Annotated in this window: 46 protein-coding genes and 3 pseudogenes (1 of these 49 running past the window's edge); 29 read left to right on the top strand and 20 right to left on the bottom strand. The window is 69.0% G+C overall.

Annotated features, from left to right (window positions below; translation table 11 throughout):
- A protein-coding gene (locus ACZ7OY_RS29115) for a polymorphic toxin-type HINT domain-containing protein (protein WP_471914128.1) crosses the window boundary here: on the bottom strand, positions 1-5,926 show its 5' portion. Its footprint begins 1,001 nt before the window's first position; the window shows 5,926 of its 6,927 coding nt (coding positions 1-5,926); it begins with the start codon at positions 5,924-5,926; the stop codon falls past the left edge of the window.
- A gap of 467 nt (positions 5,927-6,393) precedes the next feature.
- Between ACZ7OY_RS29115 and ACZ7OY_RS29110 the strand changes: the two genes are divergently transcribed.
- The 5 genes and pseudogenes from ACZ7OY_RS29110 to ACZ7OY_RS29090 all read left to right on the top strand — a co-directional run.
- Entirely contained in the window at positions 6,394-10,839 is a 4,446-nt protein-coding gene (locus ACZ7OY_RS29110) for an FG-GAP-like repeat-containing protein (protein ID WP_471914127.1), read from the top strand.
- Positions 10,840-10,946: 107 nt separating this feature from the next.
- Positions 10,947-12,692 carry a D-glucuronyl C5-epimerase family protein gene (locus ACZ7OY_RS29105; protein ID WP_471914126.1) on the top strand — a complete coding sequence of 582 codons (1,746 nt, stop codon included), beginning with the start codon at positions 10,947-10,949 and terminating at the stop codon, positions 12,690-12,692.
- A 201-nt stretch (positions 12,693-12,893) separates the two neighbouring features.
- Positions 12,894-13,106 (top strand): hypothetical protein, encoded by a 213-nt coding sequence (locus ACZ7OY_RS29100; protein ID WP_471914125.1) that lies wholly within the window; start codon positions 12,894-12,896, stop codon positions 13,104-13,106.
- Positions 13,107-13,405: 299 nt separating this feature from the next.
- Positions 13,406-14,251 carry an SCO4651 family lipoprotein gene (locus tag ACZ7OY_RS29095; protein ID WP_471914124.1) on the top strand — a complete coding sequence of 282 codons (846 nt, stop codon included), beginning with the start codon at positions 13,406-13,408 and terminating at the stop codon, positions 14,249-14,251.
- A 6-nt stretch (positions 14,252-14,257) separates the two neighbouring features.
- Positions 14,258-14,362 (top strand): annotated as a pseudogene (locus ACZ7OY_RS29090) (IS5 family transposase); the annotation flags it as partial.
- 373 nt (positions 14,363-14,735) lie between these two features.
- On the opposite strand, the gene ACZ7OY_RS29085 reads toward ACZ7OY_RS29090, so the two are convergent.
- Positions 14,736-15,173: a hypothetical protein gene (locus ACZ7OY_RS29085; RefSeq protein WP_471914123.1), complete on the bottom strand. Its 438-nt coding sequence runs from the start codon at positions 15,171-15,173 to the stop codon at positions 14,736-14,738.
- 147 nt (positions 15,174-15,320) lie between these two features.
- Between ACZ7OY_RS29085 and ACZ7OY_RS29080 the strand changes: the two genes are divergently transcribed.
- A complete protein-coding gene (locus ACZ7OY_RS29080; protein ID WP_471914122.1) occupies positions 15,321-15,467 on the top strand; it encodes a hypothetical protein in 147 nt (48 codons plus the stop codon).
- Between the two features lie 100 nt (positions 15,468-15,567).
- Positions 15,568-16,572, top strand: coding sequence for a hypothetical protein (locus ACZ7OY_RS29075; RefSeq protein ID WP_471914121.1), 1,005 nt, complete (start codon positions 15,568-15,570; stop codon positions 16,570-16,572).
- A 453-nt stretch (positions 16,573-17,025) separates the two neighbouring features.
- On the opposite strand, the gene ACZ7OY_RS29070 is transcribed toward ACZ7OY_RS29075, so the two are convergent.
- On the bottom strand, positions 17,026-17,283 hold the full coding sequence (locus tag ACZ7OY_RS29070) for a hypothetical protein (protein WP_471914120.1): 258 nt from the start codon (positions 17,281-17,283) through the stop codon (positions 17,026-17,028).
- Between the two features lie 96 nt (positions 17,284-17,379).
- On the opposite strand from ACZ7OY_RS29070, the gene ACZ7OY_RS29065 reads away from it, so the two are divergent.
- The 7 genes from ACZ7OY_RS29065 to ACZ7OY_RS29035 all read left to right on the top strand — a co-directional run bounded on the left by ACZ7OY_RS29065 (position 17,380) and on the right by ACZ7OY_RS29035 (position 21,859).
- Entirely contained in the window at positions 17,380-18,102 is a 723-nt protein-coding gene (locus ACZ7OY_RS29065) for a glycine-rich domain-containing protein (protein ID WP_471914119.1), read from the top strand.
- A gap of 256 nt (positions 18,103-18,358) precedes the next feature.
- Positions 18,359-19,153 (top strand): hypothetical protein, encoded by a 795-nt coding sequence (locus ACZ7OY_RS29060; RefSeq protein WP_471914118.1) that lies wholly within the window; start codon positions 18,359-18,361, stop codon positions 19,151-19,153.
- A gap of 10 nt (positions 19,154-19,163) precedes the next feature.
- Complete coding sequence (locus tag ACZ7OY_RS29055; protein ID WP_471914117.1) at positions 19,164-19,505, top strand: hypothetical protein; 342 nt, start codon at positions 19,164-19,166, stop codon at positions 19,503-19,505.
- Positions 19,506-19,567: 62 nt separating this feature from the next.
- Positions 19,568-19,858 carry a hypothetical protein gene (locus ACZ7OY_RS29050; protein WP_471914116.1) on the top strand — a complete coding sequence of 97 codons (291 nt, stop codon included), beginning with the start codon at positions 19,568-19,570 and terminating at the stop codon, positions 19,856-19,858.
- Positions 19,858-20,955 carry a peptidoglycan recognition protein family protein gene (locus tag ACZ7OY_RS29045; protein ID WP_471914115.1) on the top strand — a complete coding sequence of 366 codons (1,098 nt, stop codon included), beginning with the start codon at positions 19,858-19,860 and terminating at the stop codon, positions 20,953-20,955. Before ACZ7OY_RS29050 ends, ACZ7OY_RS29045 begins: the two co-directional genes overlap by 1 nt.
- A 2-nt stretch (positions 20,956-20,957) precedes the next feature.
- The gene (locus ACZ7OY_RS29040) at positions 20,958-21,371 is read left to right on the top strand and encodes a hypothetical protein (RefSeq protein WP_471914114.1); all 414 of its coding nucleotides are present in this window, start codon (positions 20,958-20,960) and stop codon (positions 21,369-21,371) included.
- Between the two features lie 77 nt (positions 21,372-21,448).
- Positions 21,449-21,859 (top strand): hypothetical protein, encoded by a 411-nt coding sequence (locus ACZ7OY_RS29035; protein WP_471914113.1) that lies wholly within the window; start codon positions 21,449-21,451, stop codon positions 21,857-21,859.
- A gap of 706 nt (positions 21,860-22,565) precedes the next feature.
- On the opposite strand, the gene ACZ7OY_RS29030 is transcribed toward ACZ7OY_RS29035, so the two are convergent.
- Both ACZ7OY_RS29030 and ACZ7OY_RS29025 read right to left on the bottom strand, forming a co-directional pair.
- The gene (locus ACZ7OY_RS29030; protein ID WP_471914112.1) at positions 22,566-25,172 is read right to left on the bottom strand and encodes a CHAT domain-containing protein; all 2,607 of its coding nucleotides are present in this window, start codon (positions 25,170-25,172) and stop codon (positions 22,566-22,568) included.
- A gap of 497 nt (positions 25,173-25,669) precedes the next feature.
- A complete protein-coding gene (locus ACZ7OY_RS29025) occupies positions 25,670-29,056 on the bottom strand; it encodes an AAA family ATPase (RefSeq protein WP_471914111.1) in 3,387 nt (1,128 codons plus the stop codon).
- 153 nt (positions 29,057-29,209) lie between these two features.
- On the opposite strand from ACZ7OY_RS29025, the pseudogene ACZ7OY_RS29020 reads away from it, so the two are divergent.
- A pseudogene (locus ACZ7OY_RS29020) lies at positions 29,210-29,581 on the top strand (helix-turn-helix domain-containing protein); the annotation flags it as partial.
- Positions 29,582-29,722: 141 nt separating this feature from the next.
- Here the strand turns inward: ACZ7OY_RS29020 and ACZ7OY_RS29015 are convergent.
- Both ACZ7OY_RS29015 and ACZ7OY_RS29010 read right to left on the bottom strand, forming a co-directional pair.
- On the bottom strand, positions 29,723-30,574 hold the full coding sequence (locus tag ACZ7OY_RS29015; RefSeq protein WP_471914110.1) for a serine peptidase: 852 nt from the start codon (positions 30,572-30,574) through the stop codon (positions 29,723-29,725).
- A gap of 541 nt (positions 30,575-31,115) precedes the next feature.
- Entirely contained in the window at positions 31,116-31,985 is an 870-nt protein-coding gene (locus tag ACZ7OY_RS29010) for a hypothetical protein (RefSeq protein ID WP_471914109.1), read from the bottom strand.
- A 211-nt stretch (positions 31,986-32,196) separates the two neighbouring features.
- On the opposite strand from ACZ7OY_RS29010, the gene ACZ7OY_RS29005 reads away from it, so the two are divergent.
- Entirely contained in the window at positions 32,197-32,397 is a 201-nt protein-coding gene (locus tag ACZ7OY_RS29005; protein ID WP_471914108.1) for a hypothetical protein, read from the top strand.
- Here ACZ7OY_RS29005 and ACZ7OY_RS29000 read toward each other — a convergent pair.
- On the bottom strand, positions 32,385-32,948 hold the full coding sequence (locus ACZ7OY_RS29000; protein ID WP_471914107.1) for a GNAT family N-acetyltransferase: 564 nt from the start codon (positions 32,946-32,948) through the stop codon (positions 32,385-32,387). The genes ACZ7OY_RS29005 and ACZ7OY_RS29000 overlap by 13 nt on opposite strands.
- On the bottom strand, positions 32,945-34,255 hold the full coding sequence (locus tag ACZ7OY_RS28995) for a twin-arginine translocation signal domain-containing protein (RefSeq protein ID WP_471914106.1): 1,311 nt from the start codon (positions 34,253-34,255) through the stop codon (positions 32,945-32,947). Before ACZ7OY_RS28995 ends, ACZ7OY_RS29000 begins: the two co-directional genes overlap by 4 nt.
- A 164-nt stretch (positions 34,256-34,419) precedes the next feature.
- On the opposite strand from ACZ7OY_RS28995, the gene ACZ7OY_RS28990 reads away from it, so the two are divergent.
- From ACZ7OY_RS28990 to ACZ7OY_RS28960, 7 genes are all read left to right on the top strand, one after another.
- Positions 34,420-34,944: a hypothetical protein gene (locus ACZ7OY_RS28990; protein WP_471914105.1), complete on the top strand. Its 525-nt coding sequence runs from the start codon at positions 34,420-34,422 to the stop codon at positions 34,942-34,944.
- A gap of 72 nt (positions 34,945-35,016) precedes the next feature.
- Positions 35,017-36,135: a radical SAM protein gene (locus ACZ7OY_RS28985; RefSeq protein ID WP_471914104.1), complete on the top strand. Its 1,119-nt coding sequence runs from the start codon at positions 35,017-35,019 to the stop codon at positions 36,133-36,135.
- The gene (locus ACZ7OY_RS28980) at positions 36,132-36,359 is read left to right on the top strand and encodes a hypothetical protein (protein WP_471914103.1); all 228 of its coding nucleotides are present in this window, start codon (positions 36,132-36,134) and stop codon (positions 36,357-36,359) included. Before ACZ7OY_RS28985 ends, ACZ7OY_RS28980 begins: the two co-directional genes overlap by 4 nt.
- A 91-nt stretch (positions 36,360-36,450) precedes the next feature.
- Positions 36,451-37,263, top strand: coding sequence for an aminoglycoside phosphotransferase (locus ACZ7OY_RS28975; RefSeq protein ID WP_471914260.1), 813 nt, complete (start codon positions 36,451-36,453; stop codon positions 37,261-37,263).
- Between the two features lie 190 nt (positions 37,264-37,453).
- Positions 37,454-38,323, top strand: coding sequence for a GNAT family N-acetyltransferase (locus ACZ7OY_RS28970; RefSeq protein ID WP_471914102.1), 870 nt, complete (start codon positions 37,454-37,456; stop codon positions 38,321-38,323).
- Between the two features lie 724 nt (positions 38,324-39,047).
- Positions 39,048-39,368 (top strand): hypothetical protein, encoded by a 321-nt coding sequence (locus ACZ7OY_RS28965; protein WP_471914101.1) that lies wholly within the window; start codon positions 39,048-39,050, stop codon positions 39,366-39,368.
- A gap of 181 nt (positions 39,369-39,549) precedes the next feature.
- Positions 39,550-39,987, top strand: coding sequence for a glutaredoxin domain-containing protein (locus ACZ7OY_RS28960; RefSeq protein WP_471914100.1), 438 nt, complete (start codon positions 39,550-39,552; stop codon positions 39,985-39,987).
- 51 nt (positions 39,988-40,038) lie between these two features.
- Here ACZ7OY_RS28960 and ACZ7OY_RS28955 read toward each other — a convergent pair whose 3' ends face one another.
- From ACZ7OY_RS28955 to ACZ7OY_RS28945, 3 genes are read right to left on the bottom strand one after another with little or no spacing between them, the layout of a single operon-like run.
- Entirely contained in the window at positions 40,039-40,830 is a 792-nt protein-coding gene (locus ACZ7OY_RS28955; RefSeq protein WP_471914099.1) for an ABC transporter permease, read from the bottom strand.
- Positions 40,827-41,816 (bottom strand): ATP-binding cassette domain-containing protein, encoded by a 990-nt coding sequence (locus ACZ7OY_RS28950; protein WP_471914098.1) that lies wholly within the window; start codon positions 41,814-41,816, stop codon positions 40,827-40,829. The genes ACZ7OY_RS28955 and ACZ7OY_RS28950 overlap by 4 nt, the downstream gene beginning before the upstream one ends.
- Before the next feature lie 42 nt (positions 41,817-41,858).
- A complete protein-coding gene (locus tag ACZ7OY_RS28945; protein WP_471914097.1) occupies positions 41,859-42,521 on the bottom strand; it encodes a DUF4097 family beta strand repeat-containing protein in 663 nt (220 codons plus the stop codon).
- A gap of 225 nt (positions 42,522-42,746) precedes the next feature.
- Here ACZ7OY_RS28945 and ACZ7OY_RS28940 point away from each other — a divergent pair, with 225 nt between their 5' ends.
- Positions 42,747-43,493: a helix-turn-helix domain-containing protein gene (locus ACZ7OY_RS28940; RefSeq protein ID WP_471914096.1), complete on the top strand. Its 747-nt coding sequence runs from the start codon at positions 42,747-42,749 to the stop codon at positions 43,491-43,493.
- Between the two features lie 12 nt (positions 43,494-43,505).
- Here the strand turns inward: ACZ7OY_RS28940 and ACZ7OY_RS28935 are convergent, their stop codons facing one another.
- The 3 genes from ACZ7OY_RS28935 to ACZ7OY_RS28925 all read right to left on the bottom strand — a co-directional run bounded on the left by ACZ7OY_RS28935 (position 43,506) and on the right by ACZ7OY_RS28925 (position 47,480).
- Positions 43,506-44,024 carry a hypothetical protein gene (locus ACZ7OY_RS28935; RefSeq protein ID WP_471914095.1) on the bottom strand — a complete coding sequence of 173 codons (519 nt, stop codon included), beginning with the start codon at positions 44,022-44,024 and terminating at the stop codon, positions 43,506-43,508.
- A 358-nt stretch (positions 44,025-44,382) separates the two neighbouring features.
- Positions 44,383-46,791 (bottom strand): ABC transporter permease, encoded by a 2,409-nt coding sequence (locus ACZ7OY_RS28930; protein WP_471914094.1) that lies wholly within the window; start codon positions 46,789-46,791, stop codon positions 44,383-44,385.
- Positions 46,788-47,480 (bottom strand): ABC transporter ATP-binding protein, encoded by a 693-nt coding sequence (locus tag ACZ7OY_RS28925; protein ID WP_385524332.1) that lies wholly within the window; start codon positions 47,478-47,480, stop codon positions 46,788-46,790. The genes ACZ7OY_RS28930 and ACZ7OY_RS28925 overlap by 4 nt, the downstream gene beginning before the upstream one ends.
- A 223-nt stretch (positions 47,481-47,703) precedes the next feature.
- On the opposite strand from ACZ7OY_RS28925, the gene ACZ7OY_RS28920 reads away from it, so the two are divergent.
- Both ACZ7OY_RS28920 and ACZ7OY_RS28915 read left to right on the top strand, forming a co-directional pair.
- Complete coding sequence (locus tag ACZ7OY_RS28920; protein ID WP_471914259.1) at positions 47,704-49,092, top strand: sensor histidine kinase; 1,389 nt, start codon at positions 47,704-47,706, stop codon at positions 49,090-49,092.
- Complete coding sequence (locus ACZ7OY_RS28915; RefSeq protein ID WP_471914093.1) at positions 49,089-49,784, top strand: response regulator; 696 nt, start codon at positions 49,089-49,091, stop codon at positions 49,782-49,784. The genes ACZ7OY_RS28920 and ACZ7OY_RS28915 overlap by 4 nt, the downstream gene beginning before the upstream one ends.
- A gap of 34 nt (positions 49,785-49,818) precedes the next feature.
- On the opposite strand, the gene ACZ7OY_RS28910 is transcribed toward ACZ7OY_RS28915, so the two are convergent.
- Positions 49,819-50,553, bottom strand: a complete 735-nt coding sequence (locus ACZ7OY_RS28910) for a VOC family protein (protein WP_471914092.1) — start codon at positions 50,551-50,553, stop codon at positions 49,819-49,821.
- Between the two features lie 312 nt (positions 50,554-50,865).
- Complete coding sequence (locus ACZ7OY_RS28905) at positions 50,866-51,315, bottom strand: hypothetical protein (RefSeq protein WP_471914091.1); 450 nt, start codon at positions 51,313-51,315, stop codon at positions 50,866-50,868.
- 329 nt (positions 51,316-51,644) lie between these two features.
- Between ACZ7OY_RS28905 and ACZ7OY_RS28900 the strand changes: the two genes are divergently transcribed.
- A complete protein-coding gene (locus ACZ7OY_RS28900) occupies positions 51,645-52,088 on the top strand; it encodes a hypothetical protein (protein ID WP_384727084.1) in 444 nt (147 codons plus the stop codon).
- Between the two features lie 22 nt (positions 52,089-52,110).
- Here ACZ7OY_RS28900 and ACZ7OY_RS28895 read toward each other — a convergent pair whose 3' ends face one another.
- Entirely contained in the window at positions 52,111-53,004 is an 894-nt protein-coding gene (locus ACZ7OY_RS28895; protein ID WP_471914090.1) for an NAD-dependent protein deacetylase, read from the bottom strand.
- A 69-nt stretch (positions 53,005-53,073) separates the two neighbouring features.
- Positions 53,074-53,766, bottom strand: a complete 693-nt coding sequence (locus tag ACZ7OY_RS28890) for a TetR/AcrR family transcriptional regulator (protein WP_471914089.1) — start codon at positions 53,764-53,766, stop codon at positions 53,074-53,076.
- Positions 53,767-53,831: 65 nt separating this feature from the next.
- On the opposite strand from ACZ7OY_RS28890, the gene ACZ7OY_RS28885 reads away from it, so the two are divergent.
- Positions 53,832-55,439 (top strand): FAD-binding oxidoreductase, encoded by a 1,608-nt coding sequence (locus tag ACZ7OY_RS28885; protein WP_471914088.1) that lies wholly within the window; start codon positions 53,832-53,834, stop codon positions 55,437-55,439.
- A gap of 45 nt (positions 55,440-55,484) precedes the next feature.
- Here ACZ7OY_RS28885 and ACZ7OY_RS28880 read toward each other — a convergent pair whose 3' ends face one another.
- Complete coding sequence (locus ACZ7OY_RS28880) at positions 55,485-56,840, bottom strand: beta-1,3-glucanase family protein (protein ID WP_471914087.1); 1,356 nt, start codon at positions 56,838-56,840, stop codon at positions 55,485-55,487.
- Between the two features lie 457 nt (positions 56,841-57,297).
- Here ACZ7OY_RS28880 and ACZ7OY_RS28875 point away from each other — a divergent pair.
- Positions 57,298-57,671 (top strand): annotated as a pseudogene (locus ACZ7OY_RS28875) (hypothetical protein); the annotation flags it as partial.

The following is a 57,671-nucleotide window of genomic DNA, read 5'->3' as shown; positions in this document are numbered from 1 at the left end:
TCTTTACGGTAGGCGCCGAGGTGTCTACGACACCGTCGACCTTGCCGATGGCGCCACGGCATGCGTCCTGGGCCATGTAGCCGTAGCTGGCGCAGTCGACCGTGCCAGTGCCGCTTTGGTGGGTGCCTGACTTGTTGCTCTTGCTCTTGCAGTTGTAGCAGTCGCCGCTCGCGGCGGCAGTTGCGTTGCCGGACTTCTTCGGCTTGCCCGGGGTATGGCCGGGGGTTGTGTTCTCGTAGTTCGGTCCTGGCCGGGTCGGGCAGTCGATGTCGGCGCAGAGTCCCGTGGGGTCGCTGGAGGAGATGGGGTTGTCGCGGGTGTAGAGGTAGCCGCCCAGGAGTTGGTCATCGGTGGCTTCGAAGATCGGGTCGAGGCTGATGAAGCGTCCGAGGGTGGGGTCGTACTGGCGGGCGCCGAGTTGGGTGAGGCCGGTGTTGGTGTTGTTGGGGGCGTTGAGGAAGCCGCGGTTGTCGATCCAGGTGGTGTTGCTGCCGCGGGTGTCGCCGTAGGGGGTGAACTGGCGCCAGGTGGGGTTCTGGGCGGTGTTGTCCAGGTACAGGCCGCTGGTGCCGTGGGGGTCGCTGATCTGGAACTTGTAGTTGGTGGTGGTGCCGGTGCGTACGACGGTGCCGCCGCCGGGCAGGGGCAGGTAGCGCGCGCCGGTGGTGGTGGTGCCGGTGAGGGTGAGTTGCTCGCCGGGCAGGTACAGGGTGGTGCTGGTGGGGTCGCTCTGGAGCAGGACGTTGCCGTCGGCGTCGTAGATGTAGCTGGTGGTGCCGCTCTTGCCGCCGCTGACCTGGGTGAGCTGTCCGGCGTCGTTCCAGGTCAGGGTCTGGTTGCCTGATGCGACGGTGTTGCGTCCGGTGGTGTTGCCGGCCTTGTCGTAGGTGTAGCTCGTGGCCGTGTTGCTGGCGCCGCTGTCCTGGGTGGAGGCCAGGGCGTGGGGCTGGGTGGTGTCGTTGCCCTTGTAGTCGTAGGTGTAGCTGGTGGTGGTGTCACTGCCGCCGGTGGTGGAGTGCTGGATCTGGTGCTGTCGCTGTCCGAGGACGTCGAAGTCCCAGCTGGTCCAGTAGGCGGTGCCGCCGGCGAGCGGGTCGCCGACCTGGGCGTGGGAGCTCGTGGTGGGGGTGGCGTTGCAGTCGTCGGTGGCGGTCCAGGCCTGGGTGAGGCGGTCGAGGTCGTCGTACTGGAAGCACTGGGTCTCGGGGGCCGCGGTGGCGTTCAGGCGGGTGGTGACCTGCTTGGTGATGTTGCCTGCGGGGTCGTGTGTGTAGCTCTGCTCGTCGAGTATCGCCGGTGTGGTGGAGCGGGTGACCACCTGGTCGGTCAGCGCCGCCGTGTGCGGGTCGTAGGTGTTGGTGAGGGAGGCGAGGTTGGTGCCCGTGCCCAGGGTTTCCTGCAGCACCTGGCCGTAGGCGCTGTAGACGGTGTCATGGGCGTAGGTGTAGGAGGAGGTGCTCAGTGCGTTGGGCAGGTCCAGGCCGGTGGTGTAGCCGTGGTTGACGACTTCAGCGGGCAGGCCGCCACCGAGGGGGTAGTTGTCGGAGGCGAGCAGGCCGGTGCTGGAGGTGTAGGTGTGTTTGAAGGTGTAGGTCTTGCCGCCGAGCGCGCCGTGCACGGCCGGGATGGTGATGGCCTGGCCGAGCGATTCACCGAAGACGTTGAAGCCCAGTTGCTGGGTGGTGTAGGTGTTGCCGGCGTTGTAGGAGGTGGCGGTGGTGGTCTGGCCGATCGGGTTGGTGACACCCGTGACGGCGTTGTCGTTGTCGTAGGTCCAGCTGGCCGTCTGGTTGCCGCTCGCACCGGGGGTTTGAGCGGCGAGGGTGGAGGCGTACTGGGCGGTCTTGCGGTTCAGGGCGTCGTAGGTGTACGAGACGCTCTTGTTGCGGGAGTCGGTGGTCTGGGTGAGGTTTCCAGCCGGGTCGTACAGCATGCTGGTGGTGCCGGCGTCCGGGTCGGTCTTGGACGTCACCTGGCCCAGCAGGTCGTAGACGGTGCTCCAGGTGCTGCCCTTGGAGGTGACGGTGTTCTGCTTGCCGTGTCCGTCATAGCCGTAGGTGATCGGGTTGGAGGTGCCGCCGCTGACGGAGAAGTGCCCGGTGAAGGTGTTGAGCGGGATGGTCAGGGTCGGCCGGGCGCTGTAGGAGTCGACCTCGCTTGCGCGGCCCAGTGGATCGGCGCGGGTGGTTTTGACCGTGCCGCCGTCCGGGGGGATGACGGTGGTGGCGTCTCCGCTGTAGACGGTGGTGGTTTTCTCCTTGAGCACCGAGTTCTGCTGGGAGTCGTCCACGACCACGCGGCCCAGGCCGTCGAAGGTGTAGCGGTCCTGGTTGGGGATCTCGGAGTCCTGCACCGAGGCCGGGCTCAGGGCGGGGAGGTTGCTTTTGTCCCAGTAGGCGTTGTTTTTCTTCCACACCCAGCCGTGCGAGTCGTAGAACGATTCGGTGATCAGCCGGCCGTTCTGCGGGGTCTCCGTCTGGGTCTGTCGCGGTCGGCCGAGTGAGTCGATGAGGGAGTAGGAGGTGACGTACGTCTGGGCGTCGTTCAGTGTCTGTGTGAAGGTGCCGGACTGGCTGGTCGGCGAGACGGTGTAGATGTACTTGGCGTCGGCGGCAGCGGTGGTGGGACGGCTGTGCTGCCACACCTCGGTGGTACGGCCGAGCGCGTCGTAGTGGACGGTGGCGGTGATCCCGTTGGCGTCGGTGGTGGTGAGGATGAGCCCGCGGGTGGGGTCCACAGTGGTACGGATGATCTGGTTCTTGGCGTTGGTGATCGCCGTGGCGGTGGTCAGCCCGACGCTGTCCACGGTGTAAGTCGTTTTGGTCTTGTTGTTGTTGGCGTCGTAGCCGTCGGCGGCGCGGCCGTAGGTGTCGTAGGTGGCACGGGTTTGGGTCTGCCAGGTGAAGGCGCCACCGCTGTAGCCCGAGGCCTGCCGGGTCATGGTGATGTCGCCCTTGGTGGGCGCAGCGGTCTGCGGGAAGGTGGTGGCAAAGCCGGTGTCGTCGTAGAACGTCCGGGTCGCGGAGATCACCTGGTTCGGGCGGTCGACGTTGCTGGGCGCGGTGAGGGTGTTGAAGTTCTTCGGCACGGAGGCCGGGGTGTTCTGGCTGAACGCGGCGCAAGCAACCGAGTCGGTCTCGTGGGATGCCTGCAGCCCGACCAGGTTGGCAGCCGTGTTGGCCTTGGCGTACGTGATCGCGGTGCACTGGTCGTACGCGGCGGCGGCAGGAACCGTGTGGGTGTAGCTGTACGTCAGCAGCCCGAAGTTGTCGTCCGTGACGGCGGCGTCGTAGGTGTTGTCAGTCTCTGCGACCCGCCAGTCTGTGGTGGGGTCATCGGTGACTGCCTGACGGCTCCAGGTTTCGGCGACGTTCGTCGCTCGGGCGGTCAGATCCGGCAGGCCCGCGCGGGCGCGCGTGGCCGTGGCCGGGGAGATCCAGTACGAGGTCACCGTGGAGCTGTCGACGCTGCCGCCGACCCCGGTGTAGGTGGTGGTCTCCAGCGCGTTGCCTGCCAGCTGGTCGCTGTCGGGGTGCGCTCCCTCCTGGGAATCGGTGACGGTCACGGAGCGGCGTTTGGATGCGGACAGCCAGTCGTCGTCCATGCCGCGGTAGTAGGAGGTGACCGTCTTGGTCTGGGGGTCGTTGGAGCCGTCACCAGTGCGGGTTTCCACGCTCGCGTAGCCGCGGAACTGACCCCACGTGCGGTATTTGGCTTTGACGAGCTCGTTGTCGTCGTGGTGCCAGGCGCCGCCGCCGGTGTAGATGTAGTTCGTCTGCTTGGCCAGCGCACCGTCGGTGCTGTCTGTTTCCAGTACCTGGGTGACCGCGTACTTCTCGAACCAGTCGGTGATCGGGTTGAGGTAGTCCTTGGGTGTCCAGGACACCGGGTAGCAGGACTTGGTGTTGGTCTTGGGGTCCGCGCTCGCCACGTAGTTGGCGGTGCAGGCGTCCGGCAGGTCGTAGCTGACGGAGGTCAGCCCGCCCATCTCGTTGGTGATGCCGGAGATGCGGTAGCGGTACAGACCGGGGAAGTTGGAGGTGTCGACCCGGTTCTTGAGTCCGATGCCCGTGAATGTCACGTCCGGCAGGCTGGTGGGTGAGGTGGAGCCGCCTGCGGTGGTGTCGTCGCCCTCGTGGCTGATCGACGAAAGCCAGAGTGTGGGTGAGGTGCCATCCCCGGTGGCCGGCTCACTCTGGTGCAGGGTGTAGGTGTCGATGGCCTGGTATTTGGCACTTGCCGCGCTGTACTGCTGAACCTTGATCGAGGCCAGGCGGACGGTGGAGAAGAAGGACGGTGCGTGCGTGGTGCAGGTGGCTCCGGAGGCGCAGACCAGGTCGTAGGGCACGTCCGGGTACTGGCTGGCGGCGGTGCTGGCCGACAGCGGGGCGCAGGAGGTCAGTGTGCAGCGTGAGGTGGTGGTGAAGACTGCCTGGTTGGGGACAGTGTTGTAGGCGCTGCCATCGCGGAAGCCGTAGTCGATCCGGGCCAGGTAGGAGTCGCGGATGTAGGAGACGTTGTGAGCGCCGTTTTCCTCGCCGTAGTAGTTGCTGTCCTGCGCGTAGTAGTACGCCATGGCGTTGGCGTGTGCGTCGACGACATAGTCGAGGTGCCACTTGTAGGCCATGGTGCACACCGAGGCACTGAACCCGGAGGAGCTGTAACAGGGGTCGCCGGAGTGCGCGGAGTACACCGGGACGCTGTCGACCGACTTGGTCGTGGCCTTGCCGGAGGCCCAGCCGGGCAGCTGGTTGCGGCCGAAGTAGTACTGGGTTCCGTCCCGCTCGGTGACGATCCAGTAGTCGGTGTTGTAGGTGCCCGATTCGTTGCTGGTGTTCGTCTTGTGGGTGACGGTGGCGCCGTCATCGTTGGACAGCTTCCAGGCGCCGTCGGCGTCGTTCTTCACCAGAGATCCGGACGAGCCGTTCAGCGACACGGTCAGGATCGGCCCGTCATAGCACCTGTCCCCGCTGGACACCGGCGAGGCACTGCCTTCCGGATCGTCCGAGCAGTCAGTGAAGCTCTGTTCGATGTAGGAGTCGGGGGTCGCCCAGCCGTCGCCCACCCAGGAGGACTGGGCCTGGGTCGAGGAGGTCCGTCCGTCCACAGAGCCCGAGTTGTAGGTCAGGCCCACCGACGGCTTCAGCGATCCTGACGAGGGCGCCAATGAGATGGGGTAGCTGTAGGTGAAGTCACCCGACGAGCCGCCGCCGGTCCACGAACCGGACGGTGCCAACGGGGTCGCGTCATAGGTGCCGGCCGCCCCGCCCGCTGATGAGGTCGATGCGGTCGCAGCCAGCACCATCGGCTCAGCACTGCTGGCGGCATCGGCTGCCGTGGAGGTGGAGTACGAGGCCGGTACGGCAGTGGTCCGACCGGACGCCGCAGCCCGTGACGGGGATGCCTGGGGCTGGGAGCCCTGCAGAGTCACCGTGGTCGACAGCTGCTGGGCCGCTGCGTCCTGGTCGGTGGCAAGCGGGGTCTGGGTGCGGCAGGCGGCGCGCTGCGGCGTGGTCAGCGCGCAGGCGGGGAGCTTGACCAGGTGCAGGCGGTCGGCGTAGTTGCCGCCGTAGGCAGCGGCGAACGCCCCGTAGTCCAGGCCGAGCTGTACCTTGCCCTGGCTTCCGGCGGCCGGGGTGGCGGCGAGGACCACGCCGGCCACGCCGAGCTTGGTGGCGTCCTGGTGCGAGAGCACGCGCACGGACACGCCCTTGGGGCCCTGGTAGCTGCCCTTGGCCGGGGACATGGCGCGCGCCCACACCGGCGTGCCGGTGGCCGCGGCCTTGGCACCCTGCTTCGCGCCGGCCTTCGGCGCTGCCAGGGCAGCGCTGCCGGTCGCGGCGGCCGGCCAGTGTGCCTTGCCGGGGTGGAATGCCCGCTTGGTCTGGTCCTTGGCCTTCAACTTGCGCGGGGTGAGGGTGGTCACCCCCTGTACGGACGGAGCCTGTCGTACGGCGGGAGCGCCGGCGCGGGACTCCGCTGCCACAGCCGTGGGGGCAGCAAGCGAAGCAGACAGCGCCAGTGCAACCGCAACGCCTACTATGCGTCGCCGGCCGTCGGCACGATGCCCGTGCCTTCGTGGCCACAATCTCCTGACCATGGACGATACCCCTAACTCTCCTGCCGATAGGCAGGCCTCTGCGCACCGCTCCTTGATCAAGTTGCAGTTGCGCGGGCGACTATCGCAGAGATCAAGGGACGCGGGAAAGTGCTCAATTCCGGCACCTCTGCACAACTTGTTTTCAAGATTCGACAAAATTTCACTCATAAGTCGGACAAGATCGATGATCTTGACACTAATCACGTCTGGTCGCAGAGGCCCTAGAGCCGGTCCACTGAGGGGCCGATCCATGTGACCGGACTTGTCCCGACCAGATCCAGAGGAATTCCACGGTGAGACCCACCTTGCGCAGCCGGATACTGAGCGCGTCGCTAGCCGCCGCGCTCAGCGCGCTGTCCCTGTCCGCAGCGGCGCCAACCGCCCATGCCGATGCCACTACTCAGGCTTCGGCACCTGAACTGCCCCTGGACGATGCCCGGGCCTCGGCCAAGGCGCAGGCCACCGGCAAAGCGGTGGCCGTGGACGCGGCGACGACGCCGACCGAGGCGGAGGTGGCCAATCCTGATGGCACGTTCACCTTGACCCAGTCGGTAGCTCCGGTACGCAAGTACATATCCGGCTCCTGGAAGGAGCTGGATGCCACCCTGGCCCGCCACAGCGACGGCACCATCGCCCCGGCCGTGACCAGCACGAACCTGGTCCTGTCGGATGGCGGCAAGGGCCCTTTGGCAGTGATGAAGGATCAGGGCCGGTCCCTGACCCTGACGGTGCCGGCCTCAATCGGCTCCCTGCCCACCCCGACCCTGAACGGGGCCAGCGCCATCTACCCCGACGTCCTTGACGGGGTGGACCTCAAGGTCACCGCCGATACCCAGGGCGGCTTCTCCGAAGTCCTCGTCGTCAAAACTTCCGAAGCAGCCGCCAACCCGGCCCTGGACACCCTGTCCTTCCCCGCCGAGGCCAAGAACGTGGCGCTGGCCACCGATGAAGCAGGCAACATCACGGCCAAGAGCGCCGAGGACCGTACCGTCTTCGCCGCCCCGGCCCCGCTGATGTGGGACTCCGCCACCACTGAGACTGCCGCCCCGGCCGCGCGATCCACCACGAGCAAGCAGGCTGTCTCCGACGCAGACAAGCCGACGGCCTCCAGTACCGACGAGCCGGGAACGGGCGCGCACATTGCGCCGGTCGCCGCCTCCTACACTTCGGGCGCCATCCGTCTGACCCCGGACGCGGACCTGCTGTCCGCCTCCTCCACGGTCTTCCCCGTCTACATCGATCCCACCTATGCCGCCGGCGGGACACTGACCAGCTGGACCTGGGTGAACTCCGCCTACCCGAGCACCAGTTACTGGAAGGACACCAGCCCCACCGGCATGCACGTCGGCTACCAGGGCTGGGAAACCCCTTACCACAAGTCGCGGGCGTACGCGAAGGTCTCGGTGGACAGCCGGATCTTCGGAGCGCACATCACCGACTCCCACTTCTACGCCACCGAGACCTACGCACCGTCGTGCACCGCAACTCCGGTGGAACTCTGGCGCTCAGACCCGATCGACTCCAAGACCACCTGGGACAACCAGCCGACCCGGCGAGAGCAGTGGGGCAGCAAGACCGTGGCCTACGGCTACTCGTCCTCCTGCCCCGCCCAGTCGCTCGGCTTCGACGTCACCGACCACATGCAGGACATCGCCGACGCAGGAAACCTGAGCAACCTCACTCTCAGGCTGGAGGCCAGCGAGGAGCTGGACAAGTACGGGTGGAAGAAGTTCGACCACGCCACCATCTCGATGTCCACCACGTACGACCACCCGCCGAACAAGCCCTCGACGCTGGTCACCTCGCCGGCCACCACCTGCACTGGTGCCATCAAGGCCACCGGTGACGGTGACGTCACCCTGTACGCGGCGGTCTCCGATCCCGACGGCGGCACCCTGACCAACACCTTCAACGTCACCAAGACGTCCGGCGGCGCGCAGATCGCCAAGCCCGTCGTGTCCGCCGCCTCCGGCAAGAACGCCGCCTACATCTTGAAAAAGTCGGTCCTGGAGGCCGCGGCCGGCGGCTCCGTCCTCGGTGTGACGTGGAACGTGACCTCGTCCGACGGCACCTACTCATCACCTGTGTCGGCCACCTGCAAGTTCACGTTCGATCCCAGCCAGCCCGGCGCCCCGAAGGTCTCGGCCGTCTCGGGCGACTCCTCCTACGACTGCGGTGACGACAGCAGCCCGGTCACCTACCAGGTAGGCTCCCCGGCCAGCTTCAAGCTCGCGCCCAACCCTCCAGGCGGGTCCACCAGCGGCTACCTCTACCAGCTCAACGGCGCCACCCCCCTCTCGGTGGCCAGCGACGGAGCCAGCACCGACATCAGCGTCACCCCCACCCGGGGCACCAACGTGCTGACCGTTACCGCACTCTCGGCTGGCGGAAACGTCGGCGACACCGCGAACTGCATCCTCATCGCTGCCCCCGCAACCACGGCCAGCGACGGTGATCTGACCGGGGACGGCATTCCCGACCTGGCCGCCGTCGGGGCCCAGGGGGGCCTGTCTGAGGGACTGTGGCTCGCCCACGGCACCGCAGACGGGCAGCTCACCACCAGCGCCACCAACCTGGGCGCACAGGGCACCGGAGCCAGGCTTACCGGCACTTCAGCAGACTGGAACGGCACCCAGGCCCTCACTGGCCACTTCTACAATGGTTCCGGCTTCAACGACATCCTGGATTACAACCCCGCCACTGGCAGCGGCACGGTCCTGTACGGCAGCGGCGACGGCTCAACTCTCCTGCCCACCAGCGGCAACCAGGCCAACGTCTTGTCCACCGTGTTCACGAACGGCGCAGGAGACAAGGCCACCAGCATCGCCAGCGGCGGCAACCTCTACCACACCCTCAACGGCGAACCTGACACCGGCTACCCCGACCTGCTCGTGGTCGTGGACGGCCAACTGTGGGACGAGGCCGGCAACCGCGCCCCCGGCATCTTTGACGGCGTCGACAACGCGACTCCAGTGAGCAGCACCAACCCCACCGGTTCCGGCGACTGGACCGGCTGGAGCATCACCAGCAGCCTGATCGACGGGCTGCCCGCGATGTTCGCCCGCAACAACGCCACCGGGTCGCTGTACTACTACACCCCGCAAGACCTCATAGACCTCGCCAGCAGCAGCATGGTCTCCCCGCAGCAGGTCGCGAGCAGCGGCTACACCTCCGCCGCTGTACCGATCCTGCAGGCCGCCGACCTCGACGGGGACGTCGACGGCGACGGCCACGACGATGACAATCACACTCCGGACCTGCGTACCGTCTCCGCCAACGGCGCCAGCACCACGCGGATCTTCAATGCGGCCAGCAACACCCTGACCGCGCAGAGCGCCCAGACTCTCATCGCCCCCGGCCACACCTGGCCGCTCAGTGACGCCAGCGACGGTCCAGCAGCCACCGCCGCCGACACCGCTGCCGGACTGAACCTCACCGGAGGCACCACCGCCGTCTGGGACACCGACGACGACGTCTCCTTCTCCTCCAACCTGGCCCTGGACGGCACCGCCAGCAGCGCCATGACCTCAACCGCGGCGCTGACTGTCTCGAAGGCATTCACCCTGTCGGCCTGGGTCAAGCCCGCTGCCACCGGTGGTGTCGTCGCCTCCCAGGACGGCGTGCACAACTCCGGCTTCTTTCTCTACCCGCAGTCCAACAAGGTGTGGTCGTTCTGCATGGCCACCTCGGACACCACGCGCAGCAATGAGTGCATCGCCGGCGGCAGCGCCATCATCGGCCAGTGGACCCATCTGACCATCACCTACGACCCCACCACCAAGGCCATGGTGCTGTACGTGGACGACCGGCCCGTCGCCCGCGGCTCCCACACCGCAGTCACCGGTTTCACCGGAAAATTCACCCTGGGCAACGTCCTCGCCAACGATGCGCGGGGCTCCTTCTACCGCGGCAACCTCGCGGACGTACAGGTATGGAACGAGGTCGCACTCACCTCCGTCCAGGTCGCCACCATGGCCAACGTCGTCCCCCCCAAGGGCCCGTTCACCTTCGCCGACGTCGCCGACTACAACGGCGGCGGCAACCCTGACGTGGTCGCCGCCGACGCCACCGGCAGCCTGTGGCTCTACCCCGGCAACGGCAACGGCGGCTGGTCCACCTCCGCCACATACATCGGCTCCAGCCTCACCGGCTACACCTACGCCGGAATCGGCGACTTCAACAAGGACGGCAACGCCGACACCGTCGCCATGACCCCCGGCGGCACCCTGCGCCTGTTCCCCGGCGACGCCGGGCACGACCTGCTCACCCCGGTCACCAACTTCCTCGGCGACTGGAGCGGCTACGCCTTCGCCGGCGTCGCCGACTTCAACCGTGACGGCAAATCCGACCTGATCGCCCGCCAACCCAACGGCACCCTGAGCCTGTTCCCCGGCACAGGCACCGGCGCCAGCCTGGGCACCCCCGTGCAGATCGGCACCGGCTGGAGCAGCCTCACCCTCGCAGGCGTCGCCGACCTCAACGCCGACGGCAACCCCGACGTCATCGCCCGCGACACCGACGGCCTCCTGTGGCTCTACCCCGGCAACGGCAGCAACGGCTTCGGCGTCCGCAGCCAGATCGGCACCGGCTGGAACTCCTACACCTTCGCCGGCGTCGCCGACTTCAACAGCGACGGCAACCCCGACGTCATCGCCCGCGACACCGGCGGCGTCCTGTGGCTCTACCCCCGCACCGCCACCGCCTTCAGCACCCGCCAGCAAATCGGCACCGGCTGGTAGACAGACCCGCCATCTCTCCGGGGCGCCCAGCGCTGCACACCACCGCCGGGCGCCCCGGAGCTTCCTCTTGCCATCGGCAACCATCCCTTCTCGCAGTGGAGTTACACGTGACAGATCAACGACGTACCGATGTCGACCGCCGTCAGTTCATGCGCCTGACCGGCGGCACCGCGCTCGGCGCTCTCGCCGTGGGAAGCAGTGCAGCTGCCGCGTCCGCCGACGTCCTCGCGAGCCCGACCCCGGGTCCCGGCGCGGGCATCCCCATGTCCCAGGTGCTCAGCCTGCCGCGCACCCCCGCACCGACCACCATGCTGGGCCCCGCGCCGGAACAGTTCACCGGCGGCACGATCACGCCAGCGAGCAGACGGATCCCCTACGCGGTGGGCACGGTCGCCCCGCGGACGGCCGCGGATGACGTGCCCACCACGCTGCCGTTCGAGTTCGCCACCACCGGCTACACCATCGTCGATGTGCCCGAGGGGCTGCGCCCCTGGCGCAACCGGCCTGCTCCCAAGGGCGATGAGGGTGCCTACGTCGATGCCCAGGGCGTGCGCATGTTCTACAACGACCCCGATGTGTTCATCAACGGCGACGGCAAGCTCTACGACCACCCCGTGACGCAGATCCAGTACGGCCTGGGCTGCCTCGCCTCCTACCGCAGCACCGGTGACACGTGGTTCCTCACCCGCGCCAAGGCCCAGGCCCAGCGGCAGATCGACCGGCGCGTCGAGCAGCGCGGCGCCTGGTACTTCCCCTACCCCTTCAACTACACCCACAACGAGCACGGCGGACTCGTCTACACAGCCCCCTGGTACTCCGGCATGGCCCAGGGCGAGGCGATCTCCCTGTTCATCCAGCTCGCCCAGCTGACCGAGATCACCGACGAGGAGCGCATCCTGTACCTGGCGGCGGCCGACGGGGCGTTCGCCTCACTGCTGCGCGCCGACGACGCCAAGCCGTGGGTGGTCAACAAGGACAGCGCGGGCTTCTTCTGGATCCAGGAGTACCCCATCGACGCGCCCGGCACCTCGGACTACACCTTCAACGGGATGATCTTCGCGCTGTTCGGGCTGTGGGACTACTACCAGTACACCCAGAACGAACTCGCGCTGAAGCTGTGGGACGGCGGCCTGACCACGATCGCCAACTACTACCCCCGGCTGCGCAACACCCGCTGGGTCTCCTACTACTGCAACACCCACCGCATCGCCCCGCTGACCTACCACCACCATCACCTCGACCTGTTCATGCAGTTGCAGTGGTTCTCCGGGCACTACACCTTCGCCCGTGACATGGACCAGCTCCTGGACGACTACCCCTACCCGGGTCTGGTCTCCGACGACCTGCCCAACGGCGGCACCGTCGCCTTCGCCGCCGGGACCCACACCCTCTACCAGTACGCCACCACCTCGACCGGCGCCTACGACCCCGCCAAGGACGACGCCCAGACCGCCACCCAGCAGGTCACCTTCACCCGCGACACCTCCGCCCCCGCCACCATGCGCCGGCGCATCCACGGCCGAGGCGTCTACTACCGCATCAGCGCCGGCGCCTACACCGGCTGGTGGGTCGGCGAGAACTACACCACCGCCTTCCTGCGCGGCCAGTGGTGGACCAAGACCTACATCCCCGCCCGCACCCTCACCTTCCCCGCCGACACCCCCATCGACGTCTTCAAATACGGCACCGACGGCGCCATAGGCACCACCAAGACCGTCCAGTGGGACCACCCCTCCAACGCCCCCTTCGACCAGCGCGCCACCATCAACGGCCGCAACATGCTCCGCATCAGCGCCGGCTCCCTCACCGGCTACTGGGTCTGGCACAACAACGTCACCACCGACGGCCAGTGACCAGTCATCAGCCGGGCAGAGCCCTCTCTCCGGTGCCGCCAGCGATTGCCCAAGAACTCGGCGGCACCGGACCCTGGGCATCGCCCACCATCACCCCGGCATGAGCCTGCACCGGCTCCACCGGGACACAGTCAGTCACGAAAGATCCAGGCCAGCGAAGCGGCCACGAACTTTCCCACATCAACAAGGAGACAGACCGTCGTGAGTATGGGACTTGCCGGACTGCCGAGCAGAGAGTGGATGATCAAGGACGCGAAGGGTCGCAAGTACAGCTACGACTCTGAAGAAGAAGCGTTCGAGGAACTGCACGAGTACGGGGAGGGCGCCACGGTGTGGACCCGCGAGGTATATCGAGCCCTGTTCATCACCAAGTCAATCGAGGGCTGGAAGCAGGTCCCCTCCCCCCGCAGCTAAAGAACTGGCAGGCAGAGTCCGGGCTGATCAGCGCCGATGACGGGCTTTTGCGCGCGCGAACCAACTAGCAGCCACCCCAACTATCCGCCGGGGAGAGGCCGAGCGCACCGTCTGCAGCCTCACAGCTCACGCGGCCATGCATGGTCGCAGCCGAAAGTGCATGCGCTGACGCTATAGCCGAAATATGCACAGCCATTGGCGCCGCACGCGCATCGCAGAATCCAGCTGACCACACAAGACCCTCTGATACAGACTCGCGATCTTGGCATGACTCCACCATTCATTCTTGGAGGTTCATAATGTTTTCCCTTGTCTCCAGACCACGCAGAGTGGTGCACATAACGTTCACAGCCGTACTACTCGCGGGGGGATCAGTTGCCTGCGAGAAGGCCGCGAGCGATTCCGCAGTTGCAGACTCGCCCGACGTGACACCGGCATCAGCCGTGGCGAAGGCGGCGAAGAACTCCGACGCCATCACATCGCTCCACTACCGGATCAGCGGTACCGTGCCATCCAGAGGCCGCCTGACAGCAGAAGCCTCCATGACCACAAAACCACTGGCCATGAGCATGAAGCTCACCCTTGCAAGTGCGGAACGCGGAAGCGGCCCACTGGAGATCCGCATCGTCGACAAGGTCATGTACGTCGGTGGCAGTGGGCTGCGTTCCGACAAGCTGAAAGGCAAGAGCTGGCTCAGCGGCGCGCCCGCCACATGGGGAGGCAGCGCGGTGGACAACCAGTCGTATGGCGTGCTTCCCAGCCAGTTGCAGGCAAACCCCACCGCTCAATCCACGCTTCTCGCCGGCTCCAAAGACCTTCGGTCGATCGGAACCGAAACGATCGACGGCGCCCCTACCGCGCACTACAAGGGAACGGTCAACAGCGACGGCTTGATCGGAGACCGCCTCGATCAGTTCATACAACTACAGGTCGCCGACCCACTCACTATGGACCTGTGGATAGATGGCCACAACCGCCCCAAGCAGTTCCGCATGCGGGCGAAGCACAACGACATGCTTCCCGGAACCGGCGACGGGCCGCTCGATCTGACCATCACCTTCCTCGACATCAATCAACCCGCCACCATCAAAGCCCCGTCGGCCAAGGACATCACCGCACTTGGAAACAGCACGCAGGGAGGCTGAACATCACCCTTAAGGACGGTCTACGGCTACTTCGCCGCCTGGCAGAAGGAAGGCGTCTTCGACCAGTTCAACGGCCTGCTGCGGCGCCTGGTGCGGCAATCTGATCGCCGTCCTTGCCCAACGTGGGTGAGGATGAAGTGGTGGGCCGGGTATTGCCACCCCGCCCGCTGGATTGTTGATGACCACCGTGGAATTCTGCTCCTTGAGCTTGTTTCTCACCAACCACGCATACCTGGTTTCTACGTGAGAGACGGAGGGATGGGGGCCTGTCCCACTTCTCCCCGGCATGGGAACTCCCCTTTCGATGCTTGTGGGTGCCGGGACCGGTGAACCGAGCCACAACTGCGTTCCGAACCGGGCGATGTCCCCTGGGCCGTAGTTGGCTACGTGCCATCGGCATCCGCGGCAGTATCCGTCGGCGAGCGGCAGGTTGACACGAAGGCAGCGGTCGCACGCTCCCGTGGATGCCGGGCTGTTTCCTCTCTTACGGGCGGCGAAGGATGAGCAGGGCTCGCAGGTGACCTTCGTCTTTGCTGTGAACCAGGAGCCGCACTGCTGGCAGGACCTCGGTGTCGTCGCCGGGGGCGCCCCAGACGCGGCGTGTGGTCCGTGATGTCCGAGACCGAGGGGGACGGTCAGGTTCGCGCGGCTCTGGCAGGAGCCTGAGTATGTCCGCCCGCAGCAGGATCGCCCGGACGGACCGGCCGTAGTTGGGGATGTCGTCGAGGACCAGCTCATCGACGAGGTCGTCGCCGTCCGCGTCGCGCACGGCGAGCGCGAGGCGCAGCATCTCGTGCAGCTTGCGCTGCATGGGTTTGCTGATCCCGGTGTCCGCCGCGAACGCCGCGGTGTGCTCGACGACATCGCTATAGCCAGCGAGCGGTCTTTGCAGAATGTGCCGGCAGACGTCGATGGACAGCATCCGACGGACCGGGAAGAGTGGTAGCTGCCCCGGGACAGCGGGTGGGAGGACCGCAGGGTCGTCGCGGGTCGGGGCCGCTGCCGCGCGCATACGTTCCACCCAGTGCGGCCGGAGGACAACGGTCGCGCGGTACTCACGGAGGAGCAAGTGCAGGAGATCCGACGCCTCTACATCCCGTACTCGCGAAGGCACGAGCCGACGAGCGCCATCGCGTTGGCGGCCAAGTACGGCGTCTGTGACCAGACCGTCCGCTGGGCAGCTGGCGGTAAGGGCTGGAAAGGCATCGACGGCTAACCTGGCGTACGGATAGCCGCTGGTTTTGGGCCGGGCTCACCTCTACCGAGAGGGGAGCCCGGCCTTGGCTGTTGCGGGGTGCGGAAGTCACAGTGCCGTCGTGCTCGACAGGAACGGCGCGACCGTCGCTGTCGCCAATGTCCTGACCGAGATCGAGTGGAACCGGACGCTGGATGGAACCAGCTCGGCGCGGGCCCTGATCCAGCCGGACGGTGACTGCTGTGGACGGCTGGGGAGCATCGGGTCGTGGAGGAGCCGTCTGGTCGTCTTCCGTGATGGCCAGTACGTGTGGGACGGTCCGATCACGGATGTCACCTGGAGGCTCGGCGAGGTCGAGGTCCTGGCGGAGGACGTCAGCGTGTGGCTCGACGACCGCGTGCCTCACGCGTCGAAGACGTTCACGAGCGTCGACCTGTCCGAGATCGCGCAGTGGCTGATCGACGACGGCTTCGCCCCCGACGACCCCGGGCACGAGGTCGAGATCGTCGGCCAGGCGGGAGTGACCGGCTCGCGCTCGTACACGGCCGGGGTCGGCCAGACCGGCGACCACCTGCGGCAGCTCGCCGAGGCTGGCATCGACTACACGGTGATCGGCAACAAGATCCTGCTGCTGCCCGAGACCCACCTCGTTAGCGTCGGCCGGCTGTCGGACGCGGACCTGCCTGCGGGCCTGGAGGTCGGCGAGGACGGTAAGGCCCTTGTCACCCGGTGGATCGTCGAGGGCTCCGACGACAGTGGTGTCATCGGCTCCGACGGAGGGGCCGACCCGTACTACGGCCTGCACGAGCGGTACATCCAGATGATCGAGATCACCGACGCCGCCTCGGCGACCCAGGCCGCGCAGGCCCGCCGCCGGACCACGTCGCAGGTGCCGGTGTTCATCGACACCCAGCAGGTCACCATCTCGCCCCTGGCAGCGGTCGACGTCCCGAGCCTCGTGCCGGGCTGGGCGCTGGACGTCACCAGCGCCAGCACGTGCCGTCAGGTCACGCAGCGCCTGAAGATCACAGGGCTGCGGGTGACGGAGACCGGCGGCGACAACGACAGCCCCGGGTCGGAGAGCGTGCAGGTGCAGGTGGCGGCGGCAGCGACGGAGGCGGCGTAGATGGCCATGCGAGGAACCCCGGCCAGGCGCCTGGTCGGCAATCCGCTCGGCGGTGTCCTGCGCAACCTGGACCAGCGGGCCCGCATCGCAGGCCGCTCGCGCACGTCCGGCGCCCCGCTCGAACTTGATCCAGCTCCCGAGGCCGTGGCCGGTGCGTCACCCTCGGCGGCCCCTGGGGGCCTCGTCGCGACCGTTCTCCAGACAGGGGAGGACGGCCGCGTTCAGTGGGTGTTCCCAGCCCCGTACGGAGGATGTCCAGCCGTCACCGCGCTCGCCGTGGACCCGGACCCGGGCGACGACGAGCGAACGGTGTGGGCGACCTTGGAAGAGGTCACCAGTTGGTGCGTGGCGGTTCGGGTGTGGCGCAGTCGCCCTCGCCGTGGCGCTGGTGTCGCTGAACCGGCAGGTCCGGGAATCAGCGTGCACCTCACAGCGGTCACCTTGTCGCCCGGGTCAGCCCTGAGCTGATATCCACTGACCGGTGTGGGTGTCGTAGTGGGAGTCCTCTACGACCTCGCAGTGGACATCGGTGACGATGTCTTGGTCGCCGGCGCCCATCAGGCACACCTGCGTTATGCGGTACCTGACGTTCGACTTGATCGGCTGGAAGAAGAGTCCTGCCGTGGGCAGCTCGCGCAGGCGGACCTCAGCGAGGAATTTGTTGCTGGGCAGGATAAACGTGACGTTGTAGGTGTCGGGGTGCTCAGACACGGACGATCTCTTTCGTGCAGGTGGGCGCAGCTACTCTGACGGATGCGCCGCTGGTTGTGGGCCGGGCCGATGGATCTTCCTTGATGGAGCGAGCCCGTGGCAAGCGTGTGTGTGGACAGCGACTTCTTCGACGTCGGGGATGACGGCCGGCTGACGATGGTCCCCGGCAGCATGGGCCTCCGCCAGATCCTGTACTTCACTACGCCCGGCAGCGCCACGTTCAAGAAGGCCGACTACCCGTGGCTGGCCCGGGTCTTCGTCCAGGTGCAGGCGGCAGGGGGAGGGGCGGCGGGGGCGCGGGCGAACGCCGCCCAGCTCGTCGCCCACCCCGGGGGGACCGGCGGCGGGTACGCGGAGCGGCTGATCAACGCCGCGTCGCTGGGCGCCAACGAGACGATCGTCATCGGCGCGGGAGGTACGGCGGGAACGCCGACGATCGACGGCGGCAACGGCGGCAACAGCAGCTTCGGCGGCCTGGTGACCGCGAACGGCGGCTTCGGCGGCCAGGTGGTCATGACGACTGGCACCACCGCGGTCTGCTTCTCCGGCGTGGCGGGCCCGCTCGCCGGGATCGGCGACGTGGCCCAGGGCGGCGGACCCAGCGGGGGCCCGATCCGTCTCACCGGCGATCAGGGGCAGTCCGGCCCGGGTGGCGAGTCCCGGCTCGGGCACGGCGGCTCGCAGCGCGCGTCCACTGGCGGCGGCGGAGCCGGGCGAGGCTTCGGCGGCGGCGCGGGTGGAGCCCTCGCCCGGGACGGCGACAGCGTCAACGGGACCTCGGGCGGCGACGGCGCCGTGATCGTCTGGCTGCTCGCCTGACCCTCGTAGGGACGGTACCCGGGCGGTATCCGGATACCGCATCCGGACGATATCCGCCCAGCTCAGATGCCCTGTCCGGGCTTCGGTCGGATCATGTCCGGATGGCGTCCGTGGACGCGTCCGGACACTGTCCGGATGGGCCGTCGATACACTCGGCGGTGCGCGCCGCTGGGTGTGGGCCGGGCCGAGACAACCCCCGCAAGGACGGTGGACCATGGCGCGATGCGGCTGCGGCGGAGGACTCTGCCAGTGCACAGTGCATGCCGGTGACAACACGACCGTCAGCGGCTCAGGCTCCGCGGCCAATCCCTACGTCGTCAGCGCTTCGGTGCCGTGCTCGGCGGTCCGCTCCTGCCTGTCCGCCGGGAACGGCATCAGCTTCAGCACGGCGACCGGTGTCATTGCCGCCCGCCTGTCGTCGCAGGCCGGGAACAACGCCACGATTGGCCCCGACGGCGGGCTTCTCGTCCCGACGGCCGGCGGGGCGGTGCTCCCCGGGTGTGGCCTGAGCGGCAACGGCACCGGCGGCAACCCGATCAAGGCGAACACCCAGACGTGGCCGTACCCGTGTGCCGTGGACACCTTCGGCGGCGTCGTCGCGTGTGACACCCAGGGACGGCTGCGCTCGGAGCCGCGCGGCAAGATCAGCTTCACGAGCTACTTCGACGACCGGACGTACAGCGACATCGTGGTCCCGGCCGCGCAGAACACGGTCCTCGACACGTTCTCGGTCAACGTGCAGAACCCCGATACCTGCCGACCGGCCGTGGTCTACACGGAGCGCGAGGTCGACATCTACCTCGTCCTTCCGGCCGGTGCCGGGGCCGGCACCGGGCACGCCTCGGACGAGATGTTCTACATGCGCAACACCGGCACCACGTCGATCGTCGGCGTCCACTCCCAGAGCACGAAGTTCCTGCCGGAGGCGTTCACCCTCGCCCCCGGCGCCTCGGCGCCCATCACGCTCAACGCGACCGCAGGACGGGGCAGCGCAGGCGCGTACTACTACGAGATCCACTTCGCCCTGCGGGCCATGATCGTCAGTCTGTGAGGAGCGCACCATGCTGGACATCCCCAACCTGCCCCTGCCCGAGCCGGTGACCCTGCACGTCCTGCACCCGGACGGAACTCTCGGCCGGATCCGCCTGTCCGGAGAGCTGGAGCCCGAGCTGCCCGACGGCGCGAAGTACGTGACCGAGGAGGTCTACGAGGAGCTGCGCGAGCAGATGCGCGAGCAGCACGATGCCCGGGTCGGCGAGCTGTTCACGGCCGAGAAGGAGGCACGCCGCCAGCAGTACGAAGACCTGCGCGCCGCTGGAATCGCCGAGGCGACCGCGCGAGCCCTGTCCGGGCACGGCGGTCCGCTCGACGACGACCCCGCCCTGGCGGGAGCCGGTGGATAGACTCCCATCACTGCCGCTGGTTCTGGGCCGGGCGTACGACTCCGAGTCAGGAGCGAGCGCTCGTGTGCACTGCCAGCGCCTTCACCCGGCCGAGGATCGGCTACACCGTCCACTACGTCAGCCACGGCACGCCCGTGCGCGAGGACGGAAGCCAGGCCTTCCCGCCAGCCTGCCGGTCGGCCACGGTCGCCGAGGTCGACCAGGGCAACGCGTGGCTGGTCGGGCTCAAAGTCGAGAACCCGACCGGCGGCTTCTACCACCCGCTGGCTTGCGGTGGTGCCGAGTACGTCGCGAAGGCCGAACAGCCGCCCACGGACGGGACGTGGCACTCGCTGGAAGAGTGTGACGCCTGATGTCCACAGAGCCGATGGCGCCTGCCGAATGGCGGGCGGCGCTCCGCGCGGAAGGCGTCCCCTTCACGGAGCTGGACGGATGGACCACCCGCGGCAGGGACGCCGCCACGGGCAAGAAATTCGGGCCGGTATACGGGTCGCTGAACCACCACACCGCGGGGACCAGCAGCCTGCGGATCATCGCGTACGACGGGCAGAGCGCCGCACTGCCGGCGCCCCTCGCGCACGCGTACCTGCCCAAGACCGGCGTCCTGGTCCTGGTCGCCGCAGGCCGCGCCAACCACGCGGGGCCCGCGGCCGAAAACGCCTTCACCGCCATCGTCAACGAGAAGCCGATCCCGGCACCGAACAAGGCGAGCGGCACGGTCGACGGCAACGACGGGCTGTACGGGATCGAGGTGGAGAACCTCGGCAACGGCGTCGATCTGTACACGCGGGCCCAGTACGACAGCTGGGTCCGGTACAACGCGGCCGTGTGCCGTCACCACGGCTGGGGAGCGGGCTCCGTCGCCGGGCACCTGGAGACGTCCGTCGAGGGCAAGCCCGACCCGGCCGGCCTGGTCGAGGGCTACGGCCGCCGCGGCCCCTTCAAGCTCACCATGACGCAGCTCAGGGCCGACGTCGCCGAGCGGCTGGAGCACCCGGCGGACTGGAGCCCCACGACCAAGGAGACCGGCACCGTGCCCGACTACGTCAACCTCGGCCTCGCCCACAGCTACGAGCTCGCTCCGGGCCTGTGGGATGCCGTCGCGTTCACCACCGAATGGACGGACGAGCCCGACGGCCACCCGGTGAACGGCGCGGCGTTCGTACAGGGTCCGGCGACCTTCACCGGCTCGCTCAGCCTCCGCCTGGAAGGCCTGCCGGTCGGCGGCGTCGTCCAGGTCCGGATGAGCGAGTACGACGCCACCGGCGCGCTCAAGGCCGACCACCCGATCGACGAGATCGTCGGCACGCCGGGCGGGACCTTCGGCGTCGTGCCGTTGACGAAGCGGATCGGCACCGACAGGACCATGCGGGTGCGGCTGCTGAACCAGTCGGACGAGCAGGTCGAGGTCGCGAGCGCCGTCCTGACCGCGCTCGTATGGGGAGGCTGAGCGTGGACATCACCACTGGCATCCCGGCCGTCGACTCGATGCTGGTGTGGGGCGGTGCCATATCGCTGCTCATCGGCGCGGGCACCGCGGTGTGGCGGGTCGGCCGGGCGGCGCTGCACCTGTCCCAGCGCACCAGCCAGTTCCTGGACGACTGGTACGGCGAGGACGCCCGCCCCGGAGTTGCGGCACGGCCCGGCGTGCTGGAGCGGATGTCCCAGATGGAGCAACGCCTCGGGCGGGTGTACCACGAGGTGTATCCCAACGGCGGCGACAGCCTGCGGGACGCCGTCAACCAGGCGAACGAGACGCTGGCCCGGCTGTGTACTGACCCCTGCGCGCAGGAGCCGTCAGACCAGAGCAGTCCGCCGGTTCTGCCGTCCCAGCCGGACCCGCCGGACGAACCGCCCGGCCGCTGATCGGACGCCCGCCTACGCGCCGGGGCGGGCCGTCCTGTTTGTGGCATCCTGTCCGCCGCCATGAGACGGAGGACGCCGTGACCACCGACACAGACCTGGACGAACTCCTCGCCCAACTTCCGCAGCCCTCGACCCGCGAGGCCTTCGCGGCCATCGAGGCCGCCCGTCGCGCCGACGAGGTCCGCCCGCTTCAGTGGACGATCATCCCCGAACCGGAACTGCCGCCCAGGTGGCCCCACCCCGAGGCTCACCGAGTCCGCTTCCCGTGTGCCCTCGGCTGCGGTTGGAAGCACGCAGAGGACTCAGAAGCGCTGGACGAGGGGCCGATCAGCGTGCCGCTGGGGGCGAGCGCCGAAGAGATCAGCCGGATCTTCAGCGAACGGGCGGAACGCCGGGCGGCCGCGATGCGCGCCCGGATCGAGGCGGCGATCCGGCAGCACTTCACCGAGGCGCACCCCGGCACGGCGCCCCCGGAGAGGGCTGTGTGATGAGGCCGTACAGCCGGATCAACCGGCGGGCGTTCCCGGACCGAGGGCGCGCTCTGCGCCAGGCCGAGCGGACGCTGCGGGTGCCCGGATGCCCGGGATGCGGCCACCCGATCCGGGTGCACGCCATCGAGGACGGGCGGCCGGTGTGCACCCGTCGCCTCGGTGCGATCTCGTGCCGGGACTGGAATGTCCACTGCATGAGTGTGCTGCTCGCGGAGGCACTGGGCACGAAGCCCCACCCGAACCCAGCTCGGCGCGGGTGGGGTCGCGTCATGCGATCGGTTCGAATTCGTCTCGAGCTGCTTCCGTCCACAGGGTGAGGAGGCGCTTGTACTCGACGGTCCGGACGTGGCTGGCGGGCTTCCTCATAAGACGCCGGATGAGCTGGTTGATACGCGCGGCGTCTGGGCGCACATCGTCACCATCAGGTGAATGCCGGAACGTATGTGCAAAGGTACGGCCCGGCATTTGTGACGGAGCTGTGGGGTTGCAATCGGAATGGCTCTTTTCCGGCGTGACGACCTCACTGTTCCAGGCTGTCTCATTTAGGGGACACCACACTTCTGTCTCACGATTTCATCGCGCGCACGCAGTTACGCTGCCTGGCGCGTGGTGGGCGTGAACTGCCGCCGAGGGGGCCTATGCGGCGAGCGGCCGGGCTTCTTCCGGTCAGCCGATGGACCGCTGGCCGTGTTCTCATGCGCGGTCAGGCGGCCCCGAACGCCGAGAACGCCCAGCCCGTCGCCTGATGCAGCGCGTCGCCCGGCAGTGCCGTCCGGGCATCACGCAGGGCCTCCGCTAGGGACAGCCCCGCGCTCAGACCCTTGTGTAGCGCGAGCATCAGCGGCACCACCGCGGCGTCGTTGACGGGCGCGGTGCACGCCACCACCCCTGCTGTGCCGAGTGGCAGCAGGGTGGTGACCAGGCCGAGCAACTCGTCGGCGCCGACGGAGGCGAAGCGTGCGGTGTCGCAGCTGGAGAGGATGATCCGGTACGGACTGCGTTCCAGGCGTTCGAAGTCGTGGACGATCAGCGGCCCGTCGGCCATCCGTAGCGAGGAGAACAGGGGGCTGTCGGCACGGAACGTGCCTTGCGCCGAGATATGAGCCAGAGCCGCGCCGTCCAGCTCAGCCAGCACTTGGGACACGCGCGCGTCGGCGTGCTCTAGCACGACCGGTGCGCCGTACCGGTCGGCCAGTTCGGGCACCTCCGCGCCGCCAGTGGCCAGCCCCGGCCCCCGCACCAGCACATGACGGCCGCCCGGCGGCGGTGCGGTCTCCCGGGCCCGCAGCCAGCTGCTCGCGGATGGCGACACGCTGAGCACCCGGTCCCGCAGCGACGGCAGCAGCGCCCACGGCACACGATGGAGCCCTGCCGGCGGTACGACCACGACTGGGCCGTCGCCCAGATGCGCGGCGGCCGGACCTAGCAGCAACTCCTCCAGGCGTCGCCCCGCAGCCTCGACGATCGGCAGCCGCGCCTCCGCGCCGGGATGGGCCAGCCGCCGCAGCCCAGCCTGAGCGTGTTCGGCCTCCGTCTCCACCTCAGCGAGCAGCCCGGCCTCGTACCGCCGTACCCGCCCCTGCCCGCACAGCAGCACCTGAACCCGTCCGTCCAGCACGGCGAGCTCGACCAGCCGTACACCGTCGCTCAGCTGCTCCAGTAGTTGACCCACGTCGAAGCGGTCCTTGCCGCCGGACGTGTCACCGCGCATGTGCAGGGACCGGGAGCGGATCTCGCGCTCCAGGCGTCGCTGTTCGCGCTCCAGCGCCGGAACCGGGCGGCCCTGCATGCGGGCCACCTCAGCGCGGGCCGCGATCTCCCGGAACGCGGTCAAGCCGCTCTGCAGCACGGGGTCGGCTGGTGGCCGGGTCGGCGGCGTGGACAGCGCGGTGGCCCGCCACCGCTCGCTCCACACAAGCAGCCGCCGCGGGCCGCCCCGGACGAGACTGGCCCGCTGGGCGAGCGCGGCCAGTTCGGCGCCATGGGCGGTGGCACGGGCGCGCAACTCCGAGGCGCCTAAGGTCATTCGGTGATCATCGAGCACGTCCAGACCACGCCGGCACGCCTCCAGCACACCCCGGTGCGAGCCAGCGGCTTGGGCCCGCAGCGCCTGCGCCGTCCAGCCTGTCATCCGTGCCAGCGGCGGACCGCCGCGCCGGCTGCGGGCGGCAACGGTCAGATATCGCTCGGCCTCGGCGATCGAGCCCAAGGCCAGCGCGATCCGCCCTGCCAGCAGTGAGGCTTCCGGAGCGGCCAGCGCGCCGAAGGCGGCCAGTTGATCGGCCACCGCGGCCGCGTCGGCGACCAGCCGCCCCGAACTGCGCCCGGCGGCGGCCCGCGCCTCGATCAGCACCAGCCGGGCATGCATCTCCCACCAGGTGCGCCGCTGTGCGGCGAACAGCCGTACGGCCATGTCGGCGCGTGCGATCGCGGTGTGCGCGTCGTTCGTCAGCCGGGCGGCACGCGCGGCGGCCAGCAGCAACTCCGCCTTGCGCGTGGACTGACCGCCGATGCCGTCGAGCACAGCGACCGCCGCGTCCGCCTCGGCCAGCGCCTCCGGGGCCAGCCCGGCGGCCATCAGCACCTCGCAGCGCCGGATGCTGAGCATGAACGTCGGGGTGCCGAGCTTTGCGTAGCGCTCCTCGGCCTCGTCGAACAGATGTAGCGCCACCGGGATGTCGCCCGACCGGAATGCGGCCAGCCCCCGACTCTCCACCGCGTCGGCCTTGTCGAACTCCTGGCCCGTGGTATCCCATAGCGCCTCAGCCGCCGTGAAGTCGGCGTCCGCCCGTTCCACCGCGCCCAGCGCCAGGTGCACGGTGGCCCGCAGTGTCAGGGCCCGCGCAGTCCAGATGACGTCGTCCGCCTGCCGCAGGACGGGGATCGCCCGGCGCACGTCTTCCAGTGCCTCCCGATGCTGGCCCAGCACCCAGCGCGCGTAGGCCCGCCTGTACAGCACGCGCGCGCGAGTATGCCCGTTCCCGCGCGCGACACTGCGTTCCAAGGCCGCAAGCCCCTCCCGCGTGCGCCCCGCGTGCACCAGTGCGACTCCCAGCGTGGCGAGGACGTCCGCCTCTCGGTCCGGCGACTCCGCGCGAGCCGCGAAATCCCGGGCACGCCGCAGGTGATGGAGGGCGATGCGCATGTCGCCGAAGTCTCGCTGCCAGATGCCGATCACTTGGTGGGCGACTGAGGCGTGCAACGGCGCCGGGTCGGCGTCGAGCACGCCTTCCGCCCTCGCCAGAGCGTCGTTCGGGGCGGCGAACACCATAGGCAGCAGTTCGAGAACCGAGTCGCTTCCCGCAGTCATTGCCCTCCCCTCCCTGGATCGTGTCCCTCAGTGGTCAGCGTGCGCAAGGGCCGATGCTTCGTGGTGGCTCTTGCGCGCATCCCAGAGGGTCGGTCTTGCACTATGAGTTGTATTGATCACCGGCGGTGCCGTGGACTCTTGCTGCCACAGAGTAAAGGCCGTGACGGCGGAGTCCGCGATCAACGCCAGTTCCGCTGCGGCGAGGCTAGCGACGGGGACGCCTTTAACAAATGCCCAGTCCGGTAGGCCGCGCCGCTGAGGCTTCCCCAAGGCACGGGCCCCATGCGCCCCATTTGTCCGCACGTAATCTGGCGGGGCGATGTGCATCGCTACCATCATGAGTGATGCTCGTGCGCATACTGTCGGACTCATCGTCCAATCCCGTCGCCATTCCTCAGCCAGCAGCGTCCCGCAGACTTGCCTTGCTGGCCATGGTGCGCAGCCCAAGCGCCCCGCAGCTGGTTTTCCGGGGGCTTGGGGCATTTGGACGTTTCCGGTCATCGGCATGGTGAAGGGCCTCCCGGGTCGTTGAGGGGCTCACGTGCTGCAGGCTCACCAGGGAGAGGGCTGAGGCGGAGGGCAACTATGCCGTCTGTGGACGTCACAAGGATGGCGTCGTCCGAGCTCATGGCCACGGATGTGACGGCTGCGGGTAGGTGGAATGTGGCGCTGCATGCCCCGGTAGTCAGATCCCACAACGCCGTGCGGCCCGATTCGTGGCCCGTCACCGCGTAAGGTCGCCCAGGCGAGTCAACCACGGTCAGGCCGGTCACCGCATCGCCCTGATGGTCCGGCAACTCCCGAGCTTTGCATCCGGTTTCCAAATTCCAGAGGTAGGCGATGCCCCCTTCCCCGGCTGAGACGGCGTAAGGAAGCCCGTCGAGATGGGCGACCGCCAGAGCCTTCACCGCGCCCACGTGGCCGGTGATGTTGCGGGCGACCTTTCCAGCCATCAAGTCCCACACCTGGAGGCAGCCGTTATCGGCGCCTGTGACGATAGACGGGCGGCCACGTATGTTCGCCGTAGCCAGAGCGTCCACCCATGCTCCATGGTCCACGAGTTCACCAGTCTGCTTACGGGCAGCCAGATCCCAAACACTAAAGCCTCCGTAGCCGCCGACGAGAAGGTGGCAGCGATCCGCGAGCCGTACAGTCGTCATGCTGGTTGTGGATCCGACGTGGCCAGAGAGTTTATGGAGGAGCGCACCGGTATGCGGATCCCATATCCGCATACCGCCGTAACCCCCTGTAACAACCCGGAGCTGGCCCGCGGAGTCGAACACCGTGAGGGCTTGGACCTCGGATGCCGCCAGTGTGCGTCTCCCTCGGCGTGATGCCGAACGGGCCACGGCCTCGCCGTTGCATACGTCCCAAACCTCGATGTGGCCCTGCTCGGTCCCGGTGACGGCATACGGATGGTTTTGGGACGTAAAGGCCGCCAGCACCGTTGGAGGCGAACTCGCAGAAACCGCCCAGCGCACCGCCCACGGCATGGCGCGCTCAAGCTTCCCCTGCAACGGCCGGTTACCATTCAGGGCGGCACTTACTGCCAGCAGTTGGCGACGGGCGTCGAGCGGCATGGACGTCCGTTCAGCGAAGGCGTGAGCATAAGCCGCCGCGTTTGCCTCCGCATCTTCTCCCAAGGGTTCCGTAATGTGGGGCAGCAGCTTGAGAAGGACTGACGGATCAGCGAACACGAGGTAGTCGCTGTCTTCGAGAAGCCGGCCCAAGCAGCCAGCGTCAGCGGCGTGTTGGGGCAAGTGACGCTGCAAATACGGCGTGGCGAGATGCCACAGCGGATGCGACCGCTCGTCGCACCGCACTGACGCGACAAGACCCTGGTAGAGCAGTATCCGGTCTTCATGGCTCGCGCGGTCACGCCACCAGTCGGCAACGCTCTGGTGGAAGAGGCGATAGAGGGTGGTGCCGTCCTCATCGACACTTCGGCTGAGGTAGAGACGTGCCTCGTTGTCGAGCAGGCGGTACAGCGTCTTCAGTGGCACCTTCCGGCCTTGGCCCGTGGGATCAAAGTCCACGACGTCCGCCAGCACGAGCTCTGGCATCCCTTGCCCCTGTGCGAAGGCCAGAGCAGTCAACACGGCCCGCAGCAGGGGCTGGTCGCCGTGGCGCCGGAGGTCCATCGCAAGCAGATCGGGCAGGCTGCGCGGGACGGCATGGCCGGTCCGTGCCGCTTCTTCGATGAGAGAGCTGTGGTCGGTGCTGGTCAGCATGAAATTCACGTAGATACCCGCGGTGAGGAATTCCCCCAGCCGCAGGTACTCCGGCGTGAGGGCATCTGGCTCATCGCCGGTGTCGGCCAGTCGCGTAGCGATCGCCTCTGCCAAAGCGTTGCCGGCTTGTCGCATGGGGCTGGGGGTGTAGGGACCTGCTGCTGCCAACAGGCGCTTCGCGTAGACGAGAAGGTCCTCGCACAGTGATTCCGGAATGGTGGTGTCGAGATCGAGGATTTCGTACCCGTTGCGGGCGGTGAGCAGGACGTTAACCCTGGTGTCTTTCCGCGTAGCGATGAGTAGCCGCACCAGTCCCTTGTACCTGCGAATCAACGGGTAGAGAAGTGCCTCAGTGATCGTTTCGGGCTCGTTCGATTCGTCGAGGGCGTCGATGATGATCGTGATGGGTCGTTCTGACTGCTGTTGCTCCTCCAAAATTGCGAATAAGGAAGCCGTCGAATCCGCGCCAAAGGCCGCGGCAGTCGATGATGGTTGGGGAGCCAAGGTCAGAAGGCGGCGCACCTGGGCAGACAGAGATCGCCCGATGTCGTCAAAGCTCATGTGGCGCGCGTGTATGACGACCAACCGGTCGTTCGTCCCGGGAACTCTGTCGGCACATCCACGCCAGAGCGGCTTGGTAAATTCACGCAGGTCCGGGAGTGCGGCACAGACCAGCATGCCGATCAGCGCCGACTTGCCAGCCCCCGGCTTGCCGGTGACGACGCACAGTGCGGGACCAGCCACATCGTCGTCCAGCCAATTCGAGAGCCGACTCAGCTCCTGGTTACGGCCGCTAAAGTATCCGTCACGCCAGTCTCGTTGGACAGGCTCAGCACCGCCGGCACGGCGCATGAAATGCAGGGGATCCACCGCCAGGTCGGCCAGGCGAGCAATTTCGGACGGCAGTCGTTCCTCGGGGTCATCCGCGGCGAAGCCCGGGTTGGGGAAGAACGGCAAAGTTGAGAGGTCGGCGTGACTGGGCACCAGACTCGTCAGGACGCTCTGTGACATGCCATCTTCCTGAGTCGCGAGCTCAAGTACGGTCGCTTCGACCTCCTTCCATAGGGTGTTCGCAGGTATGTAACGAACCGAGGGATCGATTCGCCGTTCGCCATGAAGGTAGCGATCGAGGACCTGGACCAGTGCTCGGCTGAGCCGGTAACCGAATGCCTTTTCCTCTGGCCCTGCTGCGGCGAGGACCCATGCTCGACGCCTGGTCACGTCCATTCGGGCGTGCCAAGCGGTGACAGCAGCCTCGCCGGCGCAGCAGACGTCCAGGATGAACAGGGTGACGGGGCGGTGGCGTTTGGGGTGATCCTCGATCCACCCGATCCAGCTACTTACCGGATCCCGAAGAGGCTCCCCGTTGCGGCCGAGGATGTACAGCTTCTCGCTGCTGCCTTCTGCCAGTTCGCCGTGTCCTACGACATGCACGATCAATACTGCGATGTCCGACGCGGTTACTAGATTCTCAATCAGATGCTCGCAGTCGGCGTGCTCTGACTGCATCGGAATCTCTTCATATTCAAAGCCGGACAGAGCCTGGGCGACGCGCCGGGCGTGGGCAGGCGCGCTGTCCAGCGGATCAAGGTCCGCCCTGGGGGACGAGCCATCTGCATCACGTGTCAGCGGCATGCCGAGGGCGAGCACCACACGCCGCCCCAGACCACCGTCGTGGCGCCCAGCAGCCGCTCCCCTGGCTGGCTCCCCCATCCGTACGCCCAATTCCCCCTGTCGTGGCCAGTTCCCAGCACCGACCATAGACGCCGCATTCGTGGCCGCACACGAGATCGCTCAAAGCCATGCATGTCATTGGCTGGCCGGGTAACAATGCTTCGCTCAGTTCTGACGGGTGCGACCCTGACCGAGGTCGCCGCGTCGTTGCGGGTGTCGCGGTAGACGGTCAGCGGGTGGAAGTCACGGTATGCGACCGCGGGTCTGGCCGGGCTGGCGGACCGTTCTTGTAGGCCGGCGTCGTGTCCGCATCAGGCTTCTGCCGAGGTAGAGGCGGCGGTGTGCGAGTTGTGGTGCAAGTCCCCGAAGTGGGGTCTGTGGCGGATTGCTCATATGTTGGAGCAGTCCGGGACGGTAGCGCCGGTGTTCTTGCGGATGACCGTGTATCGGACCCTGGTGCGTCACGCGCTGGTGGAACCTGGGGCTCGGCGACGGACACGGTCTAAAAGCGTTGGCAGTGTGGCTCAGTTACAGCCCCCGATCGACTTGTCGCATTCACCCGGTTCAGTCGCGGCCTACGAAGCACCGCTTGCCCCTCCTGCCTGAACGGTGCGTTTGGGCAACAGTCGTGGTGGCTCTGAGGGGTCAGGTCCCGAGGTAGGGAGCGATGGTGGCTGCTGTCGTCGCGGACTGCAGGTAGTTTGTTGCGTGGTGAAAGCGAAAGAGGGAACTGATCACCGTGGTGTGGTCCAGGTCGATCCCATCGAAGTGTCGGCTCAGTTGAGGTGGGACGGCCACGGGATCGCCGGGGTCGGCGATGTTTACCCAGCGGGTCTTCCCTGGCAGGCGCTCGCCTTGTGGCGTGGAGCCGGTTGGCCGTGGAGCGGGGATGAGACGTTCGTAAACAGCGCGGGGCAACGCCAGAGGCGAGCCCAGGGTGAGGAAAAGATCGGGCTGGAGTTCCGGGTGGGCGTGCAGGGCCTCGTAGGCGACGACGGAGCCGAGCGAGTGGGCGATTACGATGCGTGGTTGGTGCCTGGCTATGCGATCGGCAACCTCCTCGCGCACCGCTGTGCGTTCGGGGGCGTCCTCGGTCCGTAGGTACGCTGCGACCTCAGGGAACAGCATCCGCAGGAATACCCGTAGTGGCCCTTCCGCCAGGTCGAATCTGCGCGCCACCCAGGATGACAGCGCCCGCAGCGGGATCGCGGCATGTCCCTGCGACACCTCGTCAGGGACTCCTAGTTCCCGCGCCCATGTGGCGAGCATCTGTTGGGCGAGCGGGTCGTCGAAGAAGTCTCCGTCCCGTGTGCCCTGGGCCGCGGGGGCGGGGCGGAGCTTGTCCGCGTAATAGGCGAAGTCGAGGTCGATTCGGTCCTGGGAGATGCTCAGACCTTTGGTCAGTTGTTGTGTCCACGCTGCCGCCTTCAATGCGCGGAGCTCCTTCAGGCGGGTGCCGGAGATGTCGACGCCGAGGTGGTTGCCTACGCCGTGCACGGCGACTATTCGCAGCGGGGTGCCAGGGGACGTCAACAGAGCTTGCCTTTCGGAGGGGCGAGGCTGAGGACAGCGACCTCGTAGCCGAAGCCGACGATGGCGCCGACTACGGGGGGGATGGCTATGCCCTGTGCGGGGGCGAGGCAGTGAGATGTGGTGCGAAGGGTGCCTCGAAGTGCCTCCTGCGGCACGGCTCTCGGGCTGACCACTCTTCGACCATAGCGTCACGATAGCCACTCGGAGTATCAACTGAGGAGCATTGCCCCGATCTGATGCCACCAAATTGACCCCGCCGGTGCGGCCGGTGAGTTGGCGGGTCCAGATGCCAGGTCCGAGGCAGGATCACTAGAGTTCGTCTCACATTGGTGTTCCATGGATCAGCCGGGGTCACCGCCAATGAGAAAGGGCCAATCATTTTGAGACGCTACAGGAGTGTCGTAGTTTGCGAGTGATCGTTTAGAGCTTGCTGGGCAGCGCTGTTGCGGTGCGCCGCAGTTCGCGAAGGCGAAGCACCGCACTTTCCGAGGCAGATGTTTTCGGCCTATTCGGCCTGCTCCGTTTCTGTGGGGATGGTCCAACGCAGCAGGGTGGTGGTGTCGCGCTGTTCCAGGGTGACTGGGTAGACCTGGTCCCAGGCTCGTTCGCCGCGGTGGCGCATGGAGTGGTCGCCCTGGTCCCAGCCCAGGCCCAGGACCTGGCCTCCGTCGATCTCGATCTGCCCGGCGAGCAGGGGGTGGGTCTGCCCGGCCCGGTGGAGCAGGTGGAAGTGGGTGTGTGCGGCCACAAAGACCACCAAGCCGCTGCGGGGTCCTTGCGACAGCCAGTTCTGGAGCTGGCCGGCGAGTTCGTGGGCTTCGTTCAGGGGTAGGTCGAGCCACCCGTAGGGCCCCTGCCCGTCGTACTGGGGTGTCCGTCGGCCGCCGAAGCGGGCGTGGGCGTCGTCCTCGTACTTTCCCCAGTACGTGACGTCGGCGAGTCCGTCGATCGACTCGCCTGACAGTCCGACGAACGAGTCGAGGGCCCGGGCGTCCCCGAGGACCATGCCGCATCGGTCGACCGGCAGGTCACCGAGCCGGATCGGCTCTTTGCCGCGGTTGCTCGGCCAGGGCAGGCCGAGATCGACTTCCAGGACGGTGATGACGGGCCCGTCGTACGACTCCGCCGTTTGAGCGCGCACCGTCAGCGGTTGGTCCGCGGCGGCCGGCACCGCAACCGCCTCACAGAACCATCCGCTGCTCGGGCCGTCCGCAGGCTCGTGCAGGTGGCCGCCCCCGTGCTCTGCTGCGGCCAGCGCCCGCGTGGACAGTGGATCGCCAGTCTCGGACCAGTGATCGATTCCGCTGGCCATCCCCAGGACCAGCACACCGGACGGCGCCGTGACGACTCCCAGGTCGACAAAGGTCTCACTCACCCGCTGATTCAACCAGGCGACGACCAGGCGGCTCGCGGGGCCCTCGCGGCGTGGCTGTGCGACGGATCGCAGGGCTCTTCGTGATCTGGCCCGGAGTCGCAAACCATCGCGCTCCACTCGCAAACTACGGTGTTCCGTCACACCACTGACATCTCGCCCACGGCCGTGCTGTTCTATTTTGTTCGATAAGCCTGGCTGGGCAGAACGGACCATGATGGCGACCCTCACGGACGCCAGCCTGAGCGGCTACCTCTCCCCGATCTGGTCCTCCAGCGAAGAGGGGCAGTGCTGCATCTGCCACGAGAAGTGCAAGTGGTACGGCACCGGCGCGAACCCGCTGTGCGGGACGTGCTTCGTGAAGGTCGCGGCGAAGTGGAGTCCCGGCGCCCAGCAGAAGGGCTACAACGCGTGATCCAGCTCGCGGACCATGCAGGTATACAGCGGTGCCCCGTCCCACGGATGAGACGTGCCGACCGCCCGGTAGCCCCAGGCTTCGTACGCCAGGCGTGCTGGCGCCGCCTCTGGCTCGGGGCGCACGGTGAGCGTGACCCGCTCGGCATCGACACCGGCCAACAGCCGCTGGTGCAACTCGGCCGCGATGCCCCGGCGCCGCCACGGCTTGCGTACGGCCAGCTCCAGAATGACGAAGGTCCGCTGCCCGTCCTCGCGGGTGAAGTCGGCGGGCAGCTCGATGTTCTGTAGGTTGTGCCACCAGCGCGTGTCCGGGGCGAGGTAGTACCCGTAGGTGAAGCCGGTGACCTCTCCGCCGTCTCGGACCAAGACCAGACGCATCCCCGGCCGACGGGTGTGCACTTGGAAGTGGTCGATGAATTCGGCGACGTCGCTCGGGCCCTCCAGGTACGGGGGATCCACGTAGATCTCTTCGTAGGCGTGAAGGAGAGAGTCCAGCTGCGTCGTGGCGTCGGCCGCCTCGTAGCGTTCGTAGGTCACACCGGTTTTCACGCAGTCTCCTTCAGCTCGACGTACTCGGTCAGACAGGCGGCGGCGTCGCGGGCGCTGGCAGCGTTTACGCCGCTCAGAAGGCCAGTGACCTCCCGGAGCCGACGGGTGACCCGGCCGGATTCGACTTCCTCGAGGTGATCCAGGCTCGCGGTGGCATGTGTCGCGCCCTCGTCGATCTGCCCGGCCTGCACCAGGCTGCGCGCCAGCGTAATCCGGTACAAGGCTCGGTTGCGCCCGTAGGTGCGGTCCTGGTGAGCGAGGGCGGCACGCAGGAACCCGATTGCGCTGTGGTGGTGGCCGGCGTCCGTGTAGAGCAGCCCTTGGGCGTAGTCGAGTTCGGCGTGGCCGTGGAAGGCAGCCCACTCCGGGCAAGGCCGCCCTTGGCCTCCACGCTCCACGAGCCGCATCGACTCGGCCATACGCCGCCCGGCTGCGGTCTCCTCTCCCATGAGGGACAAAGCCCGCGCTTCGCGGGAGGCTAGGAGCGATTGCAGGGTCGGTGAGCCGTACCGTACGGCGCGCTCCTGTGCGGCGCGGGCCAGGTTGAGCCCGTCGCGAGGGCGGCCTTCGTGGCTGGCCTGCATGCTGAGGCTGGCGAGGGCGAGGATGGCGAGGTTGTCGTCGCCTAGGACGGTCGCGGTCGTGAGGGATTCGCCCCAGTAGCGGCGGGCTTGGTCCTGGTCGTCGGCATCGTAGTAGAGCCAGCCGCAGTGCTCGGCCGTCTCCCCGGCGAGCAGCTGGAGCTGGCGGCCGATGGTGTCCGGGTACTTGGCGGTGTTGATGATCCGCTCCACCCGCTTGAGGTGCCTGCGGGCGAGGGAGCGGACGTCACCGCCGCCGTAGGCGTTGTCGAGCTGGTAGAGGGAGCGCAGCCCTTCGCGGAGCTCGATGAGGTGAGCGGTGCCGACCGATCCGTTGGGGCCGGGGGGAGTGTGTGTGCTTGCGGACGAGGGGAGTCCTGCCGCAGCGGCGGCGCCGCCGATGTCCTTCATGAACGCCCGACGTTCCAAGTCCCCGAGGCCTTCCTGTGCGAGGAGATGTGCACTCCCCACGGTGACACCTGGTGGCCGGGTCAGGAAGCCTAGTTCGATGGGGTCGTAGCCGAACATGGCGTGCAGGACACGCCAGGCGCGTGCCCGGGGCGTGGGGGGAGGGACGTCCTTCCGCCAGCGGCGAGCCTGGCGTTCCGTCACCATTACCGATTCACCGAGCAGTTGGGCTGTCTCCTCGAAACGCCGTAAGAAGTCCGCCGGTTCACGCATTCCTGTCGCGTGGCAGGCGTGCTCGAAGGGCGTCAGCTCAGCCACTTCGCACCTCCGATGTGCGTTCGTGTACTGACCGTAGCGGTCCCGCCGAGTCGGGATGTCCGGTTGTGGCGAAAAGTCCGGTGGAAAGTCCGCTGGGAGGTCCGGCGGCGGTGCCTGGTCAGGAGTTGGCTCTTAGTGAGGAGCCGCCGAGGGGAGCCGGACCTGTGAAGAGCACACCGTCGAGCCCGACCACAGCCCATGTGACCATGCGCGCGGAGCGCGAACTTGCCGCGGAACACTGGCTCCTGATAGCGGCGCCGTGCGTGCAGGAGGCGCGATGCGCATGGCGAGACGGCGACCTGACGTTCCTGCGCTGCGGCGGCATCTTCACCGCCATCCGGCTGCCCCGCATCCTGGTGCACGCAGCGGCGGGAACCATGGAGCCGGCCCTGGTCGACGACTTCCTCGCGGAAGTTCTGGGCGAGGGACCGGTGATTGCCGGACACGCCTTGGCCACCTACTACGCCCTGGTGCCCGCGACGACGTCGCATCGCTGGCGGAACCCGGCGGTTGAGTGCCTCGCCTCGCGCACGCTCCTCGGCGTCCCGCCGGTGCGCCGCACGACGTACGTGGACAGCGAAGCCTATTGGGCTGTCCCGATGGGCAGTGTCGGCGAACTCTGTCACCCCAGCCAGGTCGACCGCCTCGTTCATCGCGGCATGGAGCGGGCGTCCGAGGCCGGGGATTGAGCCGTGACGACCTTGCCTGGAGCAGATGACTCCGCTTGTCACCCCATCCCATCCAACAGCGGAGGTCCCGCTATGCATTCATTGCTCGCCAGCCCCTTCCTGGGGCAGTACGTCCTACTGAAGCCTGGCCACCCGGCGGGCGTACGGATCCCCGAGGGGCGATACGAGGAACTGCGCTCCGCCGTCGCCGAGGACCGGCCGGCCCCGGCCTGGCTGGACGAGGCGACCGAGATGGTGTGGAACATGCGCATCCTCGACCCCGGTCTCGGCGGCTCGGTCCTGGTGCGCGAGCGCACGGAGCTGGGCTACGGCCGCGCATCCTGGGAGATCAACCTCGGGTGCGATGCCGACTGCTCGTTCTGCTACCTCGGGGAGAAGAAGTTCGAGGGCCTCGACTGGGACGGCAAGACCCGGATGCTCGACGTCCTCGTCCGAGCCGGCGTGCTGTGGCTTCAGATTACCGGCGGCGAGGCCCTGATCGACCCGGAGTTCGCCGCCTCGTACGAGTACGTCTACGAGCGCGGCGTCATGGTCACCGTCTCCACGAACGGCTCCCAGCTTCACAAGCCCCGCATTCAGGAGCTGTTCACACGGCTGCGCCCCCACAGGCTGACCGTCAGTCTGTACGGCGCCACCGCCGAGACGTACGACGGTGTCACCCGCAACCGCGGCATGTACGACCGGGTCACGCGTGGTCTCGACGCTTGCCGTGACGCAGGCCTGCCCGTCCGGATGAACGTGGTCGTCTCGGAGCAGAACGCGCACGAGGCCGACGCCATGGTCGGTCTCGTGGCGGACCGTTGGGGTTTCAAGACCCAGGTCTTCTCGAACATGTCGCCGACGATCCACAGCGAGGCGCATCCGCTCGCGGACCAGGCCAAGAAGTACAACAAGCCCCGCCGGGTCTTCACTGGCTGCAACGCGGGCCGCACCTTCTTCCACGTCGACCCGCATGGGAAGGCGTCCATCTGCAAGGTCGGTCGGGACCCGAACGTCGACCTGATGACTGGTGGCATCGACGCCCTCCGAGAGCTCGGCGTGATCGCCGAGACCCAACAGCTCCGCACCGGTGGCTGCTCAGGCTGCTCGTTGGCAGGCGAATGCCGTACCTGCCGACCGCTCGCCAAGCTGCACCAGGAGGCGGGGGACGCACTGTCCAACTACTGCCAGCATGGAGGCTACGGAAAATGACCCAGACCCTGACTCGCGCAGGTGCGCCGCCGGTGATGGTGACCATCGGACGCCGACCGGCGGAGGCTGGCAGCGTCACGGCGCTGCCCGTCGGACCGCTCCCCATCGACGTCACCCCGTCGCCGATCCGCCAGGACGAGTTCCGGATCATCGACGACCTCGACGGGGACGTCGCCGAGATGGCGGGATGCAGCTGCTCCGCCGGCGATGACGTGCCCTACTAGGCCGACACTCTGACCCAGGCGTTGCCCCAGTCCTCCCGGAGGGCTGGGGCAACGCGTCACCTGCCCACCTCATGAGGATCACGTCGTGTCCATGCTCCGCCTCGCGTTCCATGACCTCCCGGACGCCGCCCGCCGGGCGGTCGAGATGGAGGCCGGCCGTGTGAAGGCCTGCGCCACCGCGAAGGGCGGCTTCAACTCGGGTATTGCCGCCGTCCTCGAGACGGAGAGCGGCCAGGTATTCGTCAAGGGCATCCCGTCCGACCATCCGCAGGCGGTGTCCCAGCTGCGTGAGGTCGTCATCAGCCCTTACCTGCCAGCCTGTTGCCCGCGGCTGCGGTGGTATGTGGAGGCCGGAGGGTGGACGCTTCTCGGCTACCAGGTCGTCACGGGCCACCACGCCGACTTCACCGACAGCGGCGACCTGGTCCTCGTCCTGGATGCCCTGCGGGAGCTGCAACAGGTCACCGTCCCCGCAGAGGTGGAACTGAAGCGGGCAGAGCGGCGATGGGCTGCGTACGCCGACGAGGGCACGGAAGGGCTGTTCGCCGGGGAGACGCTGCTGCACACGGACTTCGCCCCGGACAACGTGCTGATCGGGGAACGGGCGCGGATCGTCGACTGGGCGTGGCCCACCAGGGGCGCCGCATTCATCGACCCCTATGTCCTGGCCGTCCGGCTGGTCGAGGCCGGGCAGGCCCCGGGAGAGGCGGTCACCTGGGTGAGCCGGCTGCCGTCCTGGCGCGAGGCGTCCCGCCCGGCCCTGGAGGCTTTCGCCGTAGCAACGATGCGGATGTGGCGCGAGATCGCGCACGACGATCCGCAGCCCTGGAAGGTCGCCATGGCCGGCTGCGCCGCGCAGTTGCGGACGTACGTGCTTCTGACTCCGTGGGCGGCTGGAAAGTGACTGGCACATTCGGGGCGCAGATGCATAAACAGTCTGAACGGCCGCTTAGTTGGTCGCGACTGAATACGGTCGATGACAACCCGGACTGACCTGGCCCGCCCTTCGCCCCGATCCGGTCATGAATGCGCAGGCCCTGGCGTCATCGCGCCGGGGCCTGCGGCGGGTGCGGGAACGTGAGTAGCGTGCGGGTATGCGCTTTCACTGGGACTGGATCCAGCCTGTGATGCCTGTGCCGTACATCCCGACCCTCGGCCCCGTCCGCCAGGACGACCAACTCTCGGCTCTGTTGGAGGCCGTCATCGAGACCGCTGGCACCGGCTGTTTTCTGCCATACGACAAGGACCGTCGCTGGTCCGGCCGTAAGGCGGAATCAGTCCTGGTCGACGGCATCGAGCACGATCGACGCCGGACCCTCGTGCCGACGTTGATGGAGCACGGGCCGGGCACGGTCAAGGTCTATGTGTATGGCCCCGAGCCGGACAGTCTGATGGCCGGCGCGGGCTTGGCGCGCAAGCTTGCCGCCGCCCGCCGGGCTGGCAGGGCCCGGATCGTCTGGTTTCTCGGGCCGGAGCAGCCCGACGCGCGCGCCCAGGGCGCAACGCGGGTCCAGCTCAAGGACTTCGCCAGCGGGCCGGGCCCGGCGCCCGACGTGAGGGTCCTGGATTGCAAACAGCTCCCCGATCCCGGGCGGTTCGCCGCCTTCGCCGAGGCGATGGCCGACGATGGCTTCGCGTTCCTCCACGAGCGGATGCGAGCAGGAAGCTTGGGGCCAGTCCTCACTGTCCTCGACGGGGACAGCGTGGCGGGCGCCATCGGCCCCATGGAGACCATGACGGACTCGGCAGGCCGGGCCCGGCTGCTGCCGCAGTACTTCGGAGTCCTGCCACAGCACCGCGGCGCCGGGTGCGGGCGGGCTCTGTGGCGGGCGGCGATGCACTGGGGGCACCTGCACGGCGCCGACTACCAGCTGCTCCAGACCAAGGTGGGAGGGGCGTCCGACCGGCTGTGCGCCAGCGAGGGGCTGGAGTCGCTGGGGTTCGTGGCACAGGCCGATGCCTGACCAGGGGACGGCGGCGGTGCATCGGCCGTGGTTGTCGTCCCACGCTACGACGATGGTCGTAGATTCAAATTGTGGGCTGAGAAGTTTCGTTTAGGCACCGTGCTCACTCGCTGAGAATGAATCACGTGCCGGTTTGGTAAGGCTTGCCGTGCTTGGGTGCGGCAGGACGACTTCGGTCCTTGCTCCGCGGCGGGAGCCGAAGTCGTGCAGTAAGCGGCCCCGGAAACCCTTGCTCCGCAAGCAGGGCCCCGGGACCGCGGGTGGGCCCGGCAGACCTGTTGCTGGGCCCACCATCTATTCGGCGGTCGAGTCAGTTTGGACGCGCCGCAATCTGCGTAACTTTCACGAGAACCGGCCAGAAATTTGCCGCAGGTGCCACGCGGGCCCCAGATGGCTCATGGCCTCGTTGCCGCACGTGACAGCCGGTGCGTCAGCCGTGCGCCAACTGGCGCACCACCCACGGCTTGGGAGCGCCGAATGCGGATCGGGGCGTAGGAATCCGTAGGAATCTGTCGAGGTCACAGCATCGTCGCAGGTCAGGGACCTAACTAGCAAGGAGCGCACGTCCGTCCGGACTTGTAGCGGCTGGTGGCCTGCCCGCAGACTCGTCGTCATCCACTCCTCGACGTTCGTGTCGGCAACCGTCCTCGGCTGTCGGCGCGTTCGCCGTGCTGTCTCGTCGTGCGACGGGTGCGGGTCGGGGTGCGGGAACGAAGGGGGATCGATGGATCAGGACATGGTCATGCGGGCGAGGGTACGGCTGCTCAGCACCAACCAGCGGGTGGTGCGTGGCACCGAAGGGCTGTGGATCTACCGCCTGTTGACGCAGGTCGAGCCGGAGGCGTACGGGTCGAAGCTGGCGTACGTCCTGGTGGCGGCCAGCGCGTCGGCGCAGGTGCGGGACCTGCCCCGGCAACGGCTGGCGCTGCTGGACGAGGCGGTGGCGGTGGCGACGGCCCTCGACACCGCGAATCCCTACCGGGCCAAGGTGCTGGCGCGGGCCCTTGAGGCCCGGCGGGAACTGGACGGGCACGGAGCGATGTGACGGGACGGACACGGAGCGATGTGACGGGACGGGCACGGAGCGATGTGACGGGACGGGTGATGTGACAGGACTGGCGATGTGACAGGGGACGTGGCAGGACGGGAGGCGTAGCGGGGCAGGCGATGTGACAGGACCAGGCCGGGGCTCCGGCCTGGTCCTCGTCGCGCTAGCCTGCGTCGTCATGACGCGCTCCTGGAACTTGGCGATTCCCTTCGGGCTCTGCGGTGTGGTCCTCGGTGTCGGTCTGTTCCTGAGCGGGAGCCCCGGGGCCGCTGCGGCGGTTCTGCTGTTGTTCGGGTTGCTCGCAGCCATGAACTCGCCGCTCGTGTTCCCGCGGTCGGTCGGTGCGGTGGAGGCACGACGCCGCAGTGCGGTCGACGGCCGGCCGGTCGTCTATTGGCGGCCGGGCTGCACGTACTGCCTGCGCCTGCGGCTCCGGCTGGGGCGCAGCGCCCGCAGCCTGCACTGGGTCGACATCTGGCGTGACCCGGAAGGGGCCGCGGCGGTGCGGGCGGCCAACGGCGGCAACGAGACCGTGCCGACCGTCGTCGTGGCGGGCCAACCGCACACCAACCCCGATCCCGCGTGGGTTCGGGGGCAGATCTCCTCTTCCGGGTGAGCCGGGACATGCCTCGGCACCCGAGCCGGTTGGCCCGGGTGCCGAGGGCGGTCACTTCGGGTCGCGTCTGAAGGAGGCGGTCGACCAGCGGTAGCCGAGTGCCGCGAGCACCAGGCACCAGGCCACGGCGAGCCAGCCGTTGTTGCCGATCCCGGTGCCGAGGAGGAGGCCGCGGAGGGTCTCGATGGCGGGGGTGAAGGGCTGGTACTCGGCGATGGGCCGGAACCAGCCCGGCATCGCGTCGATCGGGGTGAAGGCGCTGGAGACCAGGGGCAGCAGGATCAGCGGCATGGCGCTGTTGCTGGCGGCCTCGGCGTTGGGGCTGGCCATGCCCATGCCGACGGCGATCCAGGTGAGCGCCAGGGCGAACAGCGTGAGCAGTCCGAACGCCGCCAGCCACTCCAGCACGGTGGCATCGGTGGAGCGGAAGCCTATGGCCACGGCGACGGCGCCGACGAGGACGACGCTGGCCACCGACTGCATGACACTGCCGACGACGTGCCCGATGAGGACCGAGCCGCGGTGGATGGCCATGGTGCGGAAGCGGGCGATGATCCCCTCGGACATGTCGGTGGCGACGGACACGGCGGCGCCGATGACGGTGCTGCCGATGGTCATCAGCAGGATGCCGGGGACGATGTAGGCGATGTAGGCGGAGCGGCCCGAACCGCCGTCGGCCAGCCCGGCGCCCATCGTGTTGCCGAAGATGTAGACGAACAGCAGAAGCAGCATCACCGGGGTGAGCAGCAGGTTCAGCGTGAGCGAGGGATAGCGGCGGGCGTGCAGGAGGTTGCGGCGCAGCATGGTGGTGGAGTCGCGCACGGCGAGAGAGAGGGCGCTCATCGGGCAGTCTCCTTGGACTTGACGGTCTGGGCGGTCTGGGCGGTCTGGGCGGGCACTCCGGTGTTGCCGGTGAGGGCGAAGAAGACGTCGTCGAGGTCGGGCGTGTGCACGGTCAGTTCGTCGGCCTCGATGCCGGCGGTGTCCAGCCGGTCGAGGATCGCGCGCAGTTCACGCTGACTGCCGTCGCTGGGGAGTTGGAGCGCCAGGGCCTCGTCGGCGCGGGTGACGTCGCGCAGGGCGGTGGCGGCCGCCTGGTAGGCGGCCGGGTCGGTGAAGCGGAGCCTGATGTGCCCGCCGGGGACCAGCCGCTTCAGCTCGTCGGCGCTCCCCTCGGCGGCGATCCTGCCGTTGCTCAGGACGGCGATGCGGTCGGCGAGTTCGTCGGCCTCCTCCAGGTACTGGGTGGTGAGGAGGACGGTGATGCCGCCGGTGACCAGCTCTCGGATGATCTGCCACATGTTGTGGCGGGCCCGCGGGTCCAGGCCGGTGGTCGGCTCGTCGAGGAAGATGATCCGCGGGCTGCCGACCAGGGTCATGGCGATGTCGAGGCGGCGCTTCATGCCGCCGGAGTAGGTGGAGGCCGGCTTCCTGGCCGCCTCCACCAGGTCGAAGCGTTCGAGGAGTTCGGCCGTGACCCGTTGACCCTCGCGCCGGGACAGGTGGTGCAGGTCGGCCATGAGGAGCATGTTCTCCTCACCGGTGATCAGTCCGTCGACGGCGGAGAACTGCCCGGTGACGCCGATCGCGGCACGTACGGCCTGCGGATCGGTGGCCGGGTCGTGGCCGCCGACCCGGATCTCCCCGGAGCCGGGGCCGGGGGAGATCAGGGTGGAGAGGATGTTGACGGTGGTGGTCTTGCCTGCGCCGTTCGGGCCGAGCAGGGAGAAGACCGTTCCTTCGGGGACGTTCAGGTCGATGCCGTCGAGGACGGTCTTGTCTCCGTAAGCCTTGCGCAGCCCGTGTGCCGCGATGGCCAAGCCGGTCATGAGTGGATGCTCCTTCTGGGGCTGCGAGTCGACAGTCGAGGGTCAGAGGCTGCGGGCGGTGATGTCGCCCTGGGAGGTGGTCGCGTGGATGTTGAGCTCGGTGGTGCCGTCGTTCTTGAGGTCGTTGCTGACGCGGCCGTGCGAGGTGCCGGCGTCCAGGGCGGCCGAGACCCCCGAGGCGGCGCCGACCGAGATGTCGCCCTGCTGGGTGCGGAGTTCGACCTGGCCGCGGACGGCCTCGGCGATCCGGATGTCGCCCCGCATGGTGCTGATCCGGGCGGGGCCGCTCAGCCGGCCGACCTCGACGTCGCCGTCGGTCGCGGTGAGGTCGAGGCTCGCGGCCTCGTCGATCTTGATCTGCTGGTAGGCGCCGTCGAAGACGACGTCACCGACGCGTCCGACCACCCGGAACTCGGTGGCGGCCGCCTTGGCCTCGACGCGGGAGCCGGCGGGCAGCTGGACGGTCGCCGCGACGGCACCGGAGGAGCCGAGCAACTGGTTCCCTGCCGGGACCTCGATCCGCAGGATCCCGTCGGCGTGGACGACCGTGGTCTGTTCCGCCGCCTTCACGTCACGGTTCTTCGAGGCGTCCGCGGGCCGGATCTCGACCGTGGTGTCGGTCCGGTCGGCGGCGATGATCTGGATGCGGCCCGCGGGGATGTCGAACACGGCGGAGATCGGGGCGGGGGTGTCGAACTTCTGCATCGTTCTCTCCTTGCGAGTCGTTGTTTCTGACATTGGAAAAGCTACGTTGCATTCATGGGTCTGGCAACCGTGACGTTGCATCAAATCGCTGTTATTGCTGGTGAGTGACGGGAATTTGTTGCAACGACTCTGAACGTAATGCAACAGCGACTCTTGCCGGTTGTTGCAATGGGCTGAGCGTGAACGCTATGGTGGCGGTACCACGGGAACATGGAGGAGATGGCGATGCCGGGAGGCAGACTCACCCAGAAGGACCGTCAGCAGATCGCGCTGGGGCTGGCCGACAACCTTCCGTACGCGGAGATCGCCCGCCGTCTGGAGCGTCCGACCTCGACGATCACGCGTGAGGTGATGCGCAACGGCGGCCCCACCGGCTACCGCGCGGACCTGGCCCACCGCGCCACCGAACGCCGGACCCAACGGCGCAGCCCCGCCGCCGCCCAGGGAGCGAAGCCGGCAGCGCTGCCGCACGGACGCGACCCGGTGGCCGTGGCCGAGTACGAGGAGCAGTTCACCACCGTCATGATGCAGTCGGGCCTGACCAAGATGATGGCGCGCGTGATGGTCAGCCTCCTGACCTCCGACACCGGCAGCCTGACCGCGGCCGAACTGGTCCAGCGCCTCCGGGTCAGCCCGGCGTCCGTCTCCAAGTCGATCGCATTCCTGGAGAGTCAGGCCCTCGTCCGCAGGGAGCGCGACGAACGCCGTCGCGAGCGCTACGTCGTCGACGAGGACCTCTGGTACCAGTCGATGATCGCCAGCGTCCGCTCCCTCACCCAGCAGGTCGAGCTGGCGCGGCAGGGCGTGGGCGTGCTCGGCGCGGGCACCCCGGCCGCCGTCCGGCTGGAGAACGTGGCCCGCTTCCTCGACTTCGTCGCCGAGAACCTCGCTCGCGCCGCGGAACAGGCCCGCGACATCCTCTCCACGAAGGCCGAGCCGGCCGCGGCCGGCACGGATGACACCGATTCCTGACGTGGCTCGGCGTCACATGCCCTGGCAGGCCCTGGCCTTGAACTCCGCTGTGGGCACGGTGACGGCGGATTCGTCGCCGCTGTCCGAGACGGCCTCGTAGCGCACCTGTCCCGGGGCGAGGCGGTCCCGGTCGGCCAGGGTGAAGGAGACGCCTCTCGACGACGACGTGTTGTCCTCGGTCCAGCCGTAGAGGGTGTACGTGGTCCCTGCGGTGAGCGGCGCGAGGGGCTTCGTCGCGGTCCAGCCCGGAGGGGGAGCGTCGAGGGCCCAGGTGGTCAGACCGGTGGTGAGGGGGTGGTCGGCGGTCCATTCACCCACCGTCACCTGTCTGTCGGCGTCGGCGCCGTCCACGTACAGGGTCGCGCCGTCGAGCCGCTGCTCGCAGACCATCATCACGCCGAGGAGATGGCCGTCGGCGGTGGCAGAGACACCGGCGACGGCATCGATGGGGACCGTGCATCCCGATGTCGCGGCGAGGGCCGTACCGACCGTGACGGAAGCGGCGAGACGCCGGAACACCCGCCCTGACATCACCGACCACATGCTGAGCCCCCCGCCGAGGGGCGCGCAGGGCCCCTGTCCCTGGATGGTAGGGGGCGAGTGGTGCGGGTCCGGGGTCCTGCCGCCCACCCGTTGCGCGCTCGTTGCCGCCCTGTGGCCGCCCGGCCGCCCGGCCGCCCGGCCGCTGGGCCGAGTCGGCCCGGCAAGGGCCCGCCCCGGGCAGGCCCCCTTCGCCGACGCGGACCCCGCGCCGCCGCCGACTGCCCCCCGTACCCGCACCGGCGCCGTACCCGTACCCGCACCGGCGCCGTGCCCCTACCCGCACCGGCGCCGTGCCCCTGCTCCCGCCGTGTTCCCGCGGGCAGCGCACGGCGCCGAGGGCGGTCCATCACTCCGTGCGCAACGCCGTGGCCGTGCGGACCCTGGACGCCCAGCCCGCCGGAGCCGTCGCGCCCACCAGGGCGACGACCAGCCCGGCGAGGCCCAGCAGCACCAGTTGCGGGGTGTCGTACACGTCGAGGACCGACGGTGGCAGGCGGGTGTCCGCGGACGCTCCCATGACCGGCAGCACATAGCCGTGCAGCGCGAACCCGGCCGGGACGCCGATCAGCCCGCCGACCACACCGATCCCGGCCACCGAGGCGAGCACGAGACTCACGGTCTGCCGCGGGGACATGCCCAGCGCCTTGCACACCCCCAGGTCGTGGACGCGCTCGCGGGTGTCGAGGACGACGGAGTTGAGCACGCCGAGACCCGCCACGGAGACCAGCATCAAGGTGAGGAGCGCGGCCATGGCCTCCAACAGGACGATCATGTTCTCGCCCTCGGGGGCGGATTCGGCGAAGGCGTCGGCGCCCAGCGGCTTGACCACCCCGGCGAGCTTCTGCGCGTAATCGGCCGCAGAGACACCCGACTTGACCTCGATGTGGAAGACCCCCGGCTCCGCCTTCGCGAAGCTGTCGAGATCCGCGTGGACGCTCATGCCGTCGTCCGAGGTGTCGAAGGCCTCGCCGACGATCCGCAGGCTCACGGTCTCCTTCTGGAACGTCACCCGCACGCTGTCGCCGATCCTGGTGCCGGTCCGCTCCAGGAAGTTGGTGGGCACCACGACCTGACCCCGCCCGCCGAGCCAGTGGCCCGCGATCATCTCGTAGGCACCGGAGCGGGAATCACCCTGGTAGAGGGTGGCCCGGACGGTGCCGGAGACCCCGGCCACCGTGGCGTCGCCCGCCGTCGTGCCGAAGTACGAGGCGGTGCCGGGCTGCTTCGCGATCGCGGCACGCACGGCGGCCGGATCGGCCGACGGCTGCTGCTCGTTCGACCCCGAAGCGGCGGGCGCACGCTCGGCACCGGCCGCGGGCGCCCTCTGCACCCGGCCGGGGCCCGGCCCGGCTGCCCCGGTGACGGCGGTGACGTCGGCGCGGTCCTCGGGATCCTGCGCGCTCGCCACCGCGTTGAGGGAATGCGTCAGTCCCACCGCGAATGTCGCGGCCACGGTCCCGAAGGTCACCGCCAGCACCATGGCGATCGCACGCACGGGATGCGCGAAGGGACTCGCGAGGCCGTACGTCACCGGGCGTGGCAGCGGGAGCCGTCCCGCGGCCCGATGCGCCCACTGTCCGCGCGTGGTGCGCGGCGCCCTGCCGACGGCGATGGCTTCGACCGTGGGCAGCCTCCCGGCCCGCAGCGCGGGCACCAGCGCCGCGACCGCGACCACGAGCAGCGCACCGGCCGGCACCACGACGTCCACCCACCAGGCCACCGACAGCGACACGGTGCCGTACACGGACTCGGTGTCGTTCAGCAGCGGCACGGCCAGCAGGTTGCCGAGGACGACACCCAGGGCGATACCGGCCGCGGCGGGGATCAATGCCTGGGCCACATAGGCCCGTACGACCTCGCGCGGGGTGAATCCGATGGCCTTGAGGATGCCGATCCGGCGCAGGCTGGTGCCCACGGCGCCGCTGATCACGCTGCCGACGATGATCACCGACATGACGATGCCGAGCACGCCGAACGCGAACAGGAACGGGATCGTCGCCGCCGCGCCCTGATTGGCGGAGTGTTTGGTGTCCAGCCACGACTGGGTGCCGACCAGCGCCCCGGAGGGCAGGGCGGCCGTGAGCCTCTTGCGGTCGGCGGTGATCTGCGCCTTCGTGGCCGCGGAGTCGAAGCGGTAGAGCATCTGGTTCGTGAGGACGCTCTCCCCGGTGGCGAGGGACCTGACCTGAGCGGGGGTCGCCCACATCTCGGCGCTCCCACTGGCCGACAGCGCGAAGCCCACGACGGTCAGCGTCTGCGCGTCCGCGGAGTCGGAACTCTTCAGCGTCTCACCGAGCGGGAGGAACTGGCCGGCGAACGAGGCGGACAGGACGATCTCGCCGGACTTGCGGGCCCACCGGCCCGACTTCAGATCCAGTGCGTCCACGTCCTTGCCCGGCCCCGACCGTCCCACCAGCGTCAGCGCGGGCAGGTGTCCGCCGTCCGGCCCGACCGGATTGATCGTCGTGGACGGGAACGGTCCCGCGCTCGCCGTGACCCCCGCCAGCCGGCGGGTGCTCGCGAGCTGCGCCGCGCTCACCCGGTCCGGATCGAGCGACACGGTCAGGTGCGCCCCGTGCTGGCGTGCGAAGGCATGGTCGAAGGGCGCGTTCGTGGCGACCAGCAAGGACCCGGCGACCACGGCCGAGGCGACCGCCATCATCGTGGCCACGGCGATCACCAGTGTCTGGACGCGTCGTCTGCCGACCCCGGAGCGTACGACCCGCCCGAGGGCACCGCTGCCGAACCGGATCATCGGACGGCCTCCGCGTGCGTGTCGACGGCGACGTGACCGTCGACCAGATGGATCGTGCGGGTCGCACACGCCCGGGCCAGCTCCAGATCGTGCGTGACCAGGACGACGGTCTGGCCACCGCGGTGCAGATCCACGAGCAGTTCCCGTACGTCCTGCCCCGACGCGGTGTCCAGCGCGCCGGTCGGCTCGTCGGCGAGCAGCAGGGCGGGCTTGTTCACCAAGGCCCGTGCCACGGCGACCCGTTGGCGTTCGCCGCCGGACAACCGCCCCGGGTAGGCGCGTGCGTGCTTCTGGATTCCCAGCACCTCCATCAGCTCTCCGGCACGGGACGCCGCCGCCCGCCGGGCCGTCCCGGTCAGCTGGGCGGGAAGCTGGATGTTGTCGGCGACGGTGAGGTCGTCGAGCAGATTGAAGAACTGGAAGACCATGCCGATCCGCTCGCGGCGGAACCGGGCCAGCGCGTGCTCGCTCAGCCGGTCGATGCGCTGTCCGGCCACGGTCACGGTGCCCTCGCTGGGCCGGTCAAGACCGGCGACGAGATTGAGCAGCGTGGACTTGCCGCTGCCGGACGGCCCCGTCACGGCCAGGGCCTCGCCCTGGGCCACGCCGAGATCGACCGGTCCCAGCGCCGGGGCGTCGGCGCCGCCGTACCGCTTGGCCACGCCCTCCAGTTCGATCACGTGAGTCATGGGTGTGTCCGTCCTTCGTGGTCGGGGAGCTGATTCCCTGTGCGGGCCCGGTGAACGTACGGGCGGGCGCCGCGGCGGCGCGTCGGCCGTGGCACCGACATAGGGCCCTCCCCGCGGAGGATCCGGCTGCGGGGTCATCCTCGAGGAGTACGTCCGGCGGACAGAAGCGCTGGTCACACAGGCGGACGTCGGCCTTGGGCACGGGCCGCACAATGTACGGGTGATGGCGACGGAGGACCCGTACGAGCGGTCGAGCGGCGCACCGCGGGCGGACAGCCGGCGGGCGCGGGCCGGCGATCTGCTGCGCCCCGGCACCTGGTGGGCGCATGTCCGCGACGCGATGCGGCCGGAGGGCGAGCCCGCCCCGCTGTCCCGGCGGGCGGTGCGGCTGGACGTGGTGCTGGCACTCGTGCTGACCGTCGTCGCGCTGGTCGTGGCGACGCGCTATCCCGGCGACGGGCCGGTACGGATCAGCTCCAGGGCCGTCGTCGAGGGCCGGGCGGTGCTTCCGGCCCCACCGGCCGTGCCCGGGCCCGGCTACCGGCCCGAGGCCGGGTACGAGTTCGAGCCGGCGGCGCCGCCCTGGGGTCTGGTCGTGCTGTCGGCGCTGCCGCTCGTGGCCAGGCGCAGGTATCCGCTGCTCGCGTTCGGTGTGATCGCCGCCGCCGCGCTGGCCCTGGGTGACACCGTCTCCTGGATCAACGTGCTGACCTGCAGCATCGCGGCGTACACGGCCGTCGCGCACAGCCGCTACCGAACCCGGGCCCTGGCCGCGCTGATCGCCGCCGCCGTGTTGGCGGGTGTCGCGTTCCGGGACACGGATCCCATCCTCCCCGGCTGGTCCAGCCCTGCCGTGGTGCTCCTGGTCGTCGGGGTGCTGGCCAGCCTCGTGCGCCTCGGGCGGCTGCGGCTGGATGCCAGCCGGAAACGGTTCACGGACCTGCAGCAGGCCCAGGAGAAGGCCATGCGCAGGGCCGTCGAGGAGGAACGCGCCCGGATAGCCGCCGAACTCCACGACGTCGTCACCCACAATGTGAGCGTGATGGTCATTCAGGCGGGTGCGGCGCGCAAGGTGATGGACGCGGCCCCCGAGCGGTCCAAGGAGGCGCTGCTGGCGGTGGAGGCGGGCGGCCGCGCCGCCATGGCCGAACTCCGCCATGTGATGGGCCTGCTCGCGGGCCCGGCGGCGGGCTCCGACACCCCCGCCGACGGCCTGGAGCCGCAGCCCGGCCTCGGTCAGCTCGACGCCCTCGCCGAGAGGGTGCGGGCCGCCGGGACACCCGTGGACCTGACGGTGTCGCTGCCGCCCGGGCCGCTGCCGCCCGGGGTGGAGCTCACGGCGTACCGCGTCGTCCAGGAGGCGCTCACCAACACGATCAAGCACGCGGCGGGCGCCGGCGCGACGGTGACCATCGGCTTCGCCGGCTCCTGGCTGGAGATCGAGGTCACCGACACGGGAGCGGTCCGGGGCTCGCCGCCGGTGGGCGGCAACGGCCGCGGTCTGATCGGGCTGCGCGAGCGGCTCGCGCTCTACGGCGGCGGGCTCACGGCCGCACCGACGCCGGCCGGCGGCTACCGGGTCGCGGCCCGCATCCCGTGGGAGGTGCTGTGAGCGGGCCCGCCCTGCGCGCGGTCATCGCGGACGACCAGGCCCTGGTGCGCACCGGTTTCGGGATGATCCTCGCCGCCGACGGCATCGAGGTCGTCGCCGAGGCGGCGGACGGGGCCGAGGCGGTCGACGCCGTCCGGCGCACCCGGCCCGACGTCGTCCTCATGGACATCCGGATGCCGCGGATGGACGGCATCGAGGCCACCCGGCGCATCCTCGGCGGCGGCACCGACGGCTCCGACGGCACCCGGGTCATCATCCTCACGACGTACGACCTCGACCACTACGTGTACGCGGCGCTCACCGCCGGAGCGAGCGGCTTCCTGCTCAAGGACGTCACCCCCGAGCACCTCGTGGCGGCCGTGCGCCTGGTGCGCTCCGGGGACGCGCTGCTCGCGCCCACGATCACCCGCAGGCTGATCGAGCGTTTCGCGCACCACGAGGAGGCCCCGCGCACGGCCCTGCGCCGCGACCTGTCCGGGCTGACCCCGCGCGAACTGGAGGTGCTCCGCCTGCTGGCGACCGGCCTGAGCAACGCCGAACTCGCGGAGCGCCTCTTCCTCAGCCCGACCACGGTCAAGACGCATGTCGGCCGCATCCTGTCGAAGCTCGATCTGCGGGACCGCGTACAGGCCGTGGTACTCGCCTACGAGAGCGGTCTGATCTCCCCGCAGGGCCCGTCCGGCAGCGGCTGACGACCGGCCAGGGCCACCGCCGGGGCCGGGCCCGCTACCGGTGCGTGCGTACGGCGAACTCGTTGCCGTCGGGGTCGAGCAGCAGGACCCGGCCGCCGTGGTCGCCGCCGTGGTCCTCGCCGGTGGACGTACGCGTCGCGCCGAGCGAGACCAGGCGGTCGAGCTCGGCCTCCGGGTCGGCGTCGGCGGGGAGTGCCAGTTCCAGGTACAGCCTGTTCGTGCCCGTCTTGGGTGCCACCGGCGGACCACCCCAGGTGATCTTCGTACCGCCGTCCGGCGACTGGATCGCGGTCTCCTGGTCCTGGTCCCAGACCAGCGGCCACCGCAGCGCCTTGCTCCAGAAGTAGCCGACCTCCTGCGTGCCGTCGCAGGACAGTGCTCCGATGACGCCGGTGTCGGCGAGGAACTTGTTGCCCGCCTCGATGACGCAGAACTCGTTGCCGTCCGGGTCGGCGAGCACCACGTGTTCCTCTTCCGGGAGCTGGCCCACGTCGAAGTGCTCGGCGCCGAGCTCCAGGGCCCTGGCCACCGTCTGCCGCTGATCCTCCGGGGTGGCGCTGGTGAGGTCGAAGTGCGCCCGGTTGCGGCCGGTCCTCGGTTCCTGGCTGGGCAGGAACCGGATGCGGTACCCGGCCGGGTCGGGCGGCAGTATCGCGATGCCCTCGTCCGGACCGACGGCCGGCTGCCAGCCGAGGACACCGGACCAGAACCGTGCCAGATCCGACGGACGGGTCGCGTTGAAACAGATCGCGAACAGTTGACTCGTCATACCTCGTACATCTCCGTTCCGCTGACGGTCGATCCGGCACCGACGGGTGTCGGAGCGGGACGACGCGAGCCTCGAGCAGGCAGAACTCATCGCCTTCGGGGTCGGTCAGGACAGCCCGGGTTCCGCCGGAGGTCACCCCCGAACCCCCGCCGGCTCCGACAGTGCCGGCAACCCGACGACCCTAGCGAACGAGTCGAGCACGGTCGAAGGGATTTCAGGGCCGCGGAGCCCTGTCCGGGCAGCGCCGCAGACCGGCCGCGGTGACTCGTCGTCCCGGGCGCGTCCGAGCCCAGGGATTCACTTCGCTCGGACTCACCCCCGGACTTTCATGCCCTCGGGTGGGACGAGGCCCTTGCCGGGGTCGGCACGGAAGGCCGCCGTCCAGGCGGTGGGCGGGCACGAGGTGCCGTTGGGGTGCTGCTCCGTCAGCCTGGCCCGGGTGCTGTCCTCGACGACCGTGTCACCGCTCTGCGCGGAGGTCACGGTGAGCCGCACCGGCAGGGTGGAGGCGCCGACATCGTCGGGGAGCCGCACGAACAGCGAGGCGAACGGGTCGTCGGGAGCGCCCGAGGTCCGCTCCTTGCACGTGCTGTTCACGCACAGCCTGATCCGCGCCGCGTCCTGGCCGCCGAAGTCGGCGGGCCGCCACACGGCGGAGATCCCCGACTCCGCGCCCACCAGGGTGCACGGTGCGTTCCGGCCGAGGAGCGAGCATCCCGACAGGGCCACCGCCAGCAGCGGCACGACAAGGGTTCGGCGCATGCCGGCAGACACTACCCTGCCCCGTGCCCGTGCCCGCGCCCCGTCGCAGGTCAGACCCTTTGCGCCGCGCTCCGCCCGCCCCTTCCGGGGAGTGACCGGGCGGCCTTGGCGAGCGCCCGAGGAGCGGACTGATCGACCGGAGTGAAGCCGCATAAAAGGTACATGTATGCGTCTGCTTGACTCTTCGATGGGTGATCTTGGCTTGTTCATAACTCGAACTTGAGTTCCCTTTGTCGCGAATGATCGCTCGGCTTGGCCCTGGCTTGAAACAATCCCTGTCCACGCCACCCCCCACCCCCGTCCCGCCCCGTCACCAGGAGCTTCTTTCCATGGCCATGAACGCACGCCGCACCAGACAACTGCTCGAGACCTCGGCCCCCTTGCTGCTCCCGGACGAGCGGGTCGAGCTCACCAGCCTGGCCTCCGTCGGCACGGTCTCGGTGCGCAGGCAGGCCCTCACCGCGATCGTGGTCGGGGTCCTCACCCTGGGCATGGTGATGGCGACGGTCCGCCCGCGTGCGGTCTACGTCGTCCTGACGAACCAGCGAATCCTGTTCTTCGACGCCAACCGGGGCGGCAAGCCGGGCAAGCTGCTGATGAACATGGCCCGCCTGTACGTCACCGCGACCGCGGCCAGGAAGACCTTCCTCGGCCTGAAGGTGGTCACCCACCTGACCGTCCAGGGCCAGGAGGGCACGCTCAAGGTCGACTTCCCGGTCCAGACCCGAGCCGACGGCCACGTGTTCGCCGGGGCCCTGCCGGTCACGCGCTGACCCCCTCCGGGGCCGCCGGAGTTCACGGACAGGTCCGCGCCACGAGGGTGGGGAGTGCCTGTCCCAGCGGGAGGTCGACGCGCTCGGCGGCCCATCGGTCTCCCCTGGTCGGGCCCTGGTTGATGATGAGGACAGGGATGCCGGACCGGTCGGCCAGACGCACGAAACGCAGCCCGGACATGACCGTCAGGGAGGAGCCGAGCACCAGCAGGGTGGCGGCCTCCGCGACGAGACGCCCGCATGCCTCCACCCGCTCGGGCGGCACGTTCTCGCCGAAGAAGACGACATCCGGTTTGAGCACCCCGGTGCCACAGACCGCACACGCCACCACCTGGAACGCGCGGACCGCTTCCGCCGGCAGCTCCACGTCGCCGTCCGGATTGACGCGCGCGGCACGGTGCTCCTCGGCGGCCTCCTCGAACCGCGGATTCGCCTCCCGCAGCCGCTGGTCCAGCTCCGAACGGGCGCTGAGGTCACCGCAGTCCAGACAGACCACGCGGCTCAGGCCTCCGTGCAGCTCGATGACGCCGGCCGCCCCGGCCGACTGCTGGAGCCCGTCGACGTTCTGGGTGATCACGCCGGTGACCAGGCCTGCCTCGCCGAGCGCGGTGACGGCCCGATGGCCGGCGTTCGGGCGGGCCCTCGTCATGGCCCGCCAACCCAGCTGGCTGCGCGCCCAGTAGCGTCGTCGCGCGGGCTCGCCGCCGACGAACTCCTGGTACGTCATCGGAGTGTGCCGGCGCAGCGAGCCGTGCTCCCCGCGGTAGTCCGGGATGCCGGAGTCGGTGGACAGCCCCGCCCCGCTCAGCACCACGACCCCGCCCGCCCGCACGGCCTCGACGACACCGCTCAGGTCGGCCGAGGCCGGAGGCAGACCGCCGGTGGGCTCCCAGGCCAGAGTGGGTCGCGTCCGCATGGCCTCCAGCTTACGCATCGACGCGGCCGTCTCCGGTGGTCCCCGGCCGGCCGTCGCCCCGGCGGTGCCTCAGTGCGGGCGCGCCGCCGGTCCTTGGCCGCCGCCCGCACCGGATGATGCCCCGGTGGTGCCGGGTGCCTCCCGCGGGTCAGCGCAGAGCGCCGCGACGATGCGCCGGCACCGCGCCGCCATCTCGTCGGCCGTCTGCTCGGGGTGGTGCCGCCACCAGGCGACGGCGCCGCTCACGGTCCCGTACCAGAGGTGGGTGACGAGGTCGGCGTCCAGGGGTTCGACGGCGGGCGCGGTACGCAGGAACTCGGCCACGCCCACGGCTCCCATCCGGTTGAGTTCCTTGCGGTACACGGCCGCGGCGGCGTGCAGCGGGCCCTCCGCCGGAAGTGTCGCGTCGTAGACGAGTTCCCAGTCGTGCAGACGCGATTCGAGCGCGCGGAAGACGGCTTCCAGGGTGCGCACGGCGCGCGCGACGTCGGACGGTCCCTGCTGGGCGCGGGCGACGGCCTCGACGAGCCGGGTGCCCGCGCGTTCGAGGCAGGTCAGGTAGAGGCCGTCCTTGGACCCGAAGTACTCGTAGATCATGGGTTTGGTGATGCCGGCCCGCGCCGCCACGGTCGCGGTCGACCCGCGCGCGTACCCCTTCGCGCCGAACTCCTCGGCGGCCGCCTCCAGGATCAGCCGCTCCCGGTCCTTGCGGGGCATCCCCTTGGTGCCCACGCCCTGCGTGACGTTCCCCTGCTTGCTCATGCCTCCACCCTATGCCAAAGTGACCGCCCGGTAAGTTACCCGACGTTCAGATAGCTGGAGGGGCGATGAGCGGCAAGACGCGATCGTGGTGGGGCTGGGGCAACGTCGAGGACGCGGTGACCGGCGCGGAGCGGGCGGAACTCACCCGGCGCACCGCCGCGCTGCTGCCGGACGCGGACCTGACCGTCCACGAGCCTCCGCCGGTCGGGTCGTTCGAGCCGGCTCCGAGCCGGGTGACGGCCCCGCCCGCGCTGGCACGGCTCGCGTCGTACGACACCCGCGACCGGCTGGCGCACAGTCACGGCCAGGCCTTCCGCGATGTCGTACGCGCGCTGCTCGGCAGGCTGCCCCATGTGCCCGACCTCGTCATGCGCCCCACGTCGGAGGCCGAGGTGGTGAGCACGCTGGAGTGGTGCGACGGTGCCGGTGTCGCGGTCGTCCCGTTCGGCGGCGGATCCTCCGTGGTGGGAGGCGTCGAGGCCCGTACGGGGGAGGAGTACGCGGGGGTGGTGAGTCTGGATCTGGGTCTGCTGGACCGGGTCCTGGAGGTCGACGGCACGAGCCGGGCCGCGCTCGTGCAGGCCGGGGTCCTCGGCCCGCACCTGGAGGAGCAGCTCAGGCCCCACGGGTACACTCTCCGGTTCTTCCCGCAGTCCTTCGAGTTCTCCAGTCTCGGCGGCTGGCTGGCGACCCGGGCCGGCGGCCACTTCGCCACCCGCCTCACGCATATCGACGACCTCACCGAGTCTCTGCGGGTGGTCACGCCCGCCGGTGTGGTCGAGAGCCGCCGTCTCCCGGGTTCGGGTGCCGGCCCCTCGCCCGACCGTCTCTTCCTCGGCTCGGAGGGGGCACTCGGTGTCATCACCCAGGCCTGGGTACGGCTCCAGGACCGGCCGCGCCGACGGGCGGGGGCCACGGTGGCGTTCGGGGACTACGAGGCGGGCGTCCGGGCCGTACGGGCTCTGTCGCAGTCCGGACTCGATCCGGCCAACTGCCGACTGCTGGACCCCATGGAGGCGTTGATCAACGCGGGCAGCCCGAGCGCGGTCCTGGTGCTCGGCTTCGAGTCCGCCGACCACCCCGTCGCCACCTCGATGCAACGCGCCCTGGAACTCTGCCGCGACCACGGAGGCACGCTGTCGGAGCCGCCGCGTCACACCGACACCGAGGACGCGGCCGCGCGGACCTCGGCCGCCGACACCTGGCGCTCCTCCTTCCTGCGGATGCCGTATCAGCGCGACGCCCTCGCTGCCCAGGGCATGATCGTGGAGACCTTCGAGACGGCCTGCACCTGGGACCGGTTCGCCGGCCTCCGCGCGGCGGTGGAGACCGCGGCTCAGGACGCCATGCGCCAGGTGGGCGCCACGGGTGTGGTGACCTGCCGGTTCACACATGTCTACCCCGACGGCCCCGCCCCGTACTTCGGGATCTACGCCGCAGGCCGGTGGGGCAGGACCGTGGAGCAGTGGGACGAGATCAAGCTCGCGGTCTCCGAGGTGCTGATCGCGCACGGCGCCACCATCACCCACCACCATGCGGTGGGCCGGGACCACCGGCCCTGGTACGACCGGCAGCGTCCCGACCTCTTCGCCGCCGCCCTGCGGGCGGGCAAGGCCGTGCTGGACCCGTCCGGGATCCTCAATCCCGGCGTTCTGATCGATCCCCTTCGCTGACCCGGCGGTGTCGGGCCGGCACGGCCCCGTGGTCCGTGGATCCGACTACCAGCCGACGGCGACCAGCAGCCACTGCGGGCTGCCGTGGGAGATGAAGGAGGACTGGCCCGCCACGTCGTCGTAGGGGAAACCGTAGGCGAGGTTGTTGATGGCGCTGTCGTGCCAGAACTTGGCGTAGTAGTTGGCGGGCGCCGCCTTGTAGTACTGGGCGGGATCCCCCTGTTGGGAGGCGGGCAGGGTCGCCACATGACGGTTGAGGGCGGCGCACATGTTCGGGTTGCCCGCCAGCGCCGCCGCGCAGCCGAAGATGTCGGAGGTGGCCGCGTTCACGCCCACCGACTGGGCGTAGGAGGTGAAGTAGTCGGCGTTGGCGCCGCCGGCCCGGAAGCTCGGGTCGCTGCCGGGTGCGATGATCCGGTACGGGGACTGGGTCTGGGCCAGCACCTTGAACGGGGCGGGGGCGGCGGCCGTGAACCGCTGGAAGGTGGTCGCGCGGTCCTCGGCGAAGGTCTGCCGGTTCTCACCGACCTCGACGTCGTAACCGTCCTTGGAGTGCAGGCGCATGGCCAGTTTGAGGCCGAAGGCGTCGACCCGGGTGGTGTTGCCGTTGAAGACGTCGTTGCCGACGGTGAACTCGATGAAGTCGTAGTACGGACCGTTGGGCGACCCGAGGTAGAAGTACATACGGCCCGCGGAGTTGGCCGGCATGTCGAGGTAGGGCTGCTCCGCGATGGAGTGGACCTGTCCGTTGAAGCTCCAGTACACCTGGCTGTCGGGGTACTTGCCGTTGGTGCGGTTGAGGACCTTCACCTCGACGGCGTTGTGCGCGGCGGGAATGTCGGCGGTGCTTCCCCAGAAGGCGTCCGGCGGGGTGGTGCTGCCGGGCCCGTACACCTGGAACTCCCACAGGGAGTAGCCGTAGGGGGTCGCTCGCGTCGTCCCGAGGACGCGTACGTATCTGGCGCTGCCGGTGACAGTGATGTTCTGGGTGCCGCCGGTGCCGGTCGTCGTGGAGTACGCGGTGGCCCAGGTGCTCGCGTCGGTGGAGGTCTGGATCTGGAAGGCCGTGGCATAGGCGGCCTCCCAGTTCAGGGTGACGCGGGTGAGCTGCTGGACGGACCCGAGATCGACCCGCAGCCATTGCGGGTCGGAGAAGGCCGAGGACCACCGGGTGCCGGTGTTGCCGTCCACCGCGGCCCCTGCCGGGAAGGAGCCGTTCTCGACCGAGGACGCCGTGGCGGGCCTTCCCTGGGAGAGCAACTGGTCGGCGGCGTGCGCGGGTGACGGGGTCAGGACGGCGACGCAGGCGGCGAGCAGGGCGGCCACCAGGGCGAGAGCGGTACGGGCCCGCGCGGTCAGGTCGGGCGGTCTGTGCGGGAGGGCGCTGGTCAAGGACTGCATGCGAATTCTCCTCATGCCGGGTCGGCGTGTGTGGGGGCGGAGCAACAGCAGACGGAGAGCGCTCTCTCGGGTTGTATCCCCGCATGTTCCGGACGTCAACAACTGAAGCCCGAGCTAGGAAAGTTCGGGTGCCGGGCGGGACGGAGGGCCGAATGCCGTCGCCGGTGTCGGGTCCGACCCTCCGGCGCCTTCGGACTCCGACGGTGCCAACCACCCTTGTGGGGAGGCGCGTTCAAGACTTGACTTGGCCAACTTCGGTTCGACCGAGTCGATTTCCCGCCATCGCGAGGGTCCTGACTGGTCTACACCCTTGACTGGTACAGACCAAAGCGGTTGAGTGTGGCCCGGCACCCCCCACCACAGCCGCCCGGACCCTGCGACGTCGGCCCTCTGTCGGCGTACGCGCACGGCTCTGCCCTGCCTCCGGTGCGGCCTTGTTCCGCAAAGGACTGATCCTGTGTCACACCGCCGCGCCGCTACGCTCCTGACCGCGATCCTGATCGGCGCCTCCGCGCCGACGCTGCTGCCGGCTGCGAGCGCCTCCGCCGCATCCTGCGCGAGCTACCCGGACTGGGTGGCCGGCAGGTCGTACGTCACCGGCAACATCGTCCGGTACACCGACGGCAAGGCCTACATCGCCGAGCACGACAACCCGGGCTACGACCCCACGATCAGCACCTGGTACTGGGAGCCCTACGGCTGCGACAGCGGCTCGGGCAACCCCGGCGGATCCTGTGCGAGCTACCCGGACTGGGTGGCCGGCAGGTCGTACGTCACCGGCAACATCGTCCGGTACACCGACGGCAAGGCCTACATCGCCGAGCACGACAA

This window comes from Streptomyces sp. NPDC107559 (assembly GCF_055657365.1).
The sequence above is the reverse complement of the archived record's forward strand: the minus strand, read 5'-3'. Positions and strand labels throughout refer to the sequence as shown.

Bases quoted from the DNA above. Each gene is read 5' to 3' on its own strand.
- ACZ7OY_RS28935 (WP_471914095.1), bottom strand. From the start codon at position 44,024: ATGTCAGGGCGGGTGTTCCGGCGTCTCGCCGCTTCCGTCACGGTCGGT.
- ACZ7OY_RS28960 (WP_471914100.1), top strand. From the start codon at position 39,550: ATGACGCGCTCCTGGAACTTGGCGATTCCCTTCGGGCTCTGCGGTGTG.
- ACZ7OY_RS28970 (WP_471914102.1), top strand. From the start codon at position 37,454: ATGCGCTTTCACTGGGACTGGATCCAGCCTGTGATGCCTGTGCCGTAC.
- ACZ7OY_RS28890 (WP_471914089.1), bottom strand. From the start codon at position 53,766: ATGAGCAAGCAGGGGAACGTCACGCAGGGCGTGGGCACCAAGGGGATG.
- ACZ7OY_RS29030 (WP_471914112.1), bottom strand. From the start codon at position 25,172: ATGACTGCGGGAAGCGACTCGGTTCTCGAACTGCTGCCTATGGTGTTC.
- ACZ7OY_RS29085 (WP_471914123.1), bottom strand. From the start codon at position 15,173: ATGCTGTCCATCGACGTCTGCCGGCACATTCTGCAAAGACCGCTCGCT.
- ACZ7OY_RS28900 (WP_384727084.1), top strand. From the start codon at position 51,645: ATGGCCATGAACGCACGCCGCACCAGACAACTGCTCGAGACCTCGGCC.
- ACZ7OY_RS28985 (WP_471914104.1), top strand. From the start codon at position 35,017: ATGCATTCATTGCTCGCCAGCCCCTTCCTGGGGCAGTACGTCCTACTG.
- ACZ7OY_RS28905 (WP_471914091.1), bottom strand. From the start codon at position 51,315: ATGCGCCGAACCCTTGTCGTGCCGCTGCTGGCGGTGGCCCTGTCGGGA.
- ACZ7OY_RS28980 (WP_471914103.1), top strand. From the start codon at position 36,132: ATGACCCAGACCCTGACTCGCGCAGGTGCGCCGCCGGTGATGGTGACC.
- ACZ7OY_RS28940 (WP_471914096.1), top strand. From the start codon at position 42,747: ATGCCGGGAGGCAGACTCACCCAGAAGGACCGTCAGCAGATCGCGCTG.
- ACZ7OY_RS28965 (WP_471914101.1), top strand. From the start codon at position 39,048: ATGGATCAGGACATGGTCATGCGGGCGAGGGTACGGCTGCTCAGCACC.
- ACZ7OY_RS28895 (WP_471914090.1), bottom strand. From the start codon at position 53,004: ATGCGGACGCGACCCACTCTGGCCTGGGAGCCCACCGGCGGTCTGCCT.
- ACZ7OY_RS28975 (WP_471914260.1), top strand. From the start codon at position 36,451: ATGCTCCGCCTCGCGTTCCATGACCTCCCGGACGCCGCCCGCCGGGCG.
- ACZ7OY_RS28945 (WP_471914097.1), bottom strand. From the start codon at position 42,521: ATGCAGAAGTTCGACACCCCCGCCCCGATCTCCGCCGTGTTCGACATC.
- ACZ7OY_RS28885 (WP_471914088.1), top strand. From the start codon at position 53,832: ATGAGCGGCAAGACGCGATCGTGGTGGGGCTGGGGCAACGTCGAGGAC.
- ACZ7OY_RS28955 (WP_471914099.1), bottom strand. From the start codon at position 40,830: ATGAGCGCCCTCTCTCTCGCCGTGCGCGACTCCACCACCATGCTGCGC.
- ACZ7OY_RS28880 (WP_471914087.1), bottom strand. From the start codon at position 56,840: ATGCAGTCCTTGACCAGCGCCCTCCCGCACAGACCGCCCGACCTGACC.
- ACZ7OY_RS28950 (WP_471914098.1), bottom strand. From the start codon at position 41,816: ATGACCGGCTTGGCCATCGCGGCACACGGGCTGCGCAAGGCTTACGGA.
- ACZ7OY_RS28920 (WP_471914259.1), top strand. From the start codon at position 47,704: ATGGCGACGGAGGACCCGTACGAGCGGTCGAGCGGCGCACCGCGGGCG.
- ACZ7OY_RS29095 (WP_471914124.1), top strand. From the start codon at position 13,406: ATGTTTTCCCTTGTCTCCAGACCACGCAGAGTGGTGCACATAACGTTC.
- ACZ7OY_RS29055 (WP_471914117.1), top strand. From the start codon at position 19,164: ATGCTGGACATCCCCAACCTGCCCCTGCCCGAGCCGGTGACCCTGCAC.
- ACZ7OY_RS28910 (WP_471914092.1), bottom strand. From the start codon at position 50,553: ATGACGAGTCAACTGTTCGCGATCTGTTTCAACGCGACCCGTCCGTCG.
- ACZ7OY_RS28930 (WP_471914094.1), bottom strand. From the start codon at position 46,791: ATGATCCGGTTCGGCAGCGGTGCCCTCGGGCGGGTCGTACGCTCCGGG.
- ACZ7OY_RS29005 (WP_471914108.1), top strand. From the start codon at position 32,197: ATGATGGCGACCCTCACGGACGCCAGCCTGAGCGGCTACCTCTCCCCG.
- ACZ7OY_RS28925 (WP_385524332.1), bottom strand. From the start codon at position 47,480: ATGACTCACGTGATCGAACTGGAGGGCGTGGCCAAGCGGTACGGCGGC.
- ACZ7OY_RS29045 (WP_471914115.1), top strand. From the start codon at position 19,858: ATGTCCACAGAGCCGATGGCGCCTGCCGAATGGCGGGCGGCGCTCCGC.